The sequence below is a fragment of the Streptomyces alanosinicus genome (assembly GCF_014650595.1).
Taxonomy (GTDB): domain Bacteria; phylum Actinomycetota; class Actinomycetes; order Streptomycetales; family Streptomycetaceae; genus Streptomyces; species Streptomyces alanosinicus.
Genome location: NZ_BMVG01000036.1, coordinates 1 through 57671 on the forward strand (window position 1 = coordinate 1; position 57671 = coordinate 57671).

A 57671-nucleotide genomic window follows, 5' to 3' on the forward strand; every position below is an offset into this window, starting at 1 on the left:
CAACGCCTACCACGTGGCCGGCACCGCCCACAGCGTCACCGACCCGGTCGCCAACATCACTGCCGCCGCCAACTACGCCGCCCACCGCTACGGCTCCATCGACAACGTCAACTCCGCCTACTGATCCAGGGCGAGGCGCACGCTGTCAGAGCCGGCCGAGGGATCCGAACATGATCAGGGCCACGGCGTCGATGCCGAGAAAGTGACCACTCCCACGTGGTGCAGCCAGATCTCGACCACCACTGACGCGGCCGAGTTGACGGCGATCAGTACAGGGCGATTGGGGAGCCCCAGAACGCGTGTGCCGCGCCCGTCCGGTGAAGTGGAACACGAGCGCGTTCCATATCTCGTTGAACCAGTCCATGCCCCACAACGCGAGGCCGGCGAACAGCACGTTCCAAATGCGGCGTTCCGCCTCCACGGCGTACACGTAGATCACGATCAGCAGGAGCGGGACGACGTACCAGGCGAAGTGGCCGTTGTCGCGCAGCAGTTCGCGCGCCGCGCGGGCATGCTCGGTCATGAGATGTGGGCCCCGGTGCTCGGGCCGCCGACTTCTGGTCGGGCGTCTTCAGGGCGACGGCACAGCCGGCCGACGGCGGCAGTAGTCCTAACCGGCCGGTAACTATGGCGTCGCGGAGCCATGCGTCAACGGTTCGGTACGGGGACGGTCTCGCGAAGGTTGCTTCCGCAAAGTGGAAGCCTCTGGGATCCGTGCCCGCTGACAACTGGAGCTTGCTACAACCACTGTCGCGAAATCGGCTTCCTGGTCTAGTGGTTACGTTGATGGCACTGGAGCGGCCGCTGCGGTCTACTGCCCAGCGTGAAGAAGATCCTGCTGATCGAAGCGCTCGCAAATTCGGGCACGTATGTGCTGGACGCCGCCCGCGCACTGGACGCGCGTGTCTTCGTCGCCACCCACGAGGACGTCTACGAGAGCTATCCCGCGGCTCTGCGCGACAAGATCCACGGCACGGTGTTCACGGACCTCACCGCCCTGGACCGGGCACTGGCGGACCTGACCGCGTTCGCCGAGGCGACCGAGATCGACGCGGTGGCCGGCTGCCGGGAGTTCTTCACCCCGCTCGTCGCCCATCTGGCCCAGCGCCTGGGGCTGCCCGGCAACGACCCCCGGCGCGCCCAGGCATGCCGGAACAAGGCGAAGATGGCGGAGGCCTTCTACGCGGGCGGGGTGCCGGCGCCGCGCACGATCACCGCGCGCACGGCCGGACAGGCGGCCCATGCCGTCGGGCGCGTCGGCATGGGATTCCCCGTCGTCGTCAAACCCGCCGAGCAGGGCGGCTCCTGGGGCGTCAGCGTGGTGGAGAGCCCCGAACAGCTCGACGGCGCCGTACGGCATGCGCAGTCCTGGCCGATCGCCGCCCCGCACGGCCTGCGGATGGACCAGCGGGTCGTCGTCCAGGAGTACGTCCCCGGACCCGAGTTCAGCCTCGACACCGTGGTCTGGCGCGAGGAGTACTTCCATCTGCCCGTGGTCGAGAAACACACCACCGGCGGCGCCTACCGCGCCGAGACCGGTCACACCTGCCCCGCCGCCCTGCCGCTCGGCGACCTCCACGCCGTGCGGTCGGCCGCCGAGCGGGCCCTGCGGGCGCTCGGCATCCGCAACGGCGTCGCCCACACCGAACTGAAGATCTCGCCCGAAGGCGGCCCCGTCGTCATCGAGGTGGGCGCCCGCCTGCCGGGCGACCATCTCGTGGACGTCGTACGCCGTGCCTCCGGGATCGACGAGGCACGGGCCTACCTCCAGGCCGTCCTCGACGAGAAGCCGGACGTACCCACGCCCCGCGAAGGGGCCTGCGCGATCAGGTTCCTCACCCCGCCGCGCGCCGGCACCTTCCACGGGGTGACCATCCTCGGCCGGCACGACGGCCTGGTCGACCGGGACATCACCACACCGGCCGGCGCCGCCGTCGGCTGCGCCCAGGACAACTCGGCCCGCATCGGCCACCTGGTCTTCGCCGCCCCCACGCCCGCGCAGGTCAACGCCGACGCCGCCCGCGCTCTCGCCCACACCCGCATAGAAGTGAGCTGACATGCAGCGCATCGCCTTCCTCCGGTCCGTCGACATCCAGCGCGCCGACCCGTACATCCACGGCATCGCCCCCGCCCTCACGCGGCTCGGCGCCGAGGCCCGCCTCTTCCACACCCACGGCGACTGCGGCCCGGACCTGTTCCCGGGCACGAGCGAGCGACTCGACCCCGCCGCGACACCGGACGAGTTCGTCGAGCGGGTGCTCGCCTGGGGAGCCGACGCCGCCGTGGCGATCTCCCTGCCCGACGAGAACGCCCTGCGCGACGCCGTGGTCAAGACCAGACTCGAAGCCCTCGGCATCCGCACCGTCATGACCCCGCTGCCCGCCACGCGCCTGCTGTGCGACAAGTGGGAGACCAAGCGGCTCCTCACCGCGCACGGCCTCACCACCCCGCCCGCCGTCCTGCTCGACAGCGACCTCCTCAGCGGCCGCGCACTGCCCGTCCCGGCCTACCCGGACGCGGTCCGCCTCGCCGCGCACGACCTCGGCTATCCCCTCATGGCCAAGCCGTTGTGGGACTCCACCAGCATGGGCATCGCGTTCATCCCCGACCCGGCCGCGCTCGACCGTCATCTGGCCGCCCGCCCGGCCGCGCACGCCGTCCTGGAGAAGTGCGTCAGCGGACGGCTCTGCTCGGTCGACATCGTCGGTGCCGGCGGCCACCACACCGTCATGCCGCTCATCTGGACCGGCACCGCGGGCGGACCTCCCGCCTTCACCTTCGAGGACCTCCGCTACGTCGCCCCCGCCCAGGACGACGACTTCCGGCCCACCGCGCAGCGCCTCGTGGACCTGTGTACGGAACTCGGTGTCGAGGGCTCCGTGAACGTCGACATGATCTACGCCGACGGCGTCTACCACGTCCTGGAGATCAACCCCCGGATCGGCGGCGCCACGACCCTGTCCATCGCGGCCGGCGGACTCAACACCTTCACCGCCCTGCTCGACATCCTGGGCGGCACCTGGCCGACACGGTCCGCCGCCCCGGCCGAGAGGTTCGCGATCGAGTGCCTCACCGCGAACCCCACCCCCGCCCTGCTCGCCGAACTGCGCTCCCGCGTCGACCTCGTCACCTGCCACGACCTGATCATCGACGGCCATGATCACGGCGGCATCCTCACCTTCACGGTCAACCCCGGCGACGAGCAGCGGGCGGTGCAGGAACTCACCGAGATGTGCGCGCGGACCGGCTTCATCCCGGCACCCATGCTCGACAAGATCCGCCGCCTCCTGACCCCGGTGGGCCGCTGACCATTCCGACCGGCGGGGACCGGCGGCCGTCATCTCACGGCGGGTCCGGGCCGGCGGAGCGAGGGGATCTGGACCAGCCGAGGGACCGTTCGACGGCCCGCTGCCAGTTGTCGTACTCCGCCTCGCGCCGTTCGGGGTCCATGTCGGGCAGCCACTGCGCGGCCCGGTGCCAGTTGCGGCGCAGCACTTCCAGGTCCGGCCAGTAGCCGGCGGCGAGCCCGGCCGCGTAGGCGGCGCCGAGGGACACCGTCTCGGCGACCATGGGCCGCACCACGGGCACATCGAGCACATCCGCAACGAACTGCATGAGCAGGTTGTCCGCGGTCATGCCCCCGTCGACCTTGAGCTGCTGGAGGGAGACGGAGGAGTCGGCGTTCATGGCGTCGACGACCTCCCGGGTCTGCCAGCCCGTGGCCTCCAGGACGGCACGCGCCAGGTGCCCCTTGGTGATGTACGAGGTGAGGCCGACGATCACCCCGCGCGCGTCGCTGCGCCAGCGAGGCGCGAACAGACCCGAGAAGGCGGGGACGATGTAGCAGCCGCCGTTGTCCTCGACCGTCCGCGCCAGGGTCTCGATCTCCGGGGCGCTGCTGATCAGGCCCAGGCGGTCGCGGAACCACTGGACGAGTGCTCCGGTGACGGCGATCGATCCCTCCAGCGCGTAGGCCGGCGGCTGGTCCCCGATCTTGTAGGCGACGGTGGTGAGGAGCCCGTGCTGGGAGCGCACGATGTCGCTGCCGGTGTTGAGCAGCAGGAAGCTGCCGGTTCCGTAGGTGCATTTCGCCTCGCCGGGGGAGAAGCAGGTCTGGCCGAACAGGGCGGCCTGCTGATCGCCGAGCGCGGCCGTGATGGCGACGCCCGGGAGCAGCGCCCGGGCGTCGCCGTACGTCTCGGCGGAGGACCGGATCTCCGGCAGCATCGAGCGGGGCACCCCGAAGAAGTCCAGCAGCTCTTCGTCCCAGGTGAGCGTGCGGATGTTCATCAGCATGGTGCGGCTGGCGTTGGTGGGGTCCGTGATGTGCAGTCCGCCGTCGGCCCCTCCGGTGAGGTTCCAGATCAGCCAGCTCTCCATCGTCCCGCACAGCACCTCGCCGGCCAGGGCGCGCTGCTGGAGGCCCTTGACATGGTCGAACAGCCAGCGGAGCCGCAGCGCCGAGAAGTAGGTGGAGGGCGGCAGACCGCACCGCTGCAGGAAGAACGCGTCGCCGGGGTCCTGCTTGAGTTCCTCGACCAGCGCCGCCGTGCGGGTGTCCTGCCAGACGATCGCCCGGCCCAGCGGGGCGCCGGTCCGCCGGTCCCAGAGCACCGTCGTCTCGCGCTGGTTGGCCAGGCCGATGGCGGCGACCTGCCCCGAGCCGACACCGGCGTCGGACAGGGCCTCGGGCACGATACGGCGGAGGTTCTGCCAGATCTCCACGGCGTCGTGTTCGACCCAGCCGGGCCTGGGGAAGTGCTGCTGATGCTCCTTCTGCGCGACCGAGACCAGCCGCCCTCGGTGGTCGAACAGAATGCATCGGGTCGAGTTGGTGCCCTGATCGACGGACATCACATACCGTTCAACCATGATCGGGTCTGCCTTCCGACGGGTCGAGGTGGCGGCCGGCCTGGCCTACCAGCGGGCGGCTCCCAGGTCTCTGGAGATCGCCCGCGCGGCCTCCCGGATCAGGGTGATCAGACTCGGCCGGGGGTGGCCCTGGCTGTCGCAGATCCGCTCGACCGCCCCGGACAGTCCGATGGCGCCGACGACGAGCCCGCCGTGCCCGCGGATCGGCGCGGCGAGCCCGGCCTCGCCCATGCTCATCTCCTGGATCTCGGCGGCCCAGCCGAGCTCCCGGACCTCGGCGAGCGCTCGCGAGAGCTGTTCGTGATCGACGAGTGTGTGCCGGGTGTACGCCTCCAGCTGCGGATGCCGGGCGGGCTCGGTCGTCGCGGTCCCGTAGGCCAGCAGCACCTTGCCGAGCGACGAGGCGTGCAGGGGCAGCAGTGAGCCCACATCCAGCGTCTGGAAGGTGTCGTCCGGCCGGAAGACGTGATGGACGATGAGGACACGGCCCTCCAGGGGTGTCCCCAGGCGCACCGCCTCCCCGCTGCGGGCGGCGAGGGCATCGGCCCAGTTGAGGGAGCGCGAGCGCAGTTCGTTGACGTCCAGGTAGCTGGTGCCGAGGTGCAGCAGGGCGGCTCCGAGCTGGTATTTACCGGTCGCCGCGTCCTGCTCCACGAAGTCGACGTGCTGGAGCGTGCGCAGAATTCCATGGGCGGTGCCCTTGGCCAGCCCGAGCGAGGCGGCCACCTCGCCGAGCCCCAGTCGGCGGGGCCCACCGGCGAGCAGGCGCAGAATCGCCGCCGCCCGTTCGATCGACTGGACTGGGCCGGCCATGAGGAGAGCGTATTACCGCCACGGAGGCTTCGCTTCACGGGCGGACGGCCGCCGCGGAGCCGCCCCGGAGATCCGCGTTCGGTAATGCCGACCGCCGTTCATTGACCTGCCCGGTTTGTCTCCCTAGCTTTGCAGCGAAGCTGGAAGATGGCGGGACGCAGCGCCGGATCGGCATCACAGACCACCGGGAGAGACCATGGCGGCTCAGCTGAAGACGCTGCTTCGGGCGGCATACGAACACATGTGTCCGGTGCCGCCGGTCGCCGGCGCCGTCTGCGCCGTACGCCGCAGCGTGGCGGCCGCGCTCGCCGACTGGAACGTGTCCTCGGAGATCGTCGAGGACACCCTGCTCGTGGTGTCGGAACTGGTCACCAACGCGATCATCCACGCCCGCCCCCCGGCCGTACTGCGGCTGACCTGGGTGCCCGGCGACGGCATACGCACCCTGCGCGTCGAGGTCACCGACGCGGGCCCCGCGCTCCCGCCGGCGGGCTGCCGGGCCGGGATCGACCCGGACGAGCACGGCCGGGGCGAGACGATCGTCCACGCCCTGGCGACACGCCACGGCATCCGGATCCACCCGGGCGGGGTCACGCGGTGGGCGGATCTCGTCGCCGTCTAGTGCCCCGGCAGGCAACGTTTGCCCGTGAAGGAGCGGCGTCCGGTGCGGCGAGAGGGCGTGCCGGGCGTCGCGACGGGGCGAACGTTGCCTGTTGGGGCACTAGAGTGCGGCCTGTGCCGGGGTCGGCTGGGGAAGCCGGCCGTCCGCCGTCTGCTTGCGGAGCAGGAGCAGGGCGGCGTCGTCATGCAGCCGGCCGCCCACGTGGGCGAGCAGTTCGTCATGGAGCGCGGTGAGCGTGCGCGCCGGGTCGTCGCAGGTGTGACGGGCCACGCCTTCGGTCAGCGGATAGAACTCACGGGCGTGGTCGCGGGCCTCGGTGACCCCGTCGGTGTAGAGCAGGAGCTGGTCTCCGACCGAGAACGACAGATGCTGCAGGCGGGGCGTCTGCCCTGACAGGGCGCGCAGTCCGAGAGGCGGCGCGGGCTGTGTGGGCTCCACCGGCCCGACGTCTCCGGAGGCGGAGATCAGCAGGGGAGGCGCGTGTCCGCAGTTGACGATCTCCAGGTGTCCCGACCGGGGGCAGCCGGCGACCACGGCGGTGACGAAGTCGTCCGGGCCGAGGTTGCGGGACAGGCTCCGCTCGATCCTGCCGACGACGGCCAGCAGATCGGGCTCGTCATAGGCGGCCTCGCGGAACACCCCCAGCACCAGCGCGGCGGTCTCCACGGCGGGCAGCCCCTTGCCGCGCACATCGCCGACGATCAGCCTGACTCCGTGCGGGGTGGGCACCAGGGCGTAGAGGTCCCCGCCGATCCGGGCCTCGGCCGCCGCGGCGCTGTAGCGGACGGCCACCTGGAACGGGCCGACGGTCTCGGGCACGGGCTGCAGCAGTGCGTGCTGGGCGGCCTCGGCGACCGAGCGGACGGCTGCGAGCACCCGCTCTCGACGGCCCCGCAGCGCGCTGGCCAGGGCGCTCGCCGCGGTGACCGCCAGTACGGCGGACAGTACGGCCGCCAGCTCACCGGCGGGAACCCCGTGCTCGTGGCCCAGCGTCGCGCCCAGCGCCGCGGCGAGGAGCCCGATACCCAGCACACCGCGCGGTCCGTTGGTGGCGGCGGCCAGCGCGGGCCCGGCCGCGAGCAGCGGCAGCCATGCCCCGCCGACCAGGTCGACGAGCACGACGACGCCGACGACCAGGACGGGCAGCACACAGATTCCAGGGGCCAGATGACCTGCGGCACACCGGCGGACCGACTCCCAGACGCCGATCCGTCGCTTGCCGGACAGTCGTATCGACGCGCGGTCGCCGCCCTGATCTCGAACCTGGCTCATGTGTCGTCCGCAGTCCTTGCCTGTTCGGGGTGCACACCCGGAATGTCCCTTTCGTCAAGCAAACGGGGTGGGCGCGGGCGGCCACAAGGAGCGGATTTTCAGATAGTGAGCGAGAGGCTTCGGCTCACGCGCCTCGCGATCGGCAGCATGCGCGCGCGGATCTCCTGCAGCTGGGCCTGCCGGTCCACGGGCAGGGAGACCCCGAGCGAGCCGAGCGTGTCCCCGCTGTGGACGGGTACGGCCACGCACACCGTGCCCAGCGCGTACTCCTCCAGGTCCGTGACGGCCGGCGCCAGCGGCGAGGACTCGATTCTGCGCAGCAGCTCCGGAACGCTGGTGATCGTCCGCGGCGTCAGATCGGCCAGATGGTGCCTGGACAGATAGTCCCGGCGGGCTTCCTCGTCCAGCTCGCGCAGTACGGCCTTGCCCAGGGCGGTGGCGTGTCCGGCGTCCTCGAAACCCACCCACAGATCGACCCGCGGTGTACGGGGGCCGTCGACGATCTCCGCGACCCGGATCTCGCCGTCCTCGTAGAAGGTGAGGTAGGTGGCGGTGGACAGCTCGTCCCGAAGGGCCGCGAGCGCCGGGCGGACCCGGCTGAGCAGCGTCTGCGCGCTGCCCGCCGAATGCAGGGAACCGAGTTTGTCGCCCAGGACGAAGCCGCCGTCGGCGAGCTTGCGCACGTATCCGTCGTGCACCAGCGTGCGCAGCAGGTGATAGGCGGTGGCCAGGGGCAGCTCCGTCTCGCGTGCCAGCTGTTTCGCCGGCGCGCCGTTCTCGTGCGTGCTCACCGCCTCCAGCAACCGCAGAGCCCGCTGCACGGACGTGATGAGCGTCGGGCCGTCCTGAGCGCCCATAGGACCAGACTGCGCCGGGCACCTTGCACGGGCAAGACGGTCACCGGCCTGCCGGGCGGCCTGGGCCGGCCGCCGCCCATGGGGGCGACGCCTGCGGCGACCACGGGCCGATCATCAAGGCAGGCGAGGGGCCGTACGGCGTGGGAACGGAGGTGAGGGGCTGGACCTCCAGACTGCCCGCACCCCCATCTTCCGGTCACTCGAACGCCGCCACCCTCGGACCGTACCCGCACAACACCGCGATCCATGCCCAGCCCCAGACCTGAGTGTCGGTCGGCCATGCACCCTCTCCGTCGACGTCGACACGGGCGGCGTAGGTGAAAGCGAGAACGGCTTCTCCGAAGCAGGGCTGTGCAGACTGCGGGAGGTGCTGGCGCGGCATGTGGAGTCCGAACGGATTCCCGGGCTTGTCGCCTGGTCGGCCGGGGTGAGGAGACACATGTCGAAACGATCGGGACGATGCGTCATGACGGTGGCTTACCGATGCGCCGGGACACCGTCTTCCGGATGGCCTCGACGACCAAGCCGGTCGCGGTGGCGGCGGCGATGGTCCTGCTGGACGAGTGCCGGCTGAGGCTGGACGACCCGACAGATCGGTGGCTGTCCGGGGGGCTACGGCCAGGAGTGGCTGTTGCCGGCACCGGAGGGTCACCGGCCAGTCGTTCGAGACGTTCCCGCGCGAACGCATCTTTGATCCGCTGGGCATGAAGGACACCGGATTCCACGTACCCGCCGACAAGATCGACCGGCTGCCGCCGCGGTACGCGCCGGATCCGCAGACCGGGGAGTTCGTCGTCGCGGACGAGGCCGAAGGGGGACACCACAGCCGGCCTCCGGCCTTCCCGTCGGGCGGCGGCGGGCTCGACTTCACCGTCGACGACTATCACGCCTACTTCCGGATGCTGCTCAACCATGGAACGCGCGGCACCGAACGGATCCTGTCCCGGCCCGCCGTCGAGCTGATGACCACCAACCGCCTCACGCCCGAGCAGACATCCGCCCTTCAGGCCTGGGCCCGTAGCGTCGCCCATCTGTCACACGGTCAGGGGCAGACCGGCGGCTGGGGCTTCGGGATGACGGGGCGCACCTATCGCGGTGACTACGCGCCCGTCGGCCAGTTCGGCTGGGACGGCGGAAGCGGCACCACGACATACGCCGACCCGGACAACCGGCTCGTCGGCATCCTGCTCACCCGGACCGGGATGTCCACGCCGGATTCGGCGCGGGCCATCCAGGACTTCTGGACCACGCTCTACCAGGCAATCGACGACTGCCCCGCGTGCCGTGCCGTGCCGCCCGGCCGCGCGTACGCCGGCGGCCCGGCGGCTTCTTTGAGTAGTCGTCACCTCATGGAACCATCCTCCATGCGTCACTGGTTTGACAGGTGACGCGCCCTGTGCGAGTGTCATTACGTCGGTCACGAGACACACATGACGGAGGGGTTCTCATGATCAACAGGCGCACGTTCACCAAGGCCGTCGGCCTGGGCACCGGCGCGGGCGCGGTCTCGCTGACCGGCCTGCGGTCCACGGCGTCGGCCGCGCCGGCGGCGCACTCGCCGGGCGGCACCCCTGGCCGCAACATCCCCACCGTGCCCACCGTCACCCCCGGCACGCACACCACGTTCCGTACGATCAAGCACGTCAGGGCGGGTGTCCTGGAGATCGGTTACGCCGAGGCCGGCCCCGCCCACGGACCGGTCGTCCTGTTGCTGCACGGCTGGCCGTACGACATCCACAGCTACGTCGACGTCGCCCCACTCCTGGCCGACCTCGGGTATCGAGTGATCGTCCCCTATCTGCGCGGTCACGGCAGTACACGTTTCCTGTCCCGCCGTACTCCCCGCACCGCCGAGCAGTCGGCCATCGCGCTCGACATCGTCGCCCTGATGGACGCCCTGAAGATCGACAAGGCGGTGCTGGCCGGCTTCGACTGGGGCTCGCGCACCGCCGACATCATCGCGGCACTGTGGCCCGAACGGGTCAAGGCGCTTGTCTCGACCGGCGGTTACCTCGTCACCAACCTCAAGGCGCAGCAGGAGCCGGCCGCCGCGGCCGTCGAGCACAACTGGTGGTACCAGTGGTACTTCGCCACCGAGCGCGGCAAGAAGGCGATGGAGAACGTCGACGAGCGCATCGCCCTGTGCCGCTACGTATGGACGCTTGTCTCGCCCAACTGGGCCTTCGACGACGCCACCTTCCAGCGCACCGCCCAGGCGTTCAGGAACCCCGACTACGCGGCCATCGTCCTGTACAACTACCGCTGGCGCATCGGTCTGATCGAGACGGACCGCCGCTACAGTCGCTACGAGGCGCAGCTCGCCGCCCAGCCGCCCGTCCGCGTCCCCACCGTCACCCTCGACCCGGCCCTCGACCCCTTCATCCCGGCCGGTGACGGCTCCGCCTACCGCGACCACTTCACCGGCCCCTACGCGCACCGCACCCTCGCGAACGTCGGTCACAACCTCCCGCAGGAGGCGCCGACCGTCTTCGCACGGGCCGTCGCCGACGCCGACCGCCTGTGACGGCGCACTGACGTACCGAAAGACGAAGTGGAGTATGTGTCATGAAGAAGGAACTCACGGCGGACTCCGCCGCGGCGGCGGCACGGCATGCTCGGTACGGAACGCTCCCCGAGCGCATTCGCTTCGAGGACATGACCGAGGAGGTGGAGAGCGCGCCGGGCGGGGCCGCCGCCTCGTACGACCCCGAGGGCTCATGGAAGTCCTACTCGTGCCTCGCCCTCGACCTGGGGCTTTAGAAAGCCCTCTGCTCCTCCTCCGCTCAGCCGGCGGCCGCCGCGGGTGTCGTCTTCTTGCGGGCGCGGTAGGCCGCCGCCTTGATCTTGTTGCCGCAGGACTCCATGCCGCACCACTGGCGCCGCATGCCCCGGGAGCGGTCGATGTAGACGCGGGTGCACTCGGGGTTGCCGCACTCCTTGAGGAGCGGGACGTCCGGGCCGCTGAGCAGTTCGACGGCCTGGCGGGCGACGGTGGCCAGGGCCTGGCCTGGCGTCGCGTCGGTGTGCCGGCCCGCCAGGGTGAGCTGAGGTGTCACCGGGACCTGGCGCGCGGCGGCGTTGAGCACCGCCAGGGCCTCCCGGTCGAAGTCCTCGCCGAGGCGGCGGTTGGTGATGAGCCGGTAGAGGGCCTCGCGTACCTCGATGGCCTCCCGGACGTCATCCTCCTTGCCGGGCGTGATCGTGTCCACGAGCCCGGACTCCACGTACCAGGCGTTGAGCCGTTCCGGAGTCACGAACATCTCGAAGCGGGTCGAGCGCCGGGCGCGCAGCGTGGCCGCGAAGTCGAGCGCCGGGTGGCCGCACACGAAGACATGGTCAAGATTCACATCACCATCTTGACAGGTGACTAGGATGAGGCGCAAGGCCCGTCACTGTTTCAGCAGGTGTCGCCCCTGCCCGCCCCGGCGTACCGGCGCTCCCAGCGCCTCCGCCCGGCGCGCTTCTCGCTCAGGTAGGCGGTGTCGTTGGTGGGCCGGACGCGAGACGCTCCCGGCATCGGGTGCGCCCACGTCGGCCCGCACCACCGTCGGCTCACACCGCGGGCGCTCCCGTCTCCTGGAGCGTTCCGTCGGCCAGGCGCAGCCGCACGCAGCCGTTCGCCGTCGGAGAGTACCCCGACGGGCGATGCGCCCGGGCGCCCCGGAACAGGGAGCGTGCGAGCAGGTTGTCCAGGCGCTGCGAGAGATAGGCGATACGGCCGTCGCCGCGCTTGATCTCCCCGCCGTCCGGGGCGAGTTCACCGGTGAGCAGGCGCAGCAGGGTGGTCTTGCCGGCGCCGTTGGGGGCGACCGGGCCCGTGCGGCCGGTGGTCATGGTGAAGGACAGGTCGCGGAAGACCGGGGTGTCGTCGGGCCGGGCGAACGACAGGTTCGAGCAGGCGATAACGGCGTCGGACATGGAGGCGACCTCGGGAAGGCTTGGGCGAAGACAGCTCCGCCCCGGGTGGACATGGGGAAAGGGGTACGACGAACGGGCCACTTCGGTGGCGCTCCTTCAGCGCGTCCGGTGGCCGAGGTGCGGGCGCCAACCGCCGCGGCCCGTAGGTGTGTTGACAGTCCGATGACGCCCATGCCAGCACCGTCGCCGGTTAAACCGGTGAAGATCGCTTCGCGTGCCACACACCGGATCTGACGCTCGACGGTACCGAGCTCTTCGCCCCGCTGCGTCCGGGCCGCCACGTCCTGATCGACCTGACGGGGTATGAGGTCCTTCAACTGCCCTGCGATCGGACGACGAGCCGCTGCAGAAGGAGGCGGCGGGCGTCGTGGCCGCCGCGCACCGTTGAACGGCTCCCGCGCGGTGTGCCGTCCCGGCTGCGGTCAGGGGGTGGAACGCAGCAGCACGAGGGAGCCGTCGTAGGTCGGCCGGTTGCGGAGGTGGCCGAAGGCCTCGTCCCAGCTACCGGAGCCCAGGGCCCGGCGCAGCGAGGTGTCGAAGGCCTGGCGGGCGTGGTCGTCGATGAAGCTCCAGGCCGAGCAGGCTTGACGGGCCGCGGGGTCCAGGAGCAGCTCGGGGCGGCCGTAGTAGGCCTCGTTGAAGCCGTCGGTGCAGTCCAGCGGGATGGGCACGGGCTGGATGGAGGTGCTGCCGCCGAGCGCGGTGGTGAGCCGGTCGAGCGGAGGGTAGCGGCGGGCTTCGGTCTCAAGGACGTCGGGTGCGTACTCGTAGAGCCAGAAGTCGCGCACGCGCGCGGGGTCGCAGGTCAGTACGACGACGGGGCCACAGGTGACGCGCCGCATCTCGCGCAGTCCGGCTTCGGCATCGGACCACTGGTGGACGCTGAAGAGGGTCATCGACGCGTCGAACTCCCCGTCGGCGAAGGGGAGGTCCTCGGCGACGGCGTCGATCGCGGTGGCGAGTCGGGCCGGGCGCTGGGCCCGCATGGCCAGGGACGGCTCGACCGCGGTGATGGTGCGCGCCGCGGTCTCATAGGACCCGGTCCCCGCGCCGACGTTGAGGACGGTGCCGGCGTCGCCCAGTGCCTGGGCGATGACGTGGGCGATGCGCTCGTCGGGGCGCCGGTAGGAGGCGTAGCCGGAGCCGATGCGGTGGTGGTCGACGTCGCCGGCGCTGCCGTCGTGGGTGCGCATGACCATGAGGGACCTCGCCTTGTGGGCCTGGGCCGGGGCGCTGGCATCCGCGTCCCGAACAACGCTCCAATCTTGCATCTGCCAGGGCAGATCGCATAGATGGCTGGCTCATGCTTGGCCGATCAGCCAAGAAGAGCGGCATGTGCGATGTTGTGCGTTTGGACGTTGTGCTGGTCGGAGCCGGTCTCACTCCGGCCCGAGGCCCGGCTCACCCGGCCATCGGCACGGGGGTGGGTGCCAGATGTCCGCCGCGATGCAGCCGTGACACCAGCCAGGCGCACATGAGGCCGGTGACGGCCAGCGCCGTCCACGGCAGCCAGCGGACGCCCGTGTCGAACAGTGCCCCGACCACCAGGTTGCCGAGGGAGATCGCGATGCCGGAGACGGTGTTGTAGGCGCCGTAATAGGTCGCGATGAGGCGGTCGCCGGACAGACGGATCACCGTGTCCATCTCGAAGGGGTAGAGCAGGGCCCCGCCCCACGCCAGCAGCGCCGCGCACAGCGCGAGCGAGAGGCCACCGGCCACAAGGCCGCCCGCTCCCTCCTCCGGGCCGGGCAGGACCAGCAGGAACGCGGCACCCATCACGACCAGCCCGCAGGCGATGGCCCGCGGTGCGGACAGCGTGCGCTTCGCCCACGCGGTCAGCTTCAGCTGGCCCGACAGCGCGGCGAGCGCGGAGACGGCGAACACCGCCCCGGTGACCAGCCCGGTCCGTTCGCCGAAGAGTTCCCGGGCACGCAGGGGGAGCGCCAGATACACCTGGAAGCCCAGGACGTACGAGCCCGTCATGGCGGCGGTGAACAGCAGGAAGGGCCGGTTGCCGGCGACGGTCCGCCAGTCGGCGGCCACGGCGCGCCAAGCGGGCTCGGCGCTTCTGCCGACCGGGTCGCGTGCCGGCAGGGCGCGGGCCTGGAGGACGGCCAGGGCGGCGAAGACGAGCGCCGAGACCGCACACACCACACCGAAGTCCCAGGCCAGCAGGGCCAGGCCCACCGGCGGGCCGATCAGGATGCCCGCCTGGTAGAACACGTTGAAGACGGCGAACGCCTCGACGCGACGCTCCTCGCCCGCGTCCGCGGCCAGATACGCGCGCACCGCCGGGTTGAACAGCGCACCCGCCAGCCCGGTCAGAGCGGAGGCCGCCACCAGGGAGGGCAGCGTGTCCGCCACCGCGAGCAGTCCGAAGGCAACGGTCCGCAGGGCGCATCCGACGAGGATCACCGGCTTGCAGCCGTAGCGATCGGCGAGCGTGCCGCCGACGAGGAACATGCCCTGCTGGGAGAGGTTGCGCACGCCGAGGACCAGGCCGACCGTCCAGGCCGCGAGGCCGAGGCCGTGGGCCAGATGATCGGCCAGATACGGCATGAGCATGTAGAAGCCGAGGTTGATGGCGAACTGGTTGACCATCAGCAGCCGCGCCGGCCGGTCGAAGGAGGCCAGCTGGGCCCGCAGCCCCCTCATCGGACACCCGCCTCGGCACGCTTCGCGCTGCCACGGCCGAGCGGGTCGCGGACCGTGCCGCACCGGGTCCAGCCGGTCACCACGCACGCGTCGGGCTCGGCGATCTCGCGGGGTTTGCGCGGTGGTTCCTGCCCCAGCAGCCGGTGCTCGCGGCACCAGACGTCGTTGTAGACGGTGTCGAGATAGCGGTGCGGGCCGTCGGGGAAGACCGCCGCGACCCGGGTGCCCAGGGGATACGTCCGCGCGGCCCATCCCGCGACGAGCGCCACGGCTCCGACGCTCCAGCCGCCCGTCGCGTAGTGGCGGTGGCCCAGGCGGCGGCAGGCCCACACGGCCTCGGCCGGCGCCACCCAGTGGACCTCGGCGAAGGCCGCGTAGTCGACGTTGCCCGGATGGATGCTGGAGCCCAGCCCGCGCATCAGCCGCGGCCGGGCGGGCTGCCCGAAGATCGTCGAGCCGACCGAGTCCACACCGATCAGGGTCAGCGCGGGAAAGCACTCCCGCAGTACGCAGGAGATGCCGGCGGAGTGCCCCCCGGTACCCACCGACGCCACGAGGACGTCGACACGGCCGAGTTGTGCGATCAGCTCCATGGCCAGCGGCCGGTACGCGGCCACGTTGTCGGGGTTGTGGTACTGGTCAGGGCAGTAGGCGCCCGGTGTGCGGGCCAGCAGCTCGGCGACGCGTTCCCGGCGGGCCTGCTGCCAGCCGCCGTCCCGGTGCGGGACGGCGACCTGGTCGACGTACGCGCCGAGCGTGGTCAGCAGCCGCAGCACCGACGGCTCCATGCCGGGGTCCGTCACCACGGTGACCGGATGCCCGTGCGTCAGCCCGGCCAGGGCGAGCCCCAGGGCGAACGTGCCGCTGGAGGACTCGACGATCGGCGTACCGGGCCTGAGATCCCCGCGCCGGCGCGCCTCACGGATCATGTGCAGACCGGGGCGGTCCTTGATGCCGCCGGGGTTGGCGCCTTCGAGCTTGGCGTAGAAACCGCGGCCGGGCGGGGCGAAGGGTTCGTCGATCCACAGGACCGGGGTGCGGCCGACCAGCTGGGAGGGGTGGCGGGCGACTGCGGGGAGCGCGGCGTGGGCTCCGAGGGTTTCACGCAGGGGGACGTTCATACGGGTACGGGGCTCCTTCGCACCGCGCGCTGCACGGCATGGCACGGCATGGCACGGCATGGCGTGGCGTGGCGTGGCGCGATGCGGTCGTCTGGGGGCATGGGTCTTGGGTCTGGGCGCGCGGGCACGCCCCCGCCGTGGACCGAGGTCGGGGTGAGGGCGTGCGGGCGGTGCCTAAAGACGCCAGACGCAATGGAGCGCAAGGGTGCCCGGGGCGTCGCCGGTGGAGACGGGCGTGGCCGACGGCCTGCACCGGACGCCGGGCAAGGGGATGACACCGGCCGGTCCGGACGGACCGTCAGCCGGATCGGTATGGCCGGGCTCCGTGACCGTCTCGTCGGCCGCGGTCCTGGGACGGTCGGCCGCGTGATCGATATGGTCTCCGGCCCGGTGCTGATGCGCGGGAGCCGGTTCGTCCTCGTGGCCGGCGTCGGCGGGCAGCTGAGCCCTGGCGGTGACCTCGACGGTCAGATGCGATCCGGCGAAGGAGGCGGCGTGGACGGCACCGGTGAGGTGGGCCGTGACCAGAAGGACGAGGCCCAGGAAGAGCCCCACGCGGCCCGGCCGCATCGAGGTCCCGGACCCCTTCCACGCTCTGATCACATACGTAGCGTATTCGACCGGTCACCGGACTCGGGGGAAGCGGTCGGCGTCATTTCCCGCGCGTCTCGGCGGCGGCGAAGAGCGCGCAGGCCAGGACGATCAGGAGGAAGCTCACCACGGCTTCGTAGCCATGGAGGAACGACACCCGCCGCACGAGACCCACATGCCAGTGGGTGAACTCCTGCAGCAGACCCAGCACCCCCTGCACCAGAGCGACGAACCCGACTGCCTCCAACACCTTCCTCATGCATACGATCCTCGCCTGCGCGGATTCCCCCGGGCCATCGGCCGCTCGGCGGGACCTCACCACCGAAAGTCCGTCGCTCCGACGGGCCGGGAAGCCGAAAGTCGACCATGCCGCAACTTTGGTCGCCCGCACGCCCACTCCCGCACGGCGGCGACCCCGGGGCTGCTATGTCCCATGCCTACGACTGCCCACCCCCGGCTGCCTACGACGGACTCCCGCCCGGGTTGCGGTTGCGCGGGCCCGTGCGGTGGCCGCATATGGGTGATGTGGCCCGGTGCATCGTGGCCGGCCGTAGCCGCTGCGGCGGGAGGCGTGCATGACTGTGCGGAGCCGGGAGAGGACACGGTCCCCGTCCCGCCCGGCGACGTGGCTGCGCGAGCGCGATCCGGATCTGGCGGCCACGCGGCGGGCCGGGCGGACGGCGCTGGTGATGCCCGCCCTGTTCGCGCTGTGCAGCGAGGTGTTCCACTCGTCGACGATGGCGGGTTTCGCCGCGTTCGGATCGTTCTCGATGCTGCTGCTGGTCGATTTCAGCGGTCCGATGGTGGAGCGGCTGCGCGCGCAGGCGGGGCTCGCGGTGGCCTGGGCGATGCTGATCTGCCTCGGGACGCTGGTGGCGCCGGTGACCTGGCTCGCCGTCGTCACGACGCTGCTGGCCGGCTTCGCGGTGCTCTTCTCGGGCGTCGTGAGCTCGGTCCTGGCGGGCAGCGCGACCGCGCTCCTGCTGGGGTTCGTCCTGCCGGTCACGACACCCGTGCCGCTGTCACAGCTGCCCGAGCGCCTCGCGGGCGCCGGGCTGGCGGCAGCGGCGGCCCTTCCCGCTGTCTGCCTGCTGTGGCCGCGCCCCGTCGCCGATCCGCTCAGCGCGCCGGCGGCCCGGGTCTGCCGCGCCACCGCGGCACACCTGCGCGCGGACGCCTCCGGCCTGGGCGGACAGGGCTCCGCGGCCGATCCCGAGCAGCGCCGGGCGGCGGCCGGCCGTACCGCCGACGCGAGCGCGGACCTGCGGCGCGCCTTCGACACCACCCCGTACCGCCCCACCGGCCTGTCCACGACCTCACGCGCCGTGGTCCGCCTGGTGGACGAGCTGACCTGGCTGAGCACGATCCTGGCGGACGAGCCGGCCTACACCGACGAGCCGCCGCCCTGCGATCCGGCCGCACGCACGGCACGCCTCGCCGCCGCAGGCATCCTCGACCGCGCCGCCGATCTCCTCACGGACATGAACCGGGACGTCGGCCCGCTGCGGTCCGCCATGAAGGAACTCCGGGCAACCATGAAAGGGATGGAGAAGAGCTCGACCGTGCGCCTGCCCGCAGGCCGTCCGGCCGACGGCAGCGCGGCGGAGACCTACGGATTCATCGCCACGCTGGACCTCTCCTTCCGCGCGCAGGAACTGGGGTTCGCCGTCCTGCAGATCGCCGGCAACGTGGAACTGGCCGCCACGGCATGGCAACGGCACTGGCACGACCGGCTTCTCGGCCGCGCACCCGTCACGCTCACCGAGCCGCTGACCTCGGCACGCGAACGGGCCGCGGCACACCTCGGGCTCCGCTCGGTGTGGCTGCGCAACAGCCTGCGCGGAGCCGTCGGACTCGGTGTCGCCGTGCTGCTGGCGGACCTGACCGGAGTGCAGCACTCGTTCTGGGTGCTGCTCGGCACCCTGTCGGTACTGCGCTCCAACGCGCTGAACACGGGCCAGAACGCGCTGCGCGCCGTCCTCGGCACGGTGCTGGGCTCCGTCATCGGTGCCGGGCTGCTCCAGCTGATCGGCCACCACGGCACCGTCCTGTGGTTCCTGCTCCCCGTCGCCGTCCTGGTGGCCGGCATCGCCCCCGCCGTCATCTCCTTCACCGCGGGGCAGGCCGCCTTCACCGTCACCCTCGTCGTGCTGTTCAACATCGGCCAGAACCCCGACTGGCACATCGTCCTGCTCCGCGTCCAGGACATCGCCCTCGGCTGCGCGGTCAGCATCCTCGTCGCACTGTTCTTCTGGCCCCGCGGCGCCACGGCCGCCGTACACGAGGCACTCGCCGAGGCGTACGACGACAGCGCCCGCTATCTCGCCGACGCCGTGGACTACGCCCTCGGCCGTTGCACCGCGGCGGTGCCGGTCAGCGAACCGGTGCAGCCGAACCGGCAGGCAGCGGCCGCCGCCCGCCGGCTGGACGACGCCTTCCGGACCTACCTGGCCGAACGCGGCGCCAAGCCGGCGACCCTGGCCGACATGACGACGCTCGTCACCGGGGTGGCCGCCCTGCGGCTGGCCGCCGACGCCGTCGTCTCCCTGTGGCGGGACTGCGGCCCGGTGCAGCAGACGGCCGGCCGGACCGAGGCCCACCGCGCCGTCCTCGGCGCCGCCTCCCAGGTCACGGAGTGGTACCGCGGGCTCGCCGCGAGCCTCGGCCGCGACGCACCCGTCCCCGACCCCCTCCGGCTCCAACCCGAGTCCGCGGCCCGGCTCGTGGACTCCGTCCGCTCGGACCTCGTCGACGGCCGGGGCCGGGCCACGGCCACCGCCGTCCGCATCATCTGGACCGGTGACCACATCGACGTCGCCCGCCGCCTGCAACCCGGCCTCGCCCAGGCGGCGCAGGAGAGCACACCGCGCTGACCGACGGCCGCCGCCCACGCAGACACGGTGCTCCGCGGCTCAGGTCCTGCGCAGCACGCGGCCGGCCCCGGCCGCGACGGTGGTCGCCAGCAGCCAGCCGGTTCCGATGAGGAGGATCGCCACCCACTGCATGCCTCCTGACGGTTCGTACGCCCGCTCCTGGCCGAGGTCGACCAGCGGCAGGAGCAGATCGAGGGTGTAGATGACCGGCTGGAAGCGAGGGTACGGACCGTCGCCCACAGGCGAGGGCGGCCATGCGTGGAAGAGCGCGGAACCGATGGCGAGGAGGCAGATCAGCAGCCATACGGCCCGCAGCGGGCGATACCCGTAGCCGACGGTCGCGTCCTGCAGGAAGCTCCATACGCGAGCGGGCGGGCCCAGCGTCGACCGCATGGTGCGCTGCTTGGCGACCAGGACGGTCCGCGCGTCGGCGTCCCGGCCGTGCTGCTGATAGACGGTCGCCAGTTGCTCGTACGGCTGAGGTGTGAATCCGTCCGGGTCCCGCCCGAGCCACGGGAGGCGTTCCGCGGCGGGCAGAGCGGGACGGATGGTGTCATAGACGATGCCCTCCATCATGAGGGCGGCCGGCCAGGTCGTGGGGTCGTCCTGCAGCAGCTCCACCTTGGTGCGGCTGAGATCGACGGTGCCCAGGGGCGCCGTACGGGGCCGAAGAGTCAGGACGGCCGCCGTCGTACCCCGGCAGCTGAGGGCCCGCTCGGTGGCGGGCGTGTCCAGGAGCGCGCCGGTGAAGGACAGACTGCTGCGGATGGTGGCGCTGCTGAGGCTGATCCTGCCATGGGCGGTGAAGCCCTCGCTGAGGTGCACCACGCCGCCGACGTCGATCCCGTTGGCCTTCAGGGCGACCCTGCCGCTGTCCGGGGCGGTGAGTTCGGCGCTCTGGAAGCGGACCGAGCCACCGATCCGGGCGTCGCACAGGTCGACGGTGCCGTGCGCGGTCATCCCGTCCCGGCAGTCGAGATCGCCGCCGATGCGGGTGCGGCCTGCCGTGAGCGCCGTACCGGCGGGAAAGTCGAGGCGGGCGCCCCTCAGCACGACACTGCCGCGTATCGATGTGTCGTCGAGCGTGACGGGTCCCTGGACGACGAGTCCCCGCTCGGCCTGGATGTCGCCGCCGACCTGTGCGGAGCCCAGATGGAGCGCGTACTGACCCGCGTCCGTGCCCGGTCCGGCGAGGGTGGCGTCGAGCAACTCCACCGACGCCCCGATCGAGGCCCCGCAGAGGTTGACCGTTCCGGCGCAGGAGAAGCCGTGTCCCAGATACAAGCCGCCACCGACCGTGATCTCCGGCATCTGCAGATGTCCCTCGGGGGTGCTGATCGCCGCTCCCCGGAGCACGAGCGCGTCCTGCACCCGGGCGTTGTTCAGATGGAAGGCACCGGCGCAGTCCAGGCCCGTCGCCCAGAGGGACTCGTCGACGGCGACGGACTGGGCGGCGACACCGGCTTCGCCCGGAGCGGGACGCACCGTGGTGCCGTCCAGGGAGAGATGGGTACCGACGCTGAGGGAGCGCAGGTCCAGTGTGCCGTTCACGGTGCACCGGGTGACCTTGAACTCCTGGGTGATGCGGGCACTGTGCGTGTGCAGACCGGGCAGATGGCACTCGTCGAGTTCCAGGGCCTCGAACTGCCCGCCCTCCAGCCGCGGCGCCGCATCGAAGTGGCACCCGTGCAGCCGTACGGCGCTCGCCACGGCGGCCTCGGCCAGGTCCAGCGGCCCCCGGATGCGCACACCGCGCAGCCGGAGCCGGGCCAGCCGACCGGGTCGTGGGGGAGGCGCGGACAGCAGCAGCCTGCGTATGGCCTCACCGCGCACCTCCGACACGGCCTCGCACCAGTCGCCGCGCCGGTACGCCTCCCACATATGACGCTCTTCCACGTCCCACCCCGCCGGCGGGTCGTCCCCCCGCGCCATCTGTTCCCCCTCCGCCCCGGCAAGCCGATCGAACCCCACTTCGCCACCCAGGGCGGGGCTGGACTATCCGCGCTGTCGGGGTCGTTCGGCCGTGATCAGATAGTAGTCGAGGATGTGCTGCTCGTAGGCGTGGAGGAAGTTCCGCGGCCAGGTTCCGGCGTCCCACCACCGGCTGAGCCACAGATCCCACCCGGGCCAGACGTGCGCGCCGATGGATGCGGCGCGCACGGTTGTGAGTCCGGCGGCCGTGAGCGCGTCGGTGAGCGCGCTCACGGGCCGGGCGATGTCCAGGCCGCTTGCGAACGTGTCGAGCAGGCGGGCGAGTTCCCCGGGCCGGCCGGGTGCGTCGTCGACGGTGAAGAAGCCGGCGAGGGCCAACCGGCCGCCGGGGCGCAGCACCCGCGAGGTCTCGGCCGCGAAGGCGCCGAGATCGGTGAAGTGCTGAGCGGCCTCGACGCTGATGACCGCGTCGAAGCCGGGGTGGTCGAACGGCATGCGCTCCGCGGCCCCCTGGACGAAGCGCAGCAGCCCGGGTTCCCGCCGGATCGTCTCGGCGTGCGCGGCGCGCGCCCGCCGCACCTGGTCGGGATGGATGTCCATCCCGGTGACCGTGGCGGGTCCGTACTCCCGCAGGGCCAGCGCGCATCCCCTCCCCAGACCGCAGCCCACTTCGAGGATCTGCGACTTCGCGGGCACGTCCGCCGCGTCCAGGACGCGCCGGTAGAGATCCTCCTGACTGCGGATCCGCTCAGCCTCGCCGAGCGGTTGATCCAGGGCGATGGCCTGCCAGTACCCGAAGTTGATGAAGCCCCCGGCGAAGAGCGGCTCCGCGCTCAGATCAGCCGGACCGTAGGTCTCCCGTACCGCGGGATGCATGGCGGGAGACGCCTGCTGAGCCTTGTCTTTCACTGTGCCGTACCTGTCCCGGGAGAGTGAGCATGGTGTTGTACGTGCTTCTCCGCCATCCTGCCGCGTGCGATCGCCGCCCGGCATGACAAAACACGCCGGGTACGGCGCTCGCGCGACGGTCAGGGCCCGGGACGGGGACGTCACTCGTCGAGCGCGATCGCGTTCTTGGCCCGCTCGACGGACTCCTCGCAGGGTGGTCCGTCCGGGTTCTCGGTGGCCAGTGCCTGGTTGAGCTCGACGAACGGGCGCATGCGCTTCTCGTAGCGGGCGAAGGCCGCGCGGTGGTCGGCTCCCGCCCGGCGCAGGGCGTCGGCCAGGACGTAGGCTCCCACGAGAGCGAGGCTGGTCCCCTGACCCGACAGCGGAGAGGCGCAGTAGCCCGCGTCGCCGAGCAGCACGGTCCTGCCGTTCCACCAGTGGTCCATGCGGACCTGGGTCATCGCGTCGAAGTAGAAGTCGTCCGCTTCCCGCAGGGCTTTCAGCAGCCGCGGGGTCTCCCAGCGCAGCATCGCCATCCGGTCGGCGACGAACCGCCTGTCCTGCTCGACGCCACGATGGCCGGCGGGCAAGGGCCCGGCCGCGAAGCCGAATGAGATCCTCAACTCGGAGTTGTCGCGCACCGGGTAGACGCCGTAGCCGGCCTCGCCGTCCCTGAGCCACAGTTGCCAGTCGTCCAGGGCCAGGAAGTTGTCCGAGCTGAAGATCGCCAGATGCGTGCCCAGATGGCGGGTGAACCGCTCCTCGGGCCCGAAGCTCAGCCGTCGCACGGCCGAGTGCAGACCGTCGGCCCCCACGACCAGGTCGAAGGTCCGGGGGCGGCCGTGCTCGAAGGCGACCCGCACCCCGTCCTCGTCCTGGTCGAGCGCGGTGATGCGGTCGGCGAACATGAACTCGGTGCCGGCACCGGCCCGTTGGTGCAGGAGGCGGACGAGATCCTCACGCAGCAGCTCGATGTCGTCGTTCTCCAGCCGGCCACTGCTGAACGTCATCTCGGTGGAGCGGTGGATCTCCTTGCCGTCGCCGTCCAGCACCGACATACCGCGCATCCGGGTGCGATGGGCTCGGGCCTGCTCCAGCAGTCCCATCCGCTCGACGGCATCGAGCGCGACGCCACGGATGTCCACCGCCTGACCGCCGGGCCGAGGGCCCGGTGCGTGATCCACGAGCGTCACGGCGATGCCGTCACGGTGCAGCCAATGGGCGAGCGCGGACCCGGCGACACCGGCACCGGATATGAGCACAGACTTCATGTGAACTCCTTGGAAATACGCCGTACGCGTCTGAATGTACGGCGTATGCGCAGCACCGCCAACTCCCCTTTCTCTCCATCTGGTCTAGGACAGGAGCCCAGTTCAGGAACCCTTTCGGGCTCGACTGCTGGTAGCCTCTGAACTAGTACAGATTCGATGAGCCCGAAAAAGATCGGGAAAAAGCTCAGAAAGAGTTCAGGGGGGTCCACAGCATGGCCTCGCAGTCCGGTCCGCCGTTCCGGCGCATCGCCGACGAGATCGCCCGGCGTATCGCCGAGGGCACGCTCGCCCCGGGTGAGCGGGTGCCGTCGACCCGTCAGATCGCCCGTGAGTGGGGCGTCGCGCTCGCCACGGCCACGAAGGCCCTCACCGTGCTGCGCCTGGAAGGGCTGGTCGAGGCCCGACCGCGGGTCGGCACCGTGGTGGCGGCCCGGGAGCCCGCGCCGGTGGCGCAGCAGCGCGCCCCGGCCCGGCACCGTGCCGCGTCCACGGCCCTCTCCGATCACGAACTGACCCGCGAGCGGATCGTCCGTGCCGCGACGGACCTCGCGGACGTCGAAGGACTCGGCGCGGTGTCGATGCGGAGCGTCGCCGCCAGGCTCGGCGTCGCCGCCATGTCCCCCTACCGGTACGTCAACAGCAAGGACGACCTGGTGCTGTTGATGGCGGACGCCGCGTTCGGTGAGGAGACCTATCCGGACGAGCCGCCGCAGGGATGGCGGGCCCGCCTGGAACTCGCCGCGCGCACGCTGTGGCGGATCTACCGCAGACATCCCTGGCTCGCCCAGGTCGGCTCCCTCACCCGGCCCTTGATGCTTCCGGAACTGATGACGCACGCGGAGTGGGCGCTCGCCGCCCTCGACGGCCATGGCCTCGACCCCGAGACCATGCTCGACCTGCACGTCCTGCTCTACAGCTACATTCACGGCATCGCCGTACACCTGGAGCGGGAGGCTCAGGCCGAGGCCGCCACCGGCCTGTCCGAGGACCAGTGGATGGACCACCAGGCCCCCGCCTTCGCCGCGCTCACCACGGCGACCCGCTACCCCGTCTTCACCAGGGTCACCAGCACCTGCAAGGACGGCTACGACCTCGACCTGGACGCGTTGTTCGAGTTCGGCCTCAAGCCGCTCCTCGACGGCATCGCCCTCATGATCGAGACCCCGCCCTCCCGCCGGCCTTGACGAGCGGCACGTCCCGGGTGAACTTCCGGAAGCCGACGCTGTAGTACAGCCCGCGCGCCGCGGGATGCCCTGGCGCACCCAGACAGGCGACCGTCATGTGATCGGCCCCGGCCTGCCGCGCCAGGTGCATCCCGTGCAGCAGCATCGCCCTGCCCAGCCCGAGCCGCCGGTGGTCCGGATGCGTGCCGACCGGCTCGAACTCGGCGGTCCTGTTCGCCTCGTCCAGCCACATGATCGTCGATGCGGCCATCGTGCCGTCCGGAGCCTCCACCAGGACGTGCAGGTCGCCGCGGTACGGCGGTGTCCGCCGGACGTCCTCGTAGGCCTCGGCCGTATACGTGGTCGGGGCCCAGGCGTCCACATGGGCCTGGACCGCGGCCTGTGGCCCGGCCTCGTCGGCGGTGCGGAAGCGGAAGCCGTCCGGCAGCACCGGCCGTTCCAGGTCATCGAGGTCCCGCTCATTGAGCTGGGTCCAGGAGCCGGCGTCGCCGAGCGAGGCCGGATCGGTCTCATAGCCGTGCGCCGCCCAGCGCTTCAGCGCGCATGAGTCGGCCATTCCCGGCAGTACCGTGCGCTCGATGCCGATCGTCACACCGTCGTACCAGTCGATCACCTCGTCCACCAGCTCGCTGTGTTCGGGATGAACCTGGTAGGCCAGATAGGCGCCGGTGACGTCCTTCACCGACCCGTCGTTCCGCCTCACCCGGTGCGGCAGACAGGCCCAGCCCCACGCGACCAGGTCGGCACCGGAGAACCACATCCGACGAGGCCAGCTCCGGCCGACGCTTGCGTGCCCCTTGCCCCAGTTCCAGGCCAGCTCTCCGTACGACGCATCGCTGTTCACCAGGTCGGGACGGGCGGCGGTGACCCGCTGAGCCAAGCCCTGCATGAGCCGCACATCCGCAGCGGTCACGAACTCGGAGTCGTCCATGGTGCGCCACTGTGCCAGGGCTGCGGCACGCCATCGAGTCATTTTCCAGGGGCCGAGGAGCACAGCAGCCGGTCCACCCCCGAGCGGTGCCGGTATCTCGCACGGGCATTCCACAGCCCATGCCAGCGCCGTACCGCGGCGACGTGCGGTACTGACGTCCGCTTCGGTATCACGTACGACCCCGCGGACCCCGAGACCGCCGAGGTCGGTCGCCGTGCGATGGGATGGCTGGTGTTCGGTGCCGTGACGATCCTGCTGTTCGGCCCGCTCTGCTGGCCGGTATCGCGTTCGTGGTGGTGGGGTTGGTGGCGCTCGTCGTCTGATCGTCTGCCGAGGGGCGGCCGTCCGCCACCGGACCGCGGCCGGGCGCGGTCCGGTGGCCGAAACGGCCGCCCACACCGTCTCAGCGCAGATCGACGACCGTACGAAGCTTGCCGCTGGTCGGGGTGCGCTCGAAGGCCTCCCGCCGTATGCTCCGCACGGCGAGGGAGAGCAAGCCCTCCGCCACCGCTGAAGCCACCTCCGGCACCTCGGTGAGGATCGCGTCACGTGTGAGGTCGGCGTCGGGGGCGTACTGCTCGTCGAGCCGGACCGTCAGCTCCTCCCGGTCGGCGCCGGGTGCCACCGACAGCTGCACCTCGCCGAGATAGGCGAGCCGCTCCTCCAACACCCTTACGATCCGCCGGTAGTTGAGGAAGTACGTGCCCACGCGCACCACATCGCCGTAGCGTCCGAGCAGTTCCAGCCGAGGCACCGTGCTGCCGCACGCACAGGTGCCCTCCACCGCGCGTCCCAGATCACCGATCTCGTAGCGCTCCAGGCGCTGACCGGTCCGGGCGCGGGAGGTGAACACCAGCCGTCCCGGTTCCCCCGGGGCCACCGGCCGGTCCGCCCGCGGATCCAGGATCTCCAGTGTGTGCAGGTCGGTCAGCACATGGTGGACCGAGCCGGCGGAGGACGCGCACTGGTAGCCGAGGGGGCCGAGGTCGGTGCTGCCGTAGGCCGCGGAGCGGATGACCTCCACCCCGAAGTCGTCGGTGAGCACCCGGCGTTGTTCGGCGGTGAAGTGCTCGCCGCCGTAGAACACCTTGCGGATCCCGCCGTAGGCGCGCAGCCGGTCGGCCTCGGCGTGGAGGAGCTGCCACAGGTAGGACGGCATCCCGAAGACGGTGTCGGCCCGGTGGGCGATCAGTGCCTCGGCGACCATGGCGTGGTCGGGGCCCGCGGCGATCGGGAACTGGGTCGCGTTCAGCCGCTCCAGGATGGAGAAGAAGCTGATGAAGCTTCCGTACATGCCACCGCTGTAGAAGAGGTTGGCCGCCCGGTCACGTGCCGGGTCGAAGCCGGCGGCGAGCAGTCCGTCCGCCGCGGCGCGCATCTGGTTGTCGTAGTCGTCGCAGGTGAACACCGACAGCGCGGGCGCGCCCGTGGAACCTCCGCTGCGGAAGTAGAGGTGTGCGTGCCGTGGATCCATGGTGGCGAGCGCGCGCTGCACGCCCTCCTTGCCGAGCAGCGGCGCGTCCGGTGCGGGAGGCAGCACCGGCGGTGCCACCAGGTCGTCCAGGCAGGGCACCGTACGGAAGTCCCTGTCTGTGGCGCGTACGCTCACCCTGCGGCTGTAGCGCTGCAACGCGTAGACGCCGTCGTGAGGTTCGCCCTCGTAGCTGTCCAGCATGGAGCCGACCGGGGTGACGCGGGTGACGCCCGCGGCGAACATGGCTCGGGACAGCGCGGCCACGTCCGCGCGGTCGCCGCCGATCGCGGCGGTCTGCAGATAGCGGCGCATGGGCCGCAACGTGGCGGTGATGGCGTGCCGGGGGAGCGGCTTGACCCAGACACTGCGGTGCAGCGGGGAGGCGTCCAGCGCCGGGCGGGTGTCGGCCAGGACCCGCCAGGAGCCGTCCTCGGCGGCGAACACACGGGTGAGGCCCAGGTGTTGTTCGAGCCGGGCGAGCTGCTGCACCGTGCTGATCTCCGCCTGCTCGGCGGGGCCCGGCACAGGCGCCTCGTGCTCGTCGGACACCTTCGCCAGCCGTTCGGCGAACCGGCCGGCGAACGCGAAGAGTTCCTCGGTGCCGTCGGTCCCGTCGGTGTCGAGATACACCACCTGGGGGCTGGAACACGCCTGCTGTTCGTGGCGGCAGACGTCCTCGGCGAGTGCGTCGAGCACGCTGTCCTCGGCCGCCGCCTGCCGGGTCAGATAGGCGAAGGAGATCCGGTGGCCCCATTCGACCAACCGGCAGCCGGGCGAGGCCAGTTCGCCCGCCGCGCGCACCGCGTCCTCGCCGCCCCACACCGCGATCGCGTCCGCCGGCCCGCAGACGGCTTCCAGCCACTCACGGCGCGCGGAGGAGAAGCGCAGGGCGACGATCCGCCCGGCGATCAGCCCGGACGGGTCGGCCGCACCGAGCGCGGCGAGCACGTCGAGGGCGAGAGCCGAGTCGGAGCTGCTGGTCTTCAGCACGTTCACATTGCCGGCCAGCAGTCCCTCGACGACGCTCAGCGGAGCCACGCCCGCCGCGTTGCCCGGCGCGATGTGCACCAGCAGGCCGACGGGCGCCCAGGCCTCGTACACCGTCTCGCGGGCGTCCGGCAGGGTCAGCCGCTCCGGGCGCAGACCGCCCAGCTCGCGCCGCAGCTTGCGCTCCAGCGCCTCCCGGGTGAGCGCGGCCGCCAGCTCGGCGAGTACGGCCCTGGCCTCGTCCGTGGGCAGCTGCCCGGCCAGCCGGCCGTGCAGCGTGGAGGCGGGATCGGCCAGGTCACGGCTGACCGCGGCACAGGCGCCGAGCACCACATCGGTGGGCAGGGGATGTGTCAGGACCCGCCCGGCCAGCTCGGGGAGAGCGGCGAGCCGTCGGCCGGCCTCGGCGTCGTCGACGAACTCGCCCTGCCAGAGGTGGAGTACGGAGGTGTTCACGACATTCCCTTCATCAGTTCGGCGGCGGCGACCGCGCAGCTGCGGTTACGGCTCACTCCGGCCCGGCCGTGCACGGTGAACCAGTCGGTGGACAGCGGACAGGGACACTCCTCGCCGGGATGCAGCGACGCGAGGTCGCCCATCAGCACGCTCTGCGCGGGCACCGAGGTGATGTAGGGGCTGACCAGATGCAGGAAGCCCTTTTCGCCGTACGGCAGGGGACGCAGCGTCCCGGTGTCACGGACGGCCGCTCGGGACCACACCGGCACATGCAGCCGGTGCTGGGCGCACTCGATGTACGGCACGCAGTGCTCGACGGAACCGAATGTGTCGCGGACCCGCTCGGCGGGAATCCCGAGTCGGTCGGTGACCTCGGCGTAGAAGACGTCCTTGCCGATCTGCCGGTCCGCGTGCCCCTTCCAGCCGCCGCCGAGCACCACCAGCGAGCCCTCGGGCAGCCGCAGCGGCGGCAGCCCCATCGCCCGCATCCGCTCCAGGGTGAAGTACAGGAACGCGGGAAAGCCCAGGATACGGACCGGTACGTCGTCCTCGGCGTAGCGGTGGAGGGCCGCGATGCAGCCGTGCACGTCGAACTCGTGGCCGCTGCCGGTGTGCCGCAGGGCGTGCGTGGTGTGCCGGGCCGGGGCGAAGTCGCACAGGTAGTTGTCCGTGAACGACGTGCCCAGTTTCAGCGCCGGCGCCGGCTCGTAGCTGTACAGCAGGTAGTTCACCGGCTGTTCGGGGGTGATCCAGCCGTAGTGGTCGAAGATCCGGGCCACCATGCGCTGCGCCGAGCGGATGGTCCACTCGTCGAAGAACATCTGTGACTTCTGGCCCGTGGTGCCCGAGGAGGTCAGATGCAGGAACACCTCGTCGCGCGGGATCGACAGCACCTCATGACGCTTGAAGAAGGCGGCCGGCACCAGTGGGGTGCGCACTCCGTCGCCCACCGTGGGAGCGGGTGTCCCGGCCGGTTCCTGGAGCAGGGCCGCGAACAAGGGGGAGCGGCGGGCGTGCCAGGCGTTGGCCTCCGCCATGGCCGCGGCGAACAGCGCGTCGGTGCCGGGGCCGTCGGCGTACGGCTCGGCCAGGTCGCACAGGCGCTGCACCTGGCCGAGCGCCGCCGGGTCGGGAACCTCGACGGGAGCGAGATGGGGTTTCATCGGGACACCTCGTGAAGGGGCAGATAGGTGGTGGTCCAGGCACTCAGGTAGGCGCTGAGATACGGCTGGAGCAGCGGGCTGACCGCGGTCGTACGGAAGTCGATCTGCCGGCCGGTGCGGGAGAGCACGACATAGTCGTGGAGCCGGTCGCCGATACGGCGCATCGCGGGGTAGACCGCGCTCGGTACGAACCCCGAGGCGAGGAAGACCTCCAAGGCCTCGGTGTCGGCCAGCGGCAGCAGTGCCTCGACATAGTCGGCGCCGGCCCGGGTGACCGACGCGATCAGCGCCTCCAGGCTTCCCGCCACCGCGGCCGGGCGGGGATGGACCGCGACCAGCGCGCAACTGCCCGCCACGGGATCGAGGTCGGCGTACGCCTCGAAGCGGCCGTCGGCGGCCACCAGGACCGCGTTCGGCGTGTGCAGCGGGAAGAAACGGTCGTCGGCCGCGGGGAACAGCTCCAGGAAACGGCGCCGCACGAAGGCAGGGGCCGCGATCAGCTCGATCGGTTCGGCGCCGGCGGCGGCCCCCGCGCCGTGGCAGGGGGCGGGCCGCGTGCGGGTGTAGTCGATGCCGACGCCGTGGGAAGCGGCGGACAGCAGCGCCGACAGCCGCTCGGGCACGCTCGCCACGGGTTCGCGGCGCTCCAGCACACCGTCGGCATAGCGGGCGAACAGCGCGAGCGTCTCGCAGCCCTCGACCTCGACGGCGTTCGGCAGCAGGCCGAGCGGCCGGAATCCATTGCGTACGACGACCTGCTGCGGACCTTCGGTGACCAGGCGCACGGTGGCGTACACCGAGTCCAGCAGACCCGAGGCGAAGGCCTCGTCGCAGACCGCCCCGGTCAGCCGGGAGGCCAGACCGCCGCCACGATGGCCGGGGTGCACGGCGAGGCCGACCAGTTTGCCGATACGGCCGCCGGGTTCGGTCACGACGACCGCGGAGCCGACGAGGTCGCCGGCGTCGGTGCGGGCGGTGAGCCAGTGCGCGGTGCCGTCGGTGATCAGCCGGCGCATGACCGCCGGTTCGCTGCCGAGCGGCACCGGATAGCCGTGCCCGTACACCTCGAAGTACAACTGCCGCAGCTCGGCGATGTCCTGGACGGTCGCGGGGGAGAGGACGGCGGTCACGAGGCCTCACCCGCGGGCACCGGCGCCGGCGCGTCCTGGCCGGGCTGCCCGGTGGCGTTCGCTCGGCCGCCGAGCCACCACAGCGCCAGCGCGACCGGCACGAGTCCCGCGCCCTGCGCCAGGCACAGCGTCGTGGCCGTCAGATGGTCGCCCAGCGCGCCGAACACCAGCGAGGACACGGGGAACGTGGCGCCCAGCACCGCCTGCATGACCGCGAAGAAGCCCGGCTTGTCGTCGGCGGGCACCAGCCGCTGGAACAACGCGACGAACCGCACGCCGATCACGCCGACACACCAGCCGGCCACCGCCATCGACGCGAGGGCCGCCATATGCCCGGCGAACAGGCCCGGCAGACCGAGGGCCGCGGCCATCAGGGTCAGACACGCGCTGCCGACCGTGACGGGACGGCCGGGCAGGCGGCCGCCCGTGAACGAGCCCAGCAGAGCGCCCGCACCGAGAGCCGTCTCCAGCGAGGCGACGGTGGAGCCCGTCGCGTGCAGCACCTCCCGGGTGTACAGCGGCATCACGACGTAGACGGCGGTCGTGAAGACATTGGCGGCGGCGAAGCAGACCAGCACCCGGCGGATGAACGGCAGACCGGCCAGTACCTGGCGGAGCGTGCGCCGCTCGGATGCCGGGCCGTGTCCGGCCGTACGGCGCGGGAAACGGGTGGAGCCGACCAGCAGGGCCGCGAGCAGATACGCGGCGCCGCAGACGGTGGTGACGCCGGTCAGCTTCCCCGCGTCCACCACCAGGGGGCCGAGCAGGCCGCCGCACAGGCCGGCGACGGACTGGGTGGACAGTTCGAAGCCGGTGGCCGACTCGATGTCGGCGTCCTCGACGAGGTCCGGCACCGAGGTGGTCAGACAGGGGTCGAAGACCGCCTGACAGCCGGCCAGTACCAGCCCCACCGCGTAGACGACGGCCAGGGGCAGGGCCCCGGCGCAGGCCAGGACGGCCGCTGTCACCGCCACGGCGCCCGCCACGAACGCCGCGGCCGCCAGCACCGTGCGCGGAGCGTACCGGGCGATGACGCGGGCGATCAGCGGGGCGAGCGCGACCGCGGGCACGGTGCTCACCATGAGGAACAGCCCCGAGTCGAGCCCGCGGTGCTCACCGCCCGCGAACCCGACGAGCCACCAGACCGCGCCGACCTGGAACATGCGGCTCGCCGCCTGGGTCAGCAGCTGACCGGCCCAGACCCGGCCGAAGGACGGATTGCGCAGGACGAGCGGCAGACGCCGCGCGCGCTGAGAGGTCAGGCTCACGAGTGCGGCCGTTCGTCGACGACCCGGATCAGCTTGCCCGAGCGGGAGTTGACCGCGAGATCCTGGTGGCGCACCCATTCGACGGCGAGCGGGTTCACATGCCCGGACGCGGTCGCGGTCGCGTAGAAGGGCCGCGCGGCGAGGACCGAGGCCGTGACGGACTCCGTCAACGCGGACGGCGCCTGCCGGGGATCGGCGATCGCGAGCCGCAGCACCAGACCGTCCCGGCCCTCCCGCCGTCGTACCACGAGCTGTAGACCGGTCACCTCGCCGTGGGTGTCGGCGGCCGTGACGACGGCATGGACGTCCTCGGTGTGGAGGGATACGGGGCCGACCCGCACGCCCTCCTCGGCGCGCCCGAGGATGCGGAAGACACCCGCGTCCCGGTCCACCCACTCGGCCCGGTCGCCCGCCGGATAGCGCAGCACGGGCATGAGCCGCCTGCGGAGATCGGTGACGACCAGCCGCCCCGGCACGCCGTTGCCGGTGACGGGCTCGTCGGACGTGCCGGGCTGGTGCGGTTCATCGGACGTGCCGGGCTGGTGGGGTTCGTCGGACTCGTCGGACTCGTCATGGAGGATCTCGACCACCGTGTGCGGTGTGAACGCGCGGTGCAGGCGCGGATCCCCGCCGGGTACGGCCTCGCCGAGGAGCCCCGCGTCGACGCTCGCGTATCCGAGCGAGCGTGGCTCGGCATGGGGGAACGCCGCCCGGAGCAACGGGAGTTGGTCTCCGAAGAGACATTCGCCGCCGAAGAAGAGCAGCTCCACGTCCGGCAGGGTGCGGCCCGCGCCGGTCAGGCGTTCGGCGAGCGAGCACAGCGTGGTCGGTGTGCCCGCGACGACCTGGACCCGGAACTCCTCCAAGGTGGCCGCGGTGGATTCCCAGGGAGTCGCGCCGCCGATGGGCAGGCGGACATTGGCCACGGGGGAGCGGTGCAGGGAGTCGAGGACGAAGCTGAAGCTCGCGTACAGGTCGCCGGCGTAGAAGAGATCCGCCACCCGGTGACCGGGCCGCAGCCCGGCACCGACGAGCCCGGCACCGAACGCGGCGGTGAATTCACGCCATTCGGTGCGGGTGTAGTAGGAGAACTTCGGCGAGCCCGTGGTTCCGCCACTGCGGAATACGACCGCTTCGTTCAGAGGGGCGGTCAGCAGTCGATTGTCGCGAGGCGTGTTGGCTCGCCAGAAATCGGCCTGGGGCACCACCGGGAGATCCGTGAGACGGGTCACGTGATCGGGAAGGTGTGCGTAAAGCTCGCGGTAGAAAGGTGAGTTGTGCCGGGCGAAACGTATGAGTTCCGCAATTGGTTGAACGGGCATCAATTCCTGCTCGAAGGCGTGGGCCACCGGCATGGGAAAGCCGGCGGAGTGCGACGGTGCGGGTCCACTGACGTGGGCTTTCGTCGCTGAAGGTATGAGGAAGCGGGACGCCCGTGACGAGCGGGCATCCGAAGGCGAGTTTATCTCACCATTCGGAACGCACTTGCGCTAACTGGCCACCCATGGCAGGGGTATTGACGCCCTGTGGATGGACTCGGGCCGACTTCGGTTCCCGGGAACACGGAGACGGTGATCACATCCAACGTGTCACCTATAGCTTTCCCTTTGAGGATGGCTCACGTGGGCCTTATGGAAGGCCGGTTCCCGGCGATCCGTTACCTGGCTGGAATGCGGCTCCGTCTGATGCGAAGAGTGCGAAAAGCCGAGGGCAGGGGCGGGGGTGCGGCGGGCCAGGGGCGGGGCCGGCACGTGCTCCTCCTGGTGGGCCACGACGAGTCGCGCGTGTCCCCCGGAGACGCTGGCCGGGCCACTCCCGGGGCCGCACCCGGGGCCGCTCCCGGATTGCCTGCGGAAGAAGAAGTGTTATCCGAGGCGGGGCGAGGGGTCTCCCAGGTATCGGACACAATCGTGCGGTCTCGAGGACAGGAAGCATGGGTATGAGCACGCAGGACGCGACGGAGACGGCGGCGCTGGTCACAGCCGCCCGCGAGGGCGACACACAGGCACAGGACGCCTTGGTCAACGCGTACCTCACCCTGGTCTACAACATCGTGGGCCGGGCCCTGAACGGCTCGGTGGATGTCGACGACGTGGTGCAGGAGACCATGTTGCGAGCCCTGGACGGGCTGGACGGACTGCGTACCCCCGAGCGGTTCCGCTCCTGGCTGGTGGCCATCGCGATGAACCAGGTCCGACAGCACCGGCAGAATCGACTCTCCGCCCCGGGCGCGGTGGAGGAGGCCGAGGATCTGGCCGATCCGGGCGCGGACTTCGTCGATCTGACGGTCGTCCGACTGCAGCTCACGGGGCAGCGCCTGGAGACGGCGCGGGCGACGCGCTGGCTGGAGCCCGACGACCGGGAATTGCTGTCCCTGTGGTGGCTGGAGTGCGCCGGCGAACTCACGCGGGCGGAGGTCGCCATGGCTCTGGACCTCTCGCCTCAGCACGCGGCCGTCCGGGTCCAGCGGATGAAGGCGCAGCTGGAGGCGGCCCGCGTGGTGGTACGAGCGCTCGACGCCAGGCCGCTGTGCGAGGAACTCCGGGTCGTGCTGGCTTCCTGGGACGGCAGGCCCTCGGCGCTGTGGCGCAAGCGAATAGCCAGGCACGCGCGTGGCTGCACGCGCTGCAGTGGGTTGTGGAGCGGCCTCATGCCGGCGGAAGGGCTGCTGGCCGGTCTGGCGCTGATCGCGGCGTCACCCGCGCTGGTCGCCCTGGTCTCCTCCGCTTCGGGAAGGCTCGCGCCGGCCGGCGCGGTCACAGTGCTCGGCAGCCCCGGGGGCGGCGCGGGCTCGGGCTCGGGTGCCGGGCGGAGTGGCATACGGGGCCGGACCGGCTCGCGCAGCCAGTCCCGTCGGCGGCGGCGCATGCGTCGCCGGGCCGTCGGGGGCGCCGTCGTCGCGGCCTGTGTGGCGGGAGGCGGCCTGTGGTACTTCGGCACCGACTCCGGCACCGGCACCGACGCCGCGAACGCCGAGCGAAGCACAGCCGTCCCCGTGCTGGACCTCTCGACGCCCAGTGCCCAGAGCGGAACGCCGGCATCCGCGCCTTCCGCGTCGCCGTCCCCGCCCCCGTCGAAGCCGAAAAAGGCGCGTGCCACGAAGTCGGCGAGCCCTGCAGGGAAACACACACCCGCGGCCCCGAAACCCACCCACCGGGCTCCCGCCCCGGCCGGCACACCGCAGCCGCAGCCGGATCCGAACGACGTCGCCGGCCAGGTGGTCGCGCTGGTGAACAAACAACGGTCAGCCGCCGGCTGCGGCCCGCTCACCGAGGACCCGCAACTGCAGAAGGCGGCTCAGGGCCAGTCCGACGACATGGCCGCACGCCACTTCTTCGACCACACCAACCCCGACGGCGCGGATCCCGGGCAGCGGATCACCGCCGCCGGCTACCACTGGTCCACCTACGGCGAGAACATCGCCCAGGGCCAGCAGACCGCCGCGGCCGTCATGGACTCCTGGATGAACAGCCCCGGCCACCGGGCGAACATCCTCAACTGCTCCTTCAAGGACATCGGCGTGGGAGTGCACAAGGGCACGGGCGGTCCCTGGTGGACGCAGGACTTCGGCGCCAAGATGTGACGTACCCCCGACATGGTCCGGGCGCGGCCACCGTTCGCTCGGCACCGTGACGGACTACCGGTTGTCTCCCGTCGTCGGGTAGGCGAGCATCCAGCTCCCGTTCAGGGAACGCCCCTCGTCCTTCTGGGAGTTCGGCTGGTCGTCGGGCGGTGGGCAGTAGCCGGTGATGACCAAGCTCTTGTGGTCCGGGGAGAAGGAGGTGGTGAACTGCGCGGGGCCCTTGATCTTCTGCACCGACGGGCAGACGGCGGGAAAGGGCAGGGACACGGTGGTCAGCGTGCGGTGGGTTGCGGGCTCCCAGAAGACGAGGCGTGCGCTTTGCAGGACCGTCACGACATGGCCGTCGTCGGCCACCGGCTGGATCGGGCTGCGTCGGGTGCTGATGGTCTTGTCGGCGATGATGCCGCTGAGCCTCGGATGGGGCTGGCCGGGGACGGCCGAGGCGCTCGGCAGCGGGCTGGTCGCGCGGTAGTCCAGCAGCATGGCGTGGCGAAACGTCCCGTAGACGAGGCGATCGGGACCGACCGAGGCATGGCCAGAGCCGGGGAAGAAGACCTGCCGCTCCATGCGCCACGTCGACGCGTCCCAGACATTGGCACAGGAGTCGAACGTGGCGACGAACTCGGCGCGGACGAAGCCGATGTCGTCGGCAGCGGAACACTCGTATCTCATGGCCAGCCAGCGCGGGGGACGGCTGTCGCGCATGTCGTAGATGCCGATCATGTCCGTCTGCGCGGCGACATGGCTGCCGGTGGAATCGACGGCGAGCCGGTCTGCCTTGAGGGTGAGGTCGTATTGGCCCAGCACGGGCGAGGCGGCCTGGTAGGGGCGGCGGACGACCGGGGCGGTCGGGTGGGCCATGTCCATGACGGCGAGTTCGCTGCGGTCGCTGGCGGCCGCCAGCCATCGTCCGGTGGGGTCGAAAGCGAGCTTCACCACGCGTCCGGGCAGACCTGTGATCCGTCGTGGGGTCGCAGCCGACGATGTGACGAAGACGCCGCCGGCCTCGGTTCCGTAGACCACGCTGCCGTTGCCGGCCGCGATCGAGGTGACGCGTTGTCCGGCCACGACGCGCGTCAGCCCGTGGAGACGGGGAGCCGCCTGCTGTTGCGGCGGTCCGGCAGAGCCGGGGGAGTCCGTCCGCCCGACCCGCTGGACGACCACGACCAGCAGCACTCCCACCGTCATGGCTGCCGCGAGGACGCCGACGACCGCGCGTGTGCTCAGCACACGCCGGGGTGCCCGCTCGGTCATGACGTCCCGCCCTCTTGGCCCGCCGAGGCGGCGCTGCCGCCGGTGGCCTTGCGCCAGCCCCCTCCGCCGGGATCCAGTTCCCAACTGGTCAGACCCGTCGGACGGGTCACGGTGCTGAACGGCTTGCCACCGTCGCCGTCGAAGACCACGGTGCGCTGATGACCGTCCTCGACGAGATCGACGGCCAGCTTCCACTGGGCGGCGCCATGTGTGATGCGGGCCGTGACCAGAAATGTCTCCAGATCGCCGGCCGCCACGGTGAAGTCCGGCTGGACACTCTTGCCGCCGTTGTCGTAGACACCGTTCGGCTGCGGTTTGTCGAGGTCGATGTTCACCGAGTACACCTTCGCCTCACCCTGGGTGCGACACCCCGCCTCCACGACGGGGGCAACGGGCTTGCGCGCGACCAGCTCAGCCCGCATGCCGGTGATCAGCACCGTGTTCGAGCCACTGTTGGTCACCGTCAACTGCATCCTCGTCCGGTCCTCGTCCACTCCGCCCCGGGCTCGGCCCCAGGACCAGAAGCCGCCACACCCGGTCTGCGGTGCACTGCCGTCGAACCGCTCGGCGGGTATGAGCTGGAGGATGTCCCCTTCGGCGTCGAGACGCATCGGGTCGGTCTCGACGGACAGGGAGACGTTCGACGACGCGGACCCGGGCCACAGGTGCACCGCACCGGTAACCACCGCCGTGCCAGCCGCCGCTGCCAGCGTGGTGACGACCGTGGACGCGGCCAGTCCCGGAACGGTGCGCAGCCACCCGGAGAGGCGTCTGCGCGCCGTGGTCGGTGTGGTGTCGTCGTTGTCCGGACGCGGACCGCCGGCATCCCCCGCGTCCGCTGAATCGCCTGTATTCCCTGTATTCCCTGTATCGCCGTCAGGGTGATCCGGTCCCGTATCCGGACGGTCCGCATCGCCCTGTCCCGCTGCAGCCGGTAAACCTGCGGCCACTGGCCCACCCCCTGAAGACCCGCTTACGTACGGGCTCACGTGATACCCGGCTTCCCATCTACCGCCACCACTCATACCAGCCCCGGGCACACCTTGGAAAAGGTTGCGGTGGAAGGCTCAAGGCCCCCGGCGACCTCGGCCCGCTTCCCGGCGCCTCCACCGTCGGCCAAGCCCGCATCAACTCTGAGCGGTCGGCCGTACGACGATCTCGTTAACGTCGACGGTGGCGGGCTGTTCGACGGCGAACGCGATGGCCTGCGCGATCGCCTCCGGTGGGATCGCCATACGGTCCCGGGCCTCCGTGATCTCCGCCCTGACCCGCTGATTCGTTGACGCCTCGGCGAACCCGGTACTGATCATGCCGGGCGAGACGGTGGTCACCCGCAGGGAGTTCCCGGCTTCCTGGCGAAGCCCTTCGTACACGGCCCGCACCGCGACCTTCGTACAGGCGTAGACCGCCATGGCCGGCATGACGCGGAACGCGGCAGTGGAGGCGGTGGTGATGAAGTGCCCGGTGCCCTGCGCCCGGAAGACCGGCAGCGCGGCGGCGATCCCGTGCAGCACCCCCTTGATGTTGACGTCGACCATGTGGTCCCACTCGTCGACACGCAGATCGTCGAGGGGCGAGATCGTGCCCGCCCCGGCGTTGCTGATCAGTACGTCGAGCCGACCGAATCGCTCGACGGCCAGCGTGACCAGGGCGTGCAGGTCGTCCCGCCGGGCCACGTCGGTGCGGGTCTGCACGGCCGTGCCACCCGCCTGCTCGATCCGGGTCACCAGGTCCGCTAGGCGCTCGGACCGGCGGGCGCCCAGGACGAGTCGCGCGCCCCGTCCGGCCAGCAGAAGCGCGGTCGCCTCGCCGATGCCGCTGCTGGCGCCCGTGATCGCCACGATCTTGCCGTCGATCTTGCCGTCGATTCCCGACACGATGTCCTCCTCTTCCTTCTCCGGTTCCGGGGGCACGAGCCGCGCCCCCGCCCGGAACGCCAGTCTGCGATCGGAAGAGCCTGGTATACAGAACGTGTTTATTCTGGAACCAGGGGTGCCATGCATCATGCCGAAAGAGCCCGAACGACGCCGTGAGCTGGGTGCCTTCCTGCGCAGCCGCAGAGAGCGCATCTCCCCCGAGGAGGTCGGTCTGCCGCAGACAGGCCGGCGCCGTACGCCAGGGCTGCGCCGGGAAGAACTCGCGCTGCTCGCCGGGATCAGCGTCACCTGGTACACGTACCTTGAGCAGGGTCGGGACATCCGCGCCTCGGATCAGGTGCTCGACGCGCTCGCCTCGGTGCTGCGACTCGACCGGCATGAGCGCGGTCACCTCTTCCGGCTGGCCGGTCACCCGCCCGCGGCCGACGCCGACGAACCCACGCCGCTGCCCGCGGAGGTGGCAGCCGTCCCCCACCTGCTCCAGCCCCACCCGGCGTACATCATCAGCGGCACCTACGACGTGCTCAGCCGCAACCGGGCGGCCGAGGAACTGTTCCCCTGCCTGTTCCCCACCCTCACCACAGCGGCGCACCGTTCGGCGAACTTCGCCCGCTGGGTGTTCCTCGAACCCGTGGCCCGGGAGGTCCTGGTCGACTGGGAGCCGGAGGCGCAGGGCCTGCTCGCCCGGCTGCGCACACTGGCCGGACGCCATTCGGGCGATCCGCAGTACACCCGGCTCGTCGACGAGTTGAAGACGGGGAGCCCCGAAGTGCGGGCCTGGTGGCCGAGGTACGACGTACAGGCCCGGCACGGCGGACGAAAACGGCTGCGAAGCCCCGGCGGCGAGGTGGTCGACTACGCCTATACGGCATTTCACCTGGCCGAACAGCCCGATCAGACGCTCGTGATCTACTCCGGTCAGGGATGAGGCAATGGCAACGGACAAGGCAATGGCAGCGGGCGAGGCAACGGCAACAGACGAACCGTGGGCGGCGCACAGCGATGTGCTGGCGGCGAAGGAACGTGTGTACGACCCGTGTGGGTTCTCCTGCTCACAGCCCGTGCCGGAGGCGGAGAGCGCGGAGTACGCGGCGCATCAGTTCACGCTGAAGGGCCTCTCGGTCAGGTTCCGCGTGGCCAGGACGACGCCGACGAAAGCCGGTCAGTTCGTCACCGTGTGGCAGAGGTCCGCGGAGGGACCGATCCGGCCGTTCGATGTTGACGACGGCGTTGATCTCTTCGTCGTCAGCAGCCGCGAAGGCGACCGGTTCGGGCATTTCGTGTTCCCCCGGGACCTGCTCCGCGAGCGCGACATCGTCTCCCGGAACGGCTCCGGCGGAAAGCGGGCGTTCCGCGTCTACCCGCCGTGGGTGACCACCACGAGCCGCCAGGCTCGCAACACCCAGGCGTGGCAGGTGAAGTACTTCTTGCCCATCGGTGAGGACGGGACGGTGGACCTGGAGCAGGCGAGGGCGCTCTACGCGGGAGGGAGCGCTGTCAGGTCGTAGTGTCCCGAGGGCAGGCGGTACGGGACGCAGCCGTCGGTGGAGCCGAGGTGTTCATGCCGTGCCCCTTCGGCAAGGGCAATCCCGCGGAACACCGCAACCCCGAGCCGCGGATGCGCGTCGTACGAGGCGCGGGGGCGGAAGCCGGCGGGTGCCGGCGTGATCGAGTTGGGGGTGGGGGCCGTGACGAGGAGACGTCGCAGGGTCGCTGTGGGCAGCGTAGGCTGTGCGGCCGTGTTGGTCGCAGGGGCGATGCTGGGGATGCCCGACGGCGCACAGGCGGCGGCCGGCGCAGCGGTGCCGGGAACGGCTTCTCCCGCCGTGCGCGCCATGACCGTCGCCGGCTCCGTGCCGTCCTCGCAGCAGCTCACCGTCCAGGTGTGGCTGAAGCCGGACCTGGCCGGTGCCGCCGCGTTCGCCGACGCGGTGGCCACACCAGGCAGCGCCGAGTTCCACCACTATCTGAGCCCCGACGCCTACACCGCCCGGTTCGGTCCTTCCCCCGCGCATGCCCGGGCACTCGCACGCTGGCTCGGCGCCGAGGGCCTCACGCGGGTGAACATCAGCGCCGGCCGCGACTATGTCTCGGCGACAGGGCCGGCGTCGACGGTGCAGTCGGCGTTCCAGGTGCGGATCAACCGGTACCGGGTCAAGGACGCGAACGGAAGGCCCAGCCTGATCCAGTCCAACGACCGTGATGTGACGGTGCCGGCTTCGCTCGCCGGTGACGTGCTGGGCGTCACCGGGCTGGGCGGCGCGCGGCCGGCCGCGACCCGGGGCGCGGCAACGCCGGCTCCGGGCCGGCCCGGAGAGGCGGCGGCAGCGCCGGCCTGCTCCCGGTACTGGGCGCAGCACACGCAGACCTTCCACCCGGCCTACCAGGGGCTGACCAAGGGATCCCTGCCGGTCTGCGGGTACTCCGCCGGCCAGATCCGTGCCGCCTACGGTGCGACGTGGACGGACACCGGCAAGGGCCAGACGGTGGCGTTGACCGAGGACGAGTCGCCGACGGCGATGTTCCAGACGCTGAAGGACTACGCGAAGAGCAACCATCTGCCCGCGCCGAAACCCTCCCAGTTCCGGGAGATCCGGTCCGGAACGTCCTGCCCCGCTCCCGCGCGGGGCGCGGCCCGCGCGGCCGCCGTGAACGACGAGGCGGAGATGGACTCCGAAGCGCTCTACGCCATGGCGCCCGGGGCCGACCAGCTGATGGTGATCGGAGGGGGCTGCGACGAGGACCAGGCGCTGCTCGACGCAGCGCTCGCCGTGCTGACGGGCAACGGCCACCACCCCAGCGCCTCCATCGAGTCCAACTCATGGCAGATTCCCCTGGGCGAGGTGCCGGAGCGTACCGTGCACGCGATCGATGTGCGGGCCGCCGCCGAGGGGGTCGGTGTGTACTTCGCCTCCGGTGACACGCCCGGCCTGACGGCGACCGACTCCGACCCGTACGCGATGTCGGTCGGCGGCACCAGCCTCGGCATCGGGGCCACGGACAACCGGGTCTTCGAGACCGGGTGGTCCGACGACTACGGCTCCCTGGACCACGGCAAGTGGACCGACGTGGGCGTCAGCGGGGGCGGAGGCGGCACCAGCCGTGTCTACGGGCAGCCCGCCTACCAGAAGGGCGTCGTCCCCGCGTCGATGTCACACGTCCGCATCGGCAACCGGATCGCCACCGAGCGGGCGGTACCCGACATCGCCGCCGACGGCGATCCCGACACGGGCCTGCTGACCGGGTACATCCAGTCGGACAGCCAGGGGAAGCCGGGGCCGTACCGGACCATGGTGAACGCCGGTACCAGCCTGGCGTGCCCCCTGATCGCCGGCCTGGTCGCCGACGCTCAGCAAGGCCGCACGTCGGCCTTCGGCTTCGTCAACCCACTGATCTACCGGCTTGCCGGCACACGCGCGTTCCACGATGTCCTGCCGGTCGGGAGGTCGACGCCCCAGCAGGACCGTGACACCTACCTGCCGGCGAACGGGCCCTCGGACGGCACGGGTGTCGATGTCTTCGACTCCCAGGAACGCACCCAGACCCAGCAGGTCACCGCCAAGGGCTACGACACGATGACCGGAGTCGGCACACCGAACGGCGCCGCCTTCATCGCCGGACTGCGCCACGCGGCACCCTGACCGGACCCGCCGGCCGGGTGGCCAGGGCGCGTGCGCCGAGACAGCCGGTCCACATGTCGAAGGCGGTTCCTTTCAGGGGCGCAGGATCAGCCTGATCGGGTCGCCTTCCTTGGTGAGCAGGCGCTGGACGGCCTTGGCGGCGTCGTCGAGGGGGAGCACGTCGGTGATGGAGCGCGAGAAGTCCAGCCGGCCGCCTTCGGCCAGGGCGATCAGCTGCGGGACGGCATCCTCCTCGGAGCCGTAGTGGCCGAGGATCTGGTGCTGCAGATAGCTGAAGCGCGTGCCGTCGGTGACGGTCAGGGGCCTGTCGGTCAGCCCCACCAGGACAAGGCGTCCCTTGGGCGCGAGGACGGTCAGGGCCTGCTCGCGGACGGCGGGGACACCGGCGAAGTCGAGGGCTACCGCCAGCGCCCGGTCGCCGGTCGCGGCCAGGATCCGCTCGCGCAGCTGCGCGTCGGCCGGATCCAGCGCCAGGTCGGCGCCGAAGTCCAGGGCGCGGCGGCGGGCGGCCGGGGCGGGGTCGACGGCGATGATCGGGTAGGCCCCGACAGCGCGCAGCAGCTGGACCGCGTGGGCCCCGAGCCCGCCCACGCCCCACACACCCACGGCTTGCGCGGGCTTGACCCCGGCAGTGGTCGTGATGGCCCCCCAGGGGGTGGAGACCGCGTCCGGGATGATCGCCCCCTGCTCGAACGGGATCGAGTCGGGCAGCCTGAACAGGGTGGCCACATCGGCCAGCGCGTACTGGGCCCAGCCGCCGTCGTAGTCGATTCCGCGGGTCAGGACCCGGCCGTCGCGGGTCTCGCCCGCCTGCAGTACGACCCGCTGGCCCGTCGTCCAGCCCGTCACGTCCGGTCCGAGCGCGGCGATGGTGCCGGCGACCTCGTGCCCGAGGGTGACGGCCTCCGCGCGCAGGTAGGCAGGGGTGAGGGTGCCGTCGATGACATGGACGTCGGACAGACACACGCCGGCGGCTTCGACTCTCACCAGTACCTGCCGGGGGCCGGGGGCGGGCCTGGGCACGTCCTCGACCGTCAGGGTGCGCGAGGGGACATGCAGCCGCGCGGCGCGCATGAGCTCCATGGCGGGTCCTTCCGCTGTGGTCAGTGGCTTTTGAGAGGGCAGGTCGGATATTCGAGAGGGCACAGGTCAGATATCACAGATCGTCTCGCTTTGGACCATACGACCGGTCGCTCGCCTCCGAAGCCCTGGACGCGGCCCCCGATGCCCAGGCCGACCCTTCCGATCACACCCCGCCGACACCCGACACCCCGCGTTCGGCAACGTTTGCGAAGATAGCGGTGCCGCATCTCCAGGAGGCCTCGCATGATGTCGCTCGATCTCCATCCGATCTTCCGCAACAACCAGGACATCGAACTGGCGCTGCGGCAGTTCCTCTTCAGGGCCAACCACTCGGGTGAGCCCGTCGTGGAGATCATTCCGGGCAAGGGTTCCGGGCGACTGAAGGCGCGCGTTCTCGCGTTCCTGGACCAGAAGCACATCAGGAAGCTGTACGCCCGACGTGAGGTGGACGCGGGCAACACCGGACGCATTCTTGTCTACTTCCAGTCAACAGTCGTCCGGTGAGGGAGAGACCGATGCCATGGTTCGTGGATGCCGCACCCCATGCTCGCGCGTTCCATGCGCGGTATCGCCCGCAGTCGGCGCGAGCGGCCGTGATGATCCTGCACGGGGGATCGGAGGAGAGCTACAAGGCCTCGCGGTCCTGGCAGTTGGCGGCACTGCGGATGCGTTCGATCCTCAGGACGGTCGGATCCGTGGCGGAGGTCCACGACGTCGTACGCGGCGAGGTGCGCTACCGCTATCGCGGATGGAACCGGGGCGAGCCGCTCGACGACGCCCTGCGTGCGCTCGACGAACTCGGGCGGATCGCGGGCGAGGTGCCGGTGGTTCTCATCGGCCACTCCATGGGCGGCAGAGTGGCCTTGCGCGCCGCGTCCCATCCGCGTGTCCACGGCGTGCTGGCCCTGGCGCCGTGGCTGCCGGACCACGAACCCACCGGCCAACTCGCCGGCAAGGCCATCGTGGTGATGCACGGCGACCGGGACGGCGTGACCAGTGCCGACGCCTCCGCGGAGTACGTCGGCAGAGCCCGGACCTCAGGCGCACGCGCGGGCATGGTCCTGGTCGGACAGGGCGACCATGCGATGGCGCGGCGCTTCACCGTATGGCACCGCTCGATCGCCGACGTGGCGACGAACCTCCTTCGCCCGGAAGGGAAGAGCACCGGACTGGCCGCCGAGAGCTGCGCGAGCGAGGGTGCCGTCCTGCTGTAGGAGGCGTTCGGCTGCGTGCGGCAGGGAGAGCGAGGGCTGGTGCGGCATCTGCGATCACCGGACGCCGCACCCCCGGCGCCGAAGCGCCGTGCCGCCCGTGCCGGTCAGTACGTCGGCAGCGGGTTCACATCCGCGCGGATGTGGTCGACCGCCCAGTACCAGTTGTTGCCGGCATTGAAGACACGCCAGGTCAGGGTCACCGAGCGGGCGCCGGCCGGGACGGCGGTGTCACGGGCGACGTAGGCGTTCTCCGCGTCCTGGCCGAGATTGTCGTTACCGCTGACAGCCGACGAGTAGTGGAGCAGCCGTACGGTGGTTCCGTCGTCGAAGACGGCGGTCAGTTCCGCCTCCTGCGGGGCCTCCTGGCGGTAGTGGGAGTCGAAGGAGACATACAACTTCCCTGCTCCAGAAGGTAGTTGGATCGCCGGGGAGACGAGTGAGGAGTCGAAACGGCCCTTGCTGGACGGCGAGCCGGTGTCGTCCCAGTCGTCCGGGTCGGCGACGGCGACGACGCCCAGCGCGCGGCTGAAGTTCCCCCGGTCCTGACCGCCGGTCTGCCACAGCCGCTTGGTGTGGAAGGTCCAGCCCTGCAGACGCGGGGTGCCCTGCGGCATGGCGGCGGCGTTGACGACCTTCCAGCCCGCCGGAGCGTTCGCCGTCCAGCCGAGGACACCGCCCGACGTCTGCAGGGCGCCGGCGACCGACTCGAAGTCCTCGCCGAGCGGATGACCGGCGACGGACACCGCGACACGGGCACTGATCTCGCCGTCGGCCAGCACATACCGCTCGCCGGACCGGCCCCGCGCGGTGACGAGCAACCGGTGCCCGTCCCCGGTGACATCGCCGGGGACCGCGATGTCGTAGACGGCCTTCGCCGAGGCGCCGGCGGCCAGCGACGCGGGCGGCGCGGTCACGGTGCGCACCTGCCAGCCCGGCGGGACGACGGGCGCCGCCTCCAGGGCGGTGACCTTCTCCCGTGCGGTCAGCTCGACGCTGATCCTGGCGGTGTGTCCGGGGACGAGGACCGCCTCGTCGATCGTGGTGGACGCGGCGGCGAGGGTGACGGCGACGCCGAGCGCGTCGGGCAGACCCATCGCCGGATCGGTCACACCCTGCAGCGGCGACGGGACGCGTCCGGCCCAGCGGCGCCGGAAGAACGGCTCGCCCGCGATCCCGATCGCGAGGTCGTACCAGCCCTCGCGGGCCAGCGGAACCTGCACGCTCTGCTCCGCCCCGGCGCCCACGCGCACCTCGCGGGTGCCGCCGCCGTAGGCGAGGTCGCCGACCAGAAAGGTACGGGATCGCCGCGACCGGTTGGCCAGCCGCACCTCCGCCTGCTGTGCCCCGGTCGGCACGTCCACGACGGCCTCGGCATCGCCCGTGGCGTCCCCGCGCAGATGCCACAACTGCCCGTCAGGGCCGTGTACGCGGAGGTCATAACCAATGTCGCCGACGCTCCAGGTGTCGGACAGCGTCGTTCCGGCGGACAGGGTGTAGTGCTTCGGCACGGTGCCGGGCTCGGGATACACCTGGAGGACGGCGCCCTGCCGGCCCTGGTTGGCGAAGTCCAGCGTGAGGGCGCCGCCCCGCAGCCGGGGGCGGAGGGTCAGGTGGTACGGCACGGGCCGCGAGGTGCGGGTGCCGCGCTGCTGCGCCGGGAACACCTGCGGTTCGGGCACGGTCGGCGCCGGGCGGCTGCCGGAGTCCATGACCTTCTGCCGGTTGCCCGAGGTGTCGGGCAGCGCCGGCCAGTCGGGGTCCTGGCCACTGAAGTCGAAGACCTCCGTCAGATCACCGGTGATCTCCCGGCGCCAGGCGCTGATGTTGGGCTCGTGGACGCCGAACCGCTGCTCCAGGAACTGCAGGACGGAGGTGTGGTCGTACACCGTCGAGCAGACCGCACCGCCCCGGGTCCACGGCGAGACCACGATCATCGGCACCCGCATGCCGAGTCCCAGCGGGAACGGCCCCGCGGTCTGCGTCTCGCCGGCGGGCAGGGTGTCCGACCAGGTGATGCTGCCGTCGGCGGCCTTGGTGAGGTACTGGCCCAGCTGGTTGACGGGCCGGTAGTAGGTGCCGGCGCCCTTGGCGACGCGGACCACGACCTCGCCGTCCGTGGAGACCGTGGACCGGCCGCGCTGCGGGGAGACCGGCGGCTGCGGGGAGACCAGATGGTCGAAGAAGCCGCCGTGCTCGTCGTAGTTGAGGATGAACGCCGTCTTCGCGAAGACCTCCGGCTTGTCGGCGAGCGCCGACAGCAGCCGCGCGGTGAGGTTCTCGCCGTCCGGCGGGGCGTAGTCGGCGTGCTCGGACAGGGCCGCGGGCGCCACGATCCAGGACACCTGGGGCAGCGCGTCGGCGGCGACATCGGCCGCGAAGGCCGCGACGAGCGCGTCGCCCATCTTCCATGGATTGCCCTGGTCCAGCACGGAGCCGACCCGCTTCATACCGCGCTCGTAGAGGGCCTCGCCGGGCTTGGCCTTGCGGAAGGCGGTGAACCAGGCGAGCGCGTTGTCGTCGAAGTTCTCCTGCGCCTGGTACGTCTTCCAGCTGATCCCCGCCGTCTGCAGCCGCTCGGCGTACGTCGTCCACTCGAAGCCCGGCTCGGAGTTGTCGATGACCACCTGCTCGCGGACCGTGCCGCCGCTGGTGCCCGTCATGAAGTGCTCGCGGTTGGGGTTGGTGGAGGTCTCCATCGAGCAGTAGTAGCTGTCGCAGATGGTGAAGACCGAGGCCAGCGCGTTGTAGAAGGGCATGTCGGCGGGTGCGTAGTAGCCCTGGCCCAGCCAGCCGCTGCCGCGCCGGGTGACGTAGCCGTCGGCCCGGCCCTCGTTGCGGGCGTTGAGGGAGTCGCCGAACCCGAAGGCGGGGGCGCCCTGCTGGTAGGCGTTGGTGTGCGCGGCGTTCATCGGGAACGGCGCGAGCCAGCCCTCGGGGCGGGAGGGGTCGGGCTGGTAGAAGACCGGCTTGCCGTTGACACCGCGCACCGCGGTGCGGTCACCGAAGCCGCGGACTCCCTGCATGGTGCCGAAGTAGTGGTCGAACGCCCGGTTCTCCTGCATGAAGATCACGACGTGTTCGATGTCGTCGAGCGTGCCGGCCCGCACCGGGGCGGCGAGTGCGGTGCGCAGGCTCAGCGGCAGGGCGGCCAGCGCACCGGCGGCCACGGCGCCGCCGAGCAGGATGCGGCGGGAGACTTCCGCTCTCGCATTCATAGGTCGATGTCTCACTTCTCGCGTCGAGGAGGGTGCCGACGGCCCCCCGACGGCGCTGGGCACCGACTCGGGGGCCATTTGGGCTAGACCCGTGATGATTACGTGATCTGGGCGGCCGGAAAAGGCGAGCCGGGCGAAGGGAGGATGACCGGATGCCGACGGGATGGTTGCGTGCGCCGCGGGAGGGCCGTCGAGCGGGCGGGCGACGTGACGGAGCCCGGTCGACGGTGGTCGGCCGGGCTCCCGGGATCAGGCGATCCGCGAGGGTGTCACACGTGCGGGCGGTGGCCGCTTTCCTGGTTCGGGAAGGTCTGGTCGGCTCCGGGCAGCTTCGGCTTCGGCAGCGTCGCCACCTCCTCCTTCGCCTTCTCCAGCTGCTGTGCGGTGTCGTCGGGGAGCTGGGGCGGGCGAGGACTGGCGTCCGCGAAGCGGAACGCGGTGGTGAGATCGCCGAAGGTGGTGCGCCGCCACTCGCTGATGTTCGGCTCCTTCACCCCCGTGAACCGTTCCAGGAACTGCAGGGCCGAGGTGTGGTCGAAGGCCTCTGACGCGACCCAACCACCCACGGTCCAGGGCGAGATGATGATGGCGGGGACACGGAAACCGCCACCGATCGGCAGGCCTTGGATGTACTCGCCCGCCGTGCCCACGGGCGGGGTGGGCGGGGGCACATGGTCGAACAGGCCGTCGTTCTCGTCGTAGTTGAGGATGAAGGCGGTCTTGCTCCACACCGCGGGGTTGGCCGCGATCGCCTCGATCTTCGAGGCCACGAAGTCGGCGCCGGCCGCCGGAAGGTAGTCGGGGTGCTCCGACTGGTAGCCCGTCGGGATGATCCAGCTCACGGCCGGCAGGCGGTCGTTGCGGGCGTCTTCCTCGAAGGTGCCCGCAGGCTGCGGACGCACGCCTCGCTCGAAGAGGGGAGAGCCGGGTAGCGCGTTCTTGAAGGTGGCGAACTGCTCCAGCAGGTTGCAGCCGTAGTCGTCGTCCTGCTGGTACACCTTCCAGCTGACCCCGGCCGCCTGCAGCCGCTCGGCGTACGTCGTCCAGCGGTACGGCGTCGGCGCGACGTTGCTGATGATCGGGCCGCCGTGGGTGCCGGCCGGGTCGATCGTGCCGGTCATCCACATCAGGCGGTTGGGCCAGGTGGGGCCGAACACCGAGCAGTAGTAGTTGTCGCAGATGGTGAAGGCCTCGGCGAGCGCGAACTGGAACGGGATGTCCTCGCGCGTGTAGTAGCCCATCACATAGGGGCCGTTGACACCGTCGGCCCTGCGGTGGGCGGGCAGCCACTGGTCCATCTTGCCGCCGTTCCACGCTTGGTGCTGCACGGCCCAGGCGTGGCTGGTGGACGGGATGGCCTGGGCGCTCGACGTGTGGGTGTCGAGGTGGAAGGGCAGCAGATAGCCCTTGGGGTTCCTGGCATCGGGCTGGAAGAAGACGGAGCGCCCGGTACCGAGCCTGAGGGCGTCCGGGTCGCTGAAGCCCCGGACGCCCGACAGGGTGCCGAAGTAGTGGTCGAACGACCGGTTCTCCTGCATCAGCATGACCACATGCTCGATGTCCTGCAGTGATCCGTTCGGGGGAGGCCCGGCGGCGACGGCCCTCTGGATGCTCGGCGGGAGGAGGGAGAGAGCCGCGGTGGCGCCCAGCGCGCCTGCGGCCGAACCAAGTAGTCTACGGCGTGTCAACTCAGCCATGACGGCCCTTTCTTGAGCGTGAGAAGCGCTCCGGAGTGACGGCCGGCCCGGCGGAAGGTGGGCCTCCATTCACCTTCGCGCGCAGGGGCGGGTCCCATCAGGGAGGGACCGTGAACATGCGCCCAACGCGCGGGAAGGGGTTGGCCAAGCTGTGACATTCAACGCCTGTACGTTGCACGGATGTTGCCCTGCGTTGATAAACAATGGCCGAACGGCTGTGCCTGGGCGGCACCGGACGACGGCTATCCAACTCCTTGGCCAGGGCCTGCCCCATGACCGACCCCTGGCCACGAGGTCCGACAAACCCGCGGAGTGGGTGCTCGTCCAGTCCGGCGACAACTACTCCGGCTACGCGATCTGCGTCAAGCCGCACGAGGACATCGCCAACCTGAAGTACGGCTGGGTCTTCAACGACGCGGCCGAGAGCGCCAAGACCGTCGCCAGGGCGTCTTCGCGCACCCCGGCGACGAGGCGCTGCTCGCTGGTGGGGTGCTCGCCCAGCACGCCGCCCGTGGTGCGCGCACTGCGGTCGTCACCGCCACCTGGGCCGCCGACAGCCGTCGGACACCCGAACTCGCCGGTTCCCTGGACAAGTTGGGTGCGAACGAACCACGCATGCTCGGTTACGCCGATGCCCGCGATCCGTCCTCCGCTCCCGGCCGGGCCCGACTCGTCGACACGTCGATCGACGAAGCCGTGGGTCAACTCGCGGGCCATCTACGGGAGTTCCGCCCCGACATCGTGGTGACCCACGATGCGCTGGGCCAGTTGACCGGTCATCCAGACCACCGCCCTACCCACCAGATCACCCTCCTCGCCTGTGCGGCCGCAGGGCTCGCGCTCCTCTACCCGGAGGCCGGGGACCCCTGGCAGCCCCGCGCCCTGTATGCGGCCACCCACCCCGAGAGCGGGGTCGGCGAACTGGGATCGCTGCGGGCGGGGGTCGGCAAGAGCGTGCTCTGCGTTCCGGACACGTACGTGACTGCGGTCGTGGACGTGCGCGCATGGGCCCACGCGAAGTGGCGCGCGATCCTCGCGCACCAGGGTGAGGTCGCGCGTGAGCGTTCTCTGCCGGGCATCCTGGCCAGGCTCCCCGAGGAGACGCGCAACAAGATCATCGGCACCGAGTACTTCACACGGCTGGCACCCGGCTTCGTCAGTGGCCACTGCCCGGCACTCGCGGTATGACAGCGCAGCGCACCGTCAGGGGCGGTAGCCAACACCAGGCTCCGTCTCGACGCGCCGCACGCCACCGCCCTGCTGCGGGGGGGGGCTTGTCATAGGGGGGAGCCTCAGTTCGGTGTCATCTCGGTGTCAGAGGGAAGAGCATGCAACTGCTGGTGGCATGGGCCAGCAGGTGGCCCTCGGAGTCGAGCAGGTCGGCCTGTGCGAGAGCGGTGCGGCGGCCGTGGTGGAGGACGGTGCCCACGGCGCGGACCTTGCCGGTGTCGACGGTGATCGGACGCAGGAACTTCACGTTCAGGTCGAGCGAGGTGTATCCCATGCCCGCCGGCAGCACGGACTGCACGGCACAGCCCGCGGCCGAGTCGAGGAGAGTGGCGTAGACCCCGCCATGGACACTCCCGATGGGGTTGTAGTGCTCCTCGCCCGGCTCCAGGGTGAACGCGGCCCGGGCGAACTCGACCTGTTCGAGGGCGAATCCGAGGGCTGCGGCGATGGGCGGGGCGGGCAGACGTCCGCTCAGCATGCCCCGCAGGAAGTCGAGACCGCTCTCCTCGCCGACAGCGGCCGCGGAAACACTCGGATCCTGCCACTCGAACGTCCGTGACCTTGTCATGGCCCTTGTCCCTCTTCCTCCCCGGCTGACTTTACAATCCGAAGCTAGCCAGGCAGACCTCTGGCTGTCAATGCCGAAGCCAGCCTACGATGGCTGCATGACCTGGCTGGAGACCAGCACCGAGAACTGCACGGTGCAGCGCACCCTGGACCTGATCGGCGAGAAGTGGTCGCTGCTGGTGCTGCGTGACGCCATGAACGGCGTACGCCGCTTCGATGACTTCCGTCGGCATGTGGGACTCTCCGAGGCCGTGCTGGCGGATCGGCTGCGCAAGCTCGTCGCCGCCGGGATCCTGGAGACCGTCCCGTACCGCGAGCCGGGCCGTCGCGCGCGCCACGAGTACCGGCTCACCGGCAAGGGCTGGGATCTGTGGCCCGTGATGATCGCACTCAAACAGTGGGGCGACCGCTACACCGCGGACCCGGAGGGGCCGCCCCTGGAAGTGCGCCACCGTGACTGCGGCGAGCAGGTCGGAACGGTCGTCGTCTGCGCCGGCGAGCACGGCGGACCTCTCGTCCCGAGAGAGGCCTATACGCGGCCCGGTGCTTCCGCGCACACGATGACCTGAACAGTCCGTGGCAAGAACATCCGCCGGTATTTCGGAGGCACATTCTCGGCGACTGTGATTTGTTGGTCGTACGCCGGAACGCCTGGCAACTCACGTACCTTTCAAGGGAATAGACCCATGAACTCCGCACACGCCCCCCGCATCGCGGTTGTCGGCGCCGGCCTCGGCGGACTTGCCTGCGCGCGCGTCCTGCAGCAACATGGCCACGCCGTCACCATTTTCGAACGTGACACTTCGGCGGGTGCGCGTCCCCAGGGTGGCAGCCTCGACATACATGCCGACACCGGTCAGGTCGCCCTCCGCGCGGCCGGCCTGCACGACGGCTTCCGCGCCTTGGCGCGGCCCGAAGGCCAGGAGTGGCGCGTCCTCGACCCGGTCACCGCCACCCCGCTGCCCTTCCCGGGGCCCGGTCACGGCGACGACAGCCCGGAGATCGACCGCGGCCAACTGCGTGGCCTGCTGCTGGAAGCCCTCGCCCCGGGCACCATCCGATGGGGCTGTTCCGTCACCGGGGTCACCTCGCTCGGCGACGGCACATGGCGCCTGCACCTCGACGACGGCACCGCCGAGGACGCCGACCTCGTGGTCGGTGCCGACGGCGCCTGGTCGCGCATCCGCCCGGCCCTGTCGGACTCCGAACCCGGCTACACCGGTGTCACCTTCATCGAGACCGGTTTCGACGACTGCGACACCCGCCATCCCGACTTCGCCCGCATGGTCGGCAACGGCACCCTGCTGGCGAAGGCCGGCAGCAAGATCCTGTTCGCCCAACGCAACAGCAAGGGTCACATCCGCGTCTACTTCGCCTTCCGTGCTCCGCAGAACTGGCAGGGGCCCGCTGACGTGGAAATCGGCGACACCGAGGCCGTGCGCGCCCACCTGCTGGAGCTGTTCGACGGCTGGCACGAGAGCCTGCTCTACGCGGTACGGCACCACGACGGCGGGTTCATCAACCGACCCCTGTTCGTCCTGCCGGCCCCGCACACCTGGGAACACCTCCCTGGAATCACCCTGCTGGGCGACGCCGCGCATCTGATGCCCCCGGTCGGGCTCGGTGCCAACCTGGCCATGCTCGACGGCACCGATCTCGCGCACGCCCTCATCACCGAATCCAGCATCGACGACGCGGTCCGCGCATACGAGAGCCTCATGCTGCCGCGCTCGGCCAAGGCGGCCCAGGGCTCCGCCGAGACACTCGCCGACCTCATTCCCCCGACGGACTCCTGAACAAGCGCCGCCCTCGCTCCCGCTCCACGAGCGCCGATCGGCAGCGAGGGCCAGCGCGGGGGCCGGCGGGGGAAAAGCGGCCGACGCGTACCTGTACCGGCGCATCGCGAACGTGCCCTACTCGGCACGCAATGTGGACGGGGACGAGAAGGTGTGGTCGTCGACCGTGTCGAGGAGTGCCAGCAGGGGGCCGTTGTCGAGACGGGAGTGCACACCGTGTTCGGTGAGCAGGTCGCGCAGGGCAACGGTGTAGTACCGGATGGCGGAGGCGATCGCCACGGGGTCGTAGGGGGGTGGGGCTGCCGCCAGGCGTGTCGCCCAGGTGTCGTAGCGGGTATCGCCGTGTCGGTGATGGGTGGTGCCCTTGCTCCGGTCGCGGAGGACCATCGCCGCGACAAGGATGTGACGGGCGAGGCCGAGCGTGAGATGCGCGCCGATCAGTACGTCGTGGCGGGCTGCCTTGCATACGGCCAGTACCGCGTCGAACCGGAAGTCGTTGACCAGAGGATCGATCAGACCGCGTACGTCGGGCGGCGGCGCGGTGACGGCCTTCGGTGCACCGCGCGGGCTCGCGGCCACGAAGGTGAGGTCCAGCCGGCGTAGGTCACACAGCACCAGTCGCCTCGTGTGCCGGTCGGTGTCCCCGCTCTGGTTGGAGGCGAACACCGGAGCGTGGTGCTCAGCGATCTCCTGTGCCAGGTCCTCGGCTACGGCGAGCGGCTCGCTGGTCGTGATCATCAGATCAAGGTCGGACCATTGGTCCAGCGTTTCGCCGCAGTCGGCAGTTGATCCGTGGACGCGTATGTCCAGGATGCGTTCGTCCCGGGACGCAAACCCGGTGAGCGCGGAGGCAAGTGTGTGCTGCCAGCCGACTGCCGGCAGCTGGGAGTGGCTCATGCTCTGGCCTCCGGCCGTGGGATGTTCACCGGTCCAGGGCGCGGGCGAGCGGCAGGGTGTCGCAGGTCTGCCGCAGGCGGACGATCCTGCTGTCCCGCAGGGTGAAGACATGGACGAACCGTGAGGACACCGCGGTGCCGGCGGCGGTGGTGCCTTCGTATCGGCCCAGGACGATGACATGGTCGCCGTCCTCGAAGAACTCCTCGCTGACGACCTGGAACTCGTTGAAGTGGACGAGGAAGCCGAAGAAGTCGCCCAGGATGCTGTCCAGGCCGCGGTACACGCCGCCGTTGGGAAAGCCTTCGACCACATCCCACTCGGCGTCAGCTGCGACGACCGACCGGATGACCTGCGGATCTCCCTTGGCACCGTAGTAGCGGCGAACGATCTCGATCTGCGACGAGTCCGACACGGCTGCTCCTCCCGTTGGTTCCCCCAGGCCGGGGTGCCTTCAGTTTCCTCGGTCGTCGGCGAACACGGCCAGTACACGCCCGGCCGAGTGAGTGGCAAAAGGCCTGTCCGCTGCCGCTTACTGGTGGTACTTCTCCTCGACCGTCTCGGCACCGCCGGACTTGGGGTCCATGGTGACGCGGACGGTGACGCTGCTGGTCTTCGCGGCCTTCTCCAACTGGTCCACGGTGCACTTCGAGGTGCCGTAGCCGTCGTTGCCGACGGTCACCCGGCCGTCGGTGGCGGAGCAGATCGCGGCCGCGCCGAGGATCCGCGTGGCGTCGGAGACCAGGAAGGCCTGGTCCATGCCGCCGCCCTGCGGCTTGACGATCAGCTTGCCGGGTGCCAGGTACTCCAGCGTGCCGACTGCGGTGCGGTGGTCACCCGTGTGGGCGGCACCGCTCCCGCCGGAGCCGGATACCGGCGGGCAGTAGCCGGTCTGTTCGCCGATGGCGTTGATCTCGGCGTTGGACCTTGAGTCTCCCGCGTAGTCGATCTGGTTGGTGCAGCTCACCCCGGGCTTCTTGGGGGTGCCCGACGGTGTGGCGTGGGCCGTGCCGTGGCTGGTGCTGGAACTGGAACTGGAACTGGAACTGGACTGGGTGGGGTGCTGTGCGGAACCGGGCGAGGCGGACGACGTGGTGCTGGAGGCGGACGAGGCGCTGTCGGTGCCGCCCTTGTCGCATGCCGTCAGCGACAGGCAGACGGCCACAGCGGCAAGGGTGAACGCAGAGATCTTCCGAACGTGCATCGTGGCTCCTACGGATCGGTTCTGTGTCCCGTGACCGGGTTTCCGACTGTTCAGACAGAGCCGCCGTCAACCTCGTTGCGGGACAACGGTCGTCAAGACACACCTGTGACAATGGATGGCGTATATACACTCACCATACCGCTCGTTCACTCTGGTCAGCCCTACCCCGGGTCCGGGTGGCGGCTCCATCGATGCGACGAGCGGGCGGGAGTTGACTGGTACGGGTCAGGAGAGAGAGTTGGGCCGAGCACAGAGGTGACAGGGTGGCGGGGAAGCGTACGGCGGTTGTGGCGTGCATCGCGGCGCTCATGGCGTGCGGGGCGGGCGAGGCGCCGGCCGGGGCACATACGGCGGGCGGCGGCTACTCGGCGGGGGACCTGAAGCGGGATCTCGCGCAGGTACGGGCCGCGGCAGGCGGCGATGTGAACGTGGTGGCCCGGGTGGACGCGCCGGGCGGCGCCGTGGTGCGGGCACGGTACGGGACTTCGGGCGCGGGCTCGACCGCGCCCGTGCCATGGGACCCGGAGTTCCGGGTGGCAAGCACCAGCAAGACGTTCACGGCGGTGGTGGTGCTCCAACTGGCCGCGCAGGGGCGGCTCTCGCTGGACGACACGGTGGAGCGGTGGCTGCCCGGGGTGGTTCACGGACACGGCAACGACGGCTCGCGGATCACCGTACGTGACCTGCTCCAGCACACCAGCGGGATCTACGACTACATCACCGATCCCGGCATACAGGACAAGCTGCGGAACCATTTCGAGGAGAACCGGTACGACGCCACCCCGCCCTCCCGGCTCGTCGCGATCGCGATGCGACACGCCCCGCTCTTCACCCCGCCGCAGGACGGTTCGCCGCGACGCTGGGCGTACTCGAACACCAACTACCTGCTGGTAGCGATGATCGCGGAGAAGGCGGCCGGCGCCGACTGGCGGGAGCTGGTCGAGAACCGGATCATCGCGCCCCTCGGTCTGCGGCACACCTACATCCCCGGCGCGAACCCGTATCTGATCGGTCCGCACGAGCGGGTGACCATCACCGGGCCCGGGGGCGCACTGGTGGACCTGACCGAGGAGAGTCTCCAGCACACCGCGGACTCCGGAGTGGTGAGCACACCGTCGGACCTCGACACGTTCTTCCGCGCTCTGGCCACCGGACGGCTGCTGCCCGCCACGCAGTGGTCGCTGATGCGGCAGACGGTCGCGTACGACGACCTGCCGGTGCCACCCGCGGGCAAGCAGGGTGGGTACGGCCTCGGGCTGCGGGTCGTACCCCTGACCTGTGGGGGCGTCTACTACATGCACGAGGGCGACGGCTTCGGGGTGTACGGCCGGCCGGCGGTCGGCGCGGACGGGGGACGGGCGGTGACCGTGTCGGTGACGTCCACCACCGCGCTGGTCGACGAGGACCGGCTCAACAGGGCCGTACAGACCCTCACCGACCACGCGCTGTGCGCGGACCGGCGCTGAACGGTCGGCCGGGGCAACTCGGCGTGGAGCTCCGCGTCAGCGTTCTTCCGCGTCGGCGAGTGCGTCGGCGATCAGGCGGGTGGCGAAGTCGCGGTCGTCGGTGAGCCGGTTGATGTGCTCCGCGAGCAGGAAGGCGGTGGCTTCCAGGGGATTCATCTCCTCCGTGGTCCAGTACCCGTACTGCTTGCGCCACAGGCTGGGGCTCAGACCGGTGCCTGCGGCGACGATCAGGCCGGCCATGGTGGGGATGGCCTCGGGGCGGATGCTGATGGGCATCATGCGCATCGTGGCCACGACGTTGGGCACCACGCACTCGATGACGTCCTTGTCGTGGTCCTCGTAGGCCATCCGCAACCACTGCATGTACATGTAGATGAGGGTGCACGCGCCGTCCAGGACGTCATCGAATCCGCTGGGGCCCATGGACGCGGCGAACTGGTCGGTCAGCGCTTGTTGTTCGGTGTCGGTCTGGGTCTTGTCGTCATAGATGCTCTTGAGCCGGGAGTCGATCATCATGAGCGCCGCGCCCACGTTGCCGGCGGGAGCGTGCTTGGGGTCGCAGGGCGATGACACAGGATTACTCCTCGGGTGACTGTGGGCAACGCGTCGCGTCCGTACAGTAGTCATCCGGCGGTGTGCGGGTACGGCGAATCCCGAGGAAAGGCCGAAGGC

Annotated in this window: 51 protein-coding genes and 2 pseudogenes; 20 read left to right on the forward strand and 33 right to left on the reverse strand. The window is 70.8% G+C overall.

Translation table 11 applies throughout. The annotated features are described in order from the left end of the window. Positions 1–124 (forward strand): annotated as a pseudogene (locus IE277_RS37830) (transglycosylase SLT domain-containing protein); the annotation flags it as partial. Positions 125–145: 21 nt separating this feature from the next. On the opposite strand, the gene IE277_RS37835 reads toward IE277_RS37830, so the two are convergent. Then, the gene (locus IE277_RS37835) at positions 146–523 is read right to left on the reverse strand and encodes an AF_1327 family membrane protein (RefSeq protein WP_189958277.1); all 378 of its coding nucleotides are present in this window, start codon (positions 521–523) and stop codon (positions 146–148) included. A 300-nt stretch (positions 524–823) separates the two neighbouring features. Between IE277_RS37835 and IE277_RS37840 the strand changes: the two genes are divergently transcribed. Further along, entirely contained in the window at positions 824–2056 is a 1233-nt protein-coding gene (locus IE277_RS37840; RefSeq protein ID WP_229882258.1) for an ATP-grasp domain-containing protein, read from the forward strand. 1 nt (position 2057) lies between these two features. Continuing rightward, the gene (locus IE277_RS37845; RefSeq protein WP_189958278.1) at positions 2058–3308 is read left to right on the forward strand and encodes an ATP-grasp domain-containing protein; all 1251 of its coding nucleotides are present in this window, start codon (positions 2058–2060) and stop codon (positions 3306–3308) included. A gap of 34 nt (positions 3309–3342) precedes the next feature. Here the strand turns inward: IE277_RS37845 and glpK are convergent, their stop codons facing one another. Both glpK and IE277_RS37855 read right to left on the reverse strand, forming a co-directional pair. Continuing rightward, positions 3343–4872 (reverse strand): glycerol kinase GlpK, encoded by a 1530-nt coding sequence (gene glpK, locus IE277_RS37850; RefSeq protein ID WP_189958279.1) that lies wholly within the window; start codon positions 4870–4872, stop codon positions 3343–3345. A gap of 45 nt (positions 4873–4917) precedes the next feature. Beyond that, on the reverse strand, positions 4918–5685 hold the full coding sequence (locus IE277_RS37855) for an IclR family transcriptional regulator (RefSeq protein ID WP_189958280.1): 768 nt from the start codon (positions 5683–5685) through the stop codon (positions 4918–4920). Positions 5686–5881: 196 nt separating this feature from the next. On the opposite strand from IE277_RS37855, the gene IE277_RS37860 reads away from it, so the two are divergent. Further along, positions 5882–6307 (forward strand): ATP-binding protein, encoded by a 426-nt coding sequence (locus tag IE277_RS37860; protein ID WP_189958281.1) that lies wholly within the window; start codon positions 5882–5884, stop codon positions 6305–6307. A gap of 99 nt (positions 6308–6406) precedes the next feature. Here IE277_RS37860 and IE277_RS37865 read toward each other — a convergent pair whose 3' ends face one another. Together IE277_RS37865 and IE277_RS37870 are read right to left on the reverse strand one after the other, a co-directional pair. Beyond that, positions 6407–7579: a PP2C family protein-serine/threonine phosphatase gene (locus tag IE277_RS37865; protein ID WP_189958282.1), complete on the reverse strand. Its 1173-nt coding sequence runs from the start codon at positions 7577–7579 to the stop codon at positions 6407–6409. Positions 7580–7677: 98 nt separating this feature from the next. Further along, a complete protein-coding gene (locus IE277_RS37870) occupies positions 7678–8436 on the reverse strand; it encodes an IclR family transcriptional regulator (protein ID WP_189958283.1) in 759 nt (252 codons plus the stop codon). 459 nt (positions 8437–8895) lie between these two features. On the opposite strand from IE277_RS37870, the gene IE277_RS48010 reads away from it, so the two are divergent. The 4 genes from IE277_RS48010 to IE277_RS37885 are packed head-to-tail and all read left to right on the forward strand — an operon-like array spanning position 8896 to position 11196. Further along, entirely contained in the window at positions 8896–9144 is a 249-nt protein-coding gene (locus IE277_RS48010; RefSeq protein WP_229882259.1) for a serine hydrolase domain-containing protein, read from the forward strand. Then, positions 9033–9824, forward strand: coding sequence for a serine hydrolase domain-containing protein (locus tag IE277_RS37875; RefSeq protein WP_229882260.1), 792 nt, complete (start codon positions 9033–9035; stop codon positions 9822–9824). Before IE277_RS48010 ends, IE277_RS37875 begins: the two co-directional genes overlap by 112 nt. A 59-nt stretch (positions 9825–9883) precedes the next feature. Next, on the forward strand, positions 9884–10960 hold the full coding sequence (locus tag IE277_RS37880) for an alpha/beta fold hydrolase (RefSeq protein ID WP_189958284.1): 1077 nt from the start codon (positions 9884–9886) through the stop codon (positions 10958–10960). 41 nt (positions 10961–11001) lie between these two features. Continuing rightward, complete coding sequence (locus tag IE277_RS37885; protein WP_189958285.1) at positions 11002–11196, forward strand: hypothetical protein; 195 nt, start codon at positions 11002–11004, stop codon at positions 11194–11196. Between the two features lie 23 nt (positions 11197–11219). On the opposite strand, the gene IE277_RS37890 is transcribed toward IE277_RS37885, so the two are convergent. The 7 genes and pseudogenes from IE277_RS37890 to IE277_RS37920 all read right to left on the reverse strand — a co-directional run bounded on the left by IE277_RS37890 (position 11220) and on the right by IE277_RS37920 (position 16980). Then, a complete protein-coding gene (locus IE277_RS37890; RefSeq protein ID WP_189958286.1) occupies positions 11220–11783 on the reverse strand; it encodes a CGNR zinc finger domain-containing protein in 564 nt (187 codons plus the stop codon). Positions 11784–12132: 349 nt separating this feature from the next. Next, positions 12133–12240 (reverse strand): annotated as a pseudogene (locus tag IE277_RS50175) (ATP-binding cassette domain-containing protein); the annotation flags it as partial. Positions 12241–12776: 536 nt separating this feature from the next. Then, entirely contained in the window at positions 12777–13553 is a 777-nt protein-coding gene (locus tag IE277_RS37900; protein ID WP_189958288.1) for a class I SAM-dependent methyltransferase, read from the reverse strand. A 202-nt stretch (positions 13554–13755) separates the two neighbouring features. Beyond that, a complete protein-coding gene (locus tag IE277_RS37905; RefSeq protein WP_189958289.1) occupies positions 13756–15009 on the reverse strand; it encodes an MFS transporter in 1254 nt (417 codons plus the stop codon). Further along, a complete protein-coding gene (locus IE277_RS37910; RefSeq protein WP_189958290.1) occupies positions 15006–16130 on the reverse strand; it encodes a PLP-dependent cysteine synthase family protein in 1125 nt (374 codons plus the stop codon). The genes IE277_RS37905 and IE277_RS37910 overlap by 4 nt, the downstream gene beginning before the upstream one ends. A 174-nt stretch (positions 16131–16304) precedes the next feature. Further along, a complete protein-coding gene (locus tag IE277_RS37915) occupies positions 16305–16733 on the reverse strand; it encodes a hypothetical protein (protein WP_189958291.1) in 429 nt (142 codons plus the stop codon). 49 nt (positions 16734–16782) lie between these two features. Next, positions 16783–16980: a hypothetical protein gene (locus IE277_RS37920; RefSeq protein WP_189958292.1), complete on the reverse strand. Its 198-nt coding sequence runs from the start codon at positions 16978–16980 to the stop codon at positions 16783–16785. A gap of 316 nt (positions 16981–17296) precedes the next feature. On the opposite strand from IE277_RS37920, the gene IE277_RS49325 reads away from it, so the two are divergent. Next, on the forward strand, positions 17297–19594 hold the full coding sequence (locus IE277_RS49325) for an FUSC family protein (RefSeq protein WP_189958293.1): 2298 nt from the start codon (positions 17297–17299) through the stop codon (positions 19592–19594). 39 nt (positions 19595–19633) lie between these two features. Here the strand turns inward: IE277_RS49325 and IE277_RS37930 are convergent, their stop codons facing one another. The 3 genes from IE277_RS37930 to IE277_RS37940 form a co-directional block, all read right to left on the reverse strand. Further along, complete coding sequence (locus IE277_RS37930) at positions 19634–21526, reverse strand: hypothetical protein (RefSeq protein WP_189958294.1); 1893 nt, start codon at positions 21524–21526, stop codon at positions 19634–19636. A gap of 63 nt (positions 21527–21589) precedes the next feature. Beyond that, positions 21590–22435 carry a class I SAM-dependent methyltransferase gene (locus tag IE277_RS37935; protein ID WP_308433452.1) on the reverse strand — a complete coding sequence of 282 codons (846 nt, stop codon included), beginning with the start codon at positions 22433–22435 and terminating at the stop codon, positions 21590–21592. 140 nt (positions 22436–22575) lie between these two features. Further along, on the reverse strand, positions 22576–23685 hold the full coding sequence (locus IE277_RS37940) for an FAD-dependent monooxygenase (RefSeq protein ID WP_189958295.1): 1110 nt from the start codon (positions 23683–23685) through the stop codon (positions 22576–22578). Between the two features lie 212 nt (positions 23686–23897). On the opposite strand from IE277_RS37940, the gene IE277_RS37945 reads away from it, so the two are divergent. Then, positions 23898–24869: a TetR/AcrR family transcriptional regulator C-terminal domain-containing protein gene (locus IE277_RS37945; protein ID WP_189958296.1), complete on the forward strand. Its 972-nt coding sequence runs from the start codon at positions 23898–23900 to the stop codon at positions 24867–24869. Here the strand turns inward: IE277_RS37945 and IE277_RS37950 are convergent. The 6 genes from IE277_RS37950 to IE277_RS37975 form a co-directional block, all read right to left on the reverse strand. Next, positions 24835–25800 (reverse strand): GNAT family N-acetyltransferase, encoded by a 966-nt coding sequence (locus IE277_RS37950; RefSeq protein ID WP_189958297.1) that lies wholly within the window; start codon positions 25798–25800, stop codon positions 24835–24837. The genes IE277_RS37945 and IE277_RS37950 overlap by 35 nt on opposite strands. A 403-nt stretch (positions 25801–26203) precedes the next feature. Then, positions 26204–28717 (reverse strand): acyl-CoA reductase, encoded by a 2514-nt coding sequence (locus IE277_RS37955; RefSeq protein WP_189958298.1) that lies wholly within the window; start codon positions 28715–28717, stop codon positions 26204–26206. Beyond that, entirely contained in the window at positions 28714–29880 is a 1167-nt protein-coding gene (locus IE277_RS37960) for a LuxE/PaaK family acyltransferase (protein WP_189958299.1), read from the reverse strand. The genes IE277_RS37955 and IE277_RS37960 overlap by 4 nt, the downstream gene beginning before the upstream one ends. Then, positions 29877–31010 carry a GNAT family N-acetyltransferase gene (locus IE277_RS37965; protein ID WP_189958300.1) on the reverse strand — a complete coding sequence of 378 codons (1134 nt, stop codon included), beginning with the start codon at positions 31008–31010 and terminating at the stop codon, positions 29877–29879. The genes IE277_RS37960 and IE277_RS37965 overlap by 4 nt, the downstream gene beginning before the upstream one ends. Beyond that, positions 31007–32278, reverse strand: coding sequence for an MFS transporter (locus tag IE277_RS37970; protein ID WP_229882261.1), 1272 nt, complete (start codon positions 32276–32278; stop codon positions 31007–31009). The genes IE277_RS37965 and IE277_RS37970 overlap by 4 nt, the downstream gene beginning before the upstream one ends. Continuing rightward, positions 32275–33600 carry a phenylacetate--CoA ligase family protein gene (locus tag IE277_RS37975; RefSeq protein ID WP_189958302.1) on the reverse strand — a complete coding sequence of 442 codons (1326 nt, stop codon included), beginning with the start codon at positions 33598–33600 and terminating at the stop codon, positions 32275–32277. The genes IE277_RS37970 and IE277_RS37975 overlap by 4 nt, the downstream gene beginning before the upstream one ends. A gap of 617 nt (positions 33601–34217) precedes the next feature. Between IE277_RS37975 and IE277_RS37980 the strand changes: the two genes are divergently transcribed. Further along, positions 34218–35861, forward strand: a complete 1644-nt coding sequence (locus tag IE277_RS37980) for a sigma-70 family RNA polymerase sigma factor (protein ID WP_189958303.1) — start codon at positions 34218–34220, stop codon at positions 35859–35861. 54 nt (positions 35862–35915) lie between these two features. Here IE277_RS37980 and IE277_RS37985 read toward each other — a convergent pair whose 3' ends face one another. The 3 genes from IE277_RS37985 to IE277_RS37995 form a co-directional block, all read right to left on the reverse strand. Then, positions 35916–37115, reverse strand: a complete 1200-nt coding sequence (locus IE277_RS37985) for a hypothetical protein (RefSeq protein WP_189958304.1) — start codon at positions 37113–37115, stop codon at positions 35916–35918. Beyond that, the gene (locus IE277_RS37990; RefSeq protein WP_189958305.1) at positions 37112–37786 is read right to left on the reverse strand and encodes a hypothetical protein; all 675 of its coding nucleotides are present in this window, start codon (positions 37784–37786) and stop codon (positions 37112–37114) included. Before IE277_RS37990 ends, IE277_RS37985 begins: the two co-directional genes overlap by 4 nt. 456 nt (positions 37787–38242) lie before the next feature. Continuing rightward, the gene (locus IE277_RS37995; RefSeq protein ID WP_229882270.1) at positions 38243–38983 is read right to left on the reverse strand and encodes an SDR family oxidoreductase; all 741 of its coding nucleotides are present in this window, start codon (positions 38981–38983) and stop codon (positions 38243–38245) included. A 136-nt stretch (positions 38984–39119) separates the two neighbouring features. On the opposite strand from IE277_RS37995, the gene IE277_RS38000 reads away from it, so the two are divergent. From IE277_RS38000 to IE277_RS38010, 3 genes are all read left to right on the forward strand, one after another. Further along, positions 39120–39920 (forward strand): helix-turn-helix transcriptional regulator, encoded by an 801-nt coding sequence (locus IE277_RS38000; RefSeq protein ID WP_189958306.1) that lies wholly within the window; start codon positions 39120–39122, stop codon positions 39918–39920. Positions 39921–39924: 4 nt separating this feature from the next. Next, on the forward strand, positions 39925–40500 hold the full coding sequence (locus IE277_RS38005; protein WP_308433453.1) for a MepB family protein: 576 nt from the start codon (positions 39925–39927) through the stop codon (positions 40498–40500). Positions 40501–40731: 231 nt separating this feature from the next. After that, positions 40732–42633: a S53 family peptidase gene (locus tag IE277_RS38010; protein ID WP_229882262.1), complete on the forward strand. Its 1902-nt coding sequence runs from the start codon at positions 40732–40734 to the stop codon at positions 42631–42633. A 72-nt stretch (positions 42634–42705) separates the two neighbouring features. Here IE277_RS38010 and IE277_RS38015 read toward each other — a convergent pair whose 3' ends face one another. Beyond that, entirely contained in the window at positions 42706–43716 is a 1011-nt protein-coding gene (locus tag IE277_RS38015; RefSeq protein WP_189958307.1) for a zinc-binding dehydrogenase, read from the reverse strand. Positions 43717–43959: 243 nt separating this feature from the next. Between IE277_RS38015 and IE277_RS38020 the strand changes: the two genes are divergently transcribed. After that, a complete protein-coding gene (locus IE277_RS38020; protein WP_189958308.1) occupies positions 43960–44220 on the forward strand; it encodes a Smr/MutS family protein in 261 nt (86 codons plus the stop codon). An 11-nt stretch (positions 44221–44231) separates the two neighbouring features. After that, on the forward strand, positions 44232–44930 hold the full coding sequence (locus IE277_RS38025; RefSeq protein ID WP_189958309.1) for an alpha/beta hydrolase: 699 nt from the start codon (positions 44232–44234) through the stop codon (positions 44928–44930). Positions 44931–45034: 104 nt separating this feature from the next. On the opposite strand, the gene IE277_RS38030 is transcribed toward IE277_RS38025, so the two are convergent. The 3 genes from IE277_RS38030 to IE277_RS48025 all read right to left on the reverse strand — a co-directional run bounded on the left by IE277_RS38030 (position 45035) and on the right by IE277_RS48025 (position 50346). Further along, positions 45035–48145, reverse strand: coding sequence for a phosphocholine-specific phospholipase C (locus IE277_RS38030; RefSeq protein WP_189958310.1), 3111 nt, complete (start codon positions 48143–48145; stop codon positions 45035–45037). Between the two features lie 269 nt (positions 48146–48414). After that, positions 48415–49842, reverse strand: coding sequence for an alkaline phosphatase family protein (locus IE277_RS38035; RefSeq protein ID WP_189958311.1), 1428 nt, complete (start codon positions 49840–49842; stop codon positions 48415–48417). 348 nt (positions 49843–50190) lie between these two features. Then, positions 50191–50346, reverse strand: coding sequence for a hypothetical protein (locus IE277_RS48025; protein ID WP_229882263.1), 156 nt, complete (start codon positions 50344–50346; stop codon positions 50191–50193). Between IE277_RS48025 and IE277_RS38040 the strand changes: the two genes are divergently transcribed. After that, positions 50332–51030 (forward strand): PIG-L deacetylase family protein, encoded by a 699-nt coding sequence (locus IE277_RS38040; RefSeq protein WP_229882264.1) that lies wholly within the window; start codon positions 50332–50334, stop codon positions 51028–51030. The two genes, IE277_RS48025 and IE277_RS38040, sit on opposite strands and share 15 nt — an antisense overlap. A gap of 115 nt (positions 51031–51145) precedes the next feature. Here the strand turns inward: IE277_RS38040 and IE277_RS38045 are convergent, their stop codons facing one another. Next, positions 51146–51640: a PaaI family thioesterase gene (locus IE277_RS38045; RefSeq protein WP_189958312.1), complete on the reverse strand. Its 495-nt coding sequence runs from the start codon at positions 51638–51640 to the stop codon at positions 51146–51148. Positions 51641–51737: 97 nt separating this feature from the next. Here IE277_RS38045 and IE277_RS38050 point away from each other — a divergent pair, with 97 nt between their 5' ends. After that, positions 51738–52208: a winged helix-turn-helix transcriptional regulator gene (locus tag IE277_RS38050; RefSeq protein WP_189958313.1), complete on the forward strand. Its 471-nt coding sequence runs from the start codon at positions 51738–51740 to the stop codon at positions 52206–52208. A 117-nt stretch (positions 52209–52325) separates the two neighbouring features. Continuing rightward, complete coding sequence (locus IE277_RS38055) at positions 52326–53435, forward strand: FAD-dependent oxidoreductase (RefSeq protein ID WP_189958314.1); 1110 nt, start codon at positions 52326–52328, stop codon at positions 53433–53435. 117 nt (positions 53436–53552) lie between these two features. Here the strand turns inward: IE277_RS38055 and IE277_RS38060 are convergent, their stop codons facing one another. The 3 genes from IE277_RS38060 to IE277_RS38070 all read right to left on the reverse strand — a co-directional run bounded on the left by IE277_RS38060 (position 53553) and on the right by IE277_RS38070 (position 55533). Further along, positions 53553–54332, reverse strand: coding sequence for a hypothetical protein (locus tag IE277_RS38060; protein WP_189958315.1), 780 nt, complete (start codon positions 54330–54332; stop codon positions 53553–53555). A gap of 25 nt (positions 54333–54357) precedes the next feature. Further along, positions 54358–54744 (reverse strand): nuclear transport factor 2 family protein, encoded by a 387-nt coding sequence (locus IE277_RS38065; RefSeq protein ID WP_189958316.1) that lies wholly within the window; start codon positions 54742–54744, stop codon positions 54358–54360. Positions 54745–54861: 117 nt separating this feature from the next. Further along, entirely contained in the window at positions 54862–55533 is a 672-nt protein-coding gene (locus tag IE277_RS38070) for a hypothetical protein (RefSeq protein ID WP_189958317.1), read from the reverse strand. A gap of 263 nt (positions 55534–55796) precedes the next feature. On the opposite strand from IE277_RS38070, the gene IE277_RS38075 reads away from it, so the two are divergent. After that, complete coding sequence (locus IE277_RS38075; protein WP_229882265.1) at positions 55797–56999, forward strand: serine hydrolase domain-containing protein; 1203 nt, start codon at positions 55797–55799, stop codon at positions 56997–56999. Positions 57000–57035: 36 nt separating this feature from the next. Here IE277_RS38075 and IE277_RS38080 read toward each other — a convergent pair whose 3' ends face one another. Beyond that, entirely contained in the window at positions 57036–57572 is a 537-nt protein-coding gene (locus IE277_RS38080; protein WP_189958318.1) for a hypothetical protein, read from the reverse strand. Between the last annotated feature and the right edge of the window lie 99 nt (positions 57573–57671).

Coding starts and splice junctions, on each gene's coding strand:
- IE277_RS38030 (WP_189958310.1), bottom strand. CDS start 48,145: ATGAATGCGAGAGCGGAAGTCTCCCGCCGCATCCTGCTCGGCGGCGCC.
- IE277_RS38050 (WP_189958313.1), top strand. CDS start 51,738: ATGACCTGGCTGGAGACCAGCACCGAGAACTGCACGGTGCAGCGCACC.
- IE277_RS49325 (WP_189958293.1), top strand. CDS start 17,297: ATGACTGTGCGGAGCCGGGAGAGGACACGGTCCCCGTCCCGCCCGGCG.
- IE277_RS38015 (WP_189958307.1), bottom strand. CDS start 43,716: ATGGAGCTCATGCGCGCCGCGCGGCTGCATGTCCCCTCGCGCACCCTG.
- IE277_RS37920 (WP_189958292.1), bottom strand. CDS start 16,980: ATGAGGAAGGTGTTGGAGGCAGTCGGGTTCGTCGCTCTGGTGCAGGGG.
- IE277_RS37945 (WP_189958296.1), top strand. CDS start 23,898: ATGGCCTCGCAGTCCGGTCCGCCGTTCCGGCGCATCGCCGACGAGATC.
- IE277_RS37975 (WP_189958302.1), bottom strand. CDS start 33,600: ATGCCCGTTCAACCAATTGCGGAACTCATACGTTTCGCCCGGCACAAC.
- IE277_RS38045 (WP_189958312.1), bottom strand. CDS start 51,640: ATGACAAGGTCACGGACGTTCGAGTGGCAGGATCCGAGTGTTTCCGCG.
- IE277_RS37950 (WP_189958297.1), bottom strand. CDS start 25,800: ATGGACGACTCCGAGTTCGTGACCGCTGCGGATGTGCGGCTCATGCAG.
- IE277_RS37980 (WP_189958303.1), top strand. CDS start 34,218: ATGAGCACGCAGGACGCGACGGAGACGGCGGCGCTGGTCACAGCCGCC.
- IE277_RS37960 (WP_189958299.1), bottom strand. CDS start 29,880: ATGAAACCCCATCTCGCTCCCGTCGAGGTTCCCGACCCGGCGGCGCTC.
- IE277_RS37905 (WP_189958289.1), bottom strand. CDS start 15,009: ATGAGGGGGCTGCGGGCCCAGCTGGCCTCCTTCGACCGGCCGGCGCGG.
- IE277_RS37845 (WP_189958278.1), top strand. CDS start 2,058: ATGCAGCGCATCGCCTTCCTCCGGTCCGTCGACATCCAGCGCGCCGAC.
- IE277_RS37910 (WP_189958290.1), bottom strand. CDS start 16,130: ATGAACGTCCCCCTGCGTGAAACCCTCGGAGCCCACGCCGCGCTCCCC.
- IE277_RS38025 (WP_189958309.1), top strand. CDS start 44,232: ATGCCATGGTTCGTGGATGCCGCACCCCATGCTCGCGCGTTCCATGCG.
- IE277_RS38000 (WP_189958306.1), top strand. CDS start 39,120: ATGCCGAAAGAGCCCGAACGACGCCGTGAGCTGGGTGCCTTCCTGCGC.
- IE277_RS38060 (WP_189958315.1), bottom strand. CDS start 54,332: ATGAGCCACTCCCAGCTGCCGGCAGTCGGCTGGCAGCACACACTTGCC.
- IE277_RS37835 (WP_189958277.1), bottom strand. CDS start 523: ATGACCGAGCATGCCCGCGCGGCGCGCGAACTGCTGCGCGACAACGGC.
- IE277_RS37860 (WP_189958281.1), top strand. CDS start 5,882: ATGGCGGCTCAGCTGAAGACGCTGCTTCGGGCGGCATACGAACACATG.
- IE277_RS37930 (WP_189958294.1), bottom strand. CDS start 21,526: ATGGCGCGGGGGGACGACCCGCCGGCGGGGTGGGACGTGGAAGAGCGT.
- IE277_RS37940 (WP_189958295.1), bottom strand. CDS start 23,685: ATGAAGTCTGTGCTCATATCCGGTGCCGGTGTCGCCGGGTCCGCGCTC.
- IE277_RS38020 (WP_189958308.1), top strand. CDS start 43,960: ATGATGTCGCTCGATCTCCATCCGATCTTCCGCAACAACCAGGACATC.
- IE277_RS38070 (WP_189958317.1), bottom strand. CDS start 55,533: ATGCACGTTCGGAAGATCTCTGCGTTCACCCTTGCCGCTGTGGCCGTC.
- IE277_RS37985 (WP_189958304.1), bottom strand. CDS start 37,115: ATGACCGAGCGGGCACCCCGGCGTGTGCTGAGCACACGCGCGGTCGTC.
- IE277_RS37885 (WP_189958285.1), top strand. CDS start 11,002: ATGAAGAAGGAACTCACGGCGGACTCCGCCGCGGCGGCGGCACGGCAT.
- IE277_RS38005 (WP_308433453.1), top strand. CDS start 39,925: ATGGCAACGGACAAGGCAATGGCAGCGGGCGAGGCAACGGCAACAGAC.
- IE277_RS37865 (WP_189958282.1), bottom strand. CDS start 7,579: ATGAGCCAGGTTCGAGATCAGGGCGGCGACCGCGCGTCGATACGACTG.
- IE277_RS48010 (WP_229882259.1), top strand. CDS start 8,896: ATGCGTCATGACGGTGGCTTACCGATGCGCCGGGACACCGTCTTCCGG.
- IE277_RS37900 (WP_189958288.1), bottom strand. CDS start 13,553: ATGGTCATGCGCACCCACGACGGCAGCGCCGGCGACGTCGACCACCAC.
- glpK (WP_189958279.1), bottom strand. CDS start 4,872: ATGGTTGAACGGTATGTGATGTCCGTCGATCAGGGCACCAACTCGACC.
- IE277_RS37855 (WP_189958280.1), bottom strand. CDS start 5,685: ATGGCCGGCCCAGTCCAGTCGATCGAACGGGCGGCGGCGATTCTGCGC.
- IE277_RS38035 (WP_189958311.1), bottom strand. CDS start 49,842: ATGGCTGAGTTGACACGCCGTAGACTACTTGGTTCGGCCGCAGGCGCG.
- IE277_RS37870 (WP_189958283.1), bottom strand. CDS start 8,436: ATGGGCGCTCAGGACGGCCCGACGCTCATCACGTCCGTGCAGCGGGCT.
- IE277_RS37880 (WP_189958284.1), top strand. CDS start 9,884: ATGATCAACAGGCGCACGTTCACCAAGGCCGTCGGCCTGGGCACCGGC.
- IE277_RS38055 (WP_189958314.1), top strand. CDS start 52,326: ATGAACTCCGCACACGCCCCCCGCATCGCGGTTGTCGGCGCCGGCCTC.